Raw genomic sequence first — 49145 nt, 5'->3', positions numbered from 1 at the left:
CTGACTTGCTTGCGGCGCCGGCGGGGGCAGGCGAGGGAGCGGCGAATTCTTCTTCCGGCTCGATCTCCTGCAGCTTGCCGCTGGCGGTTGTGTAGTAGCGGCGCAGGAACTGGCCGGTAAAGGAGTCAGGAGTTGCGGCCACCTTGATGGGCCGGCCTTGCGCGACGATGCGGCCGCCGCCCTCGCCGCCTTCAGGACCGAGGTCGAGGATCCAGTCGGCGTTGCGGATGACGTCGAGATTGTGCTCGATGATGATGACGGAGTTGCCGAGGTCGGCGAGGCGGTGCAGGACCTCGAGGAGCTTGCGGACGTCATCGAAGTGCAGGCCGGTGGTGGGCTCGTCGAGAAGATAGAGCGTGCGGCCGGTCTGGCGCTTGGAGAGCTCGCGGGCCAGCTTCATGCGCTGCGCTTCGCCGCCGGAGAGCGTGGTCGCGCTCTGGCCGAGGTGCACGTAGCCGAGTCCCACATCGACGAGCGTTTGCAGCTTTTGATTCACCTGCGGAACGTCTTTGAGCACGGTGAGCGCGTCTTCGATGGTGAGGTCGAGGATGTCTGCGATGGAGTAGCCGTGAAACTTCACGGCCAGTGTCTCCTGGTTGTAGCGGCGCCCGTTGCAGACTTCGCACTGCACATAAACGTCGGGCATGAAGTTCATTTCGATGCGCTTCTGACCGTCGCCCTCGCAGGCCTCGCAGCGGCCGCCGGCCACGTTGAAGCTGAAGCGGCCGGGTTTGTAGCCGCGCTCGCGCGATTCGGGGAGCATGGCGAAGAGGTCGCGGATGGGCGAGAAGACCTGCGTATACGTGGCGGGATTGGAGCGCGGGGTGCGGCCGATGGGTGACTGGTCAATGCGGATGACCTTGTCCAGCTGTTCGGCGCCTTCAACGGACTCATGCGAGCCGGGCTCTTCACGCGAGCCGTAGATGGATTTGGCGAGCGACTTGTAGAGAATGTCGTTGATGAGCGTGCTCTTGCCGCTGCCGCTGACGCCGGTGACGACGGTCATGACGCCGAGCGGGACTTTGATGTCGATGTCCTGCAGGTTGTGCTCGCGCGCGCCGGTGACCTGAATCCACTTGCCGGTGAGGGGACGGGGCTTTTCGCGGTGGAGAGTCCCGATGGCGCCGGCGAGGTATTTGCCAGTGAGGGATTCGGGGCAATCCATGATCTGCTGCGGAGTGCCTTCGGCGACGACGTAACCGCCGAGGCGGCCGGCTCCGGGGCCGAGGTCGACAACATAGTCGGCGTGGCGGATGGTGTCTTCATCATGCTCGACGACGAGGACGGTGTTGCCGAGATTGCGGAGGTGGGTGAGGGCTTCAATGAGGCGGTTGTTATCGCGCTGATGGAGACCGATGGAGGGTTCGTCGAGGACGTAGAGGACGCCGCGGAGCTTGGAGCCAATCTGCGTAGCGAGGCGGATGCGCTGGCCTTCTCCGCCGCTGAGTGTGGAGGCGCTGCGGTCGAGGGCGAGGTAATTGAGGCCCACGGCGCAGAGGAACTCGAGGCGCTCTTCCACTTCGCGGCGAATGCGATCGGCAAGCAGAGCTTCGCGATCCGTGAATTTGAATTCGTAGGCGGCCTGCAGGGCACGGTTGAGGGGCAGGGCGGTGAAGTCGGCGATGGACATGCCGTTGATCTTCACGGCGAGCGACTCAGGGCGCAGGCGCTTGCCGCGGCAGGCGGGGCAGGGCGTCGCCGACATGAAGTTCATCATGTAGTCGCGATAGCCGTCGCTGCGTGCTTCGTCGATGGTCTGTCGCAAATAGGCGAGGATGCCGTGAAAGCCGGTGCGCGAGGTTTCGTTTTTGGGCGGCCCGTAGACGAGGATGCGCTGATGGGCCGCGGCCAGGTCTTCAAACGGTGTTTTGAGATTGATGCTGTAGCGCTCAGCCGCAATGTGGATGAGGCGCAGCAGGTATTGCGAGGCGGAGCCGGGGCCCAGGCCTCCATCGAGCAGCGGCTTTGACCAGTCGGTGATGACCTTGATGGGGTCGAGGTCGTACATGGATCCGAGGCCGTGGCACTCAGGGCAGGCGCCGAAGGTGGAGTTGAAGCTGAAGCTGCGCGGCTCGAGCTTGGGCACGTCGAGGCCGCAGTCGGGGCAAGCCATGGAGGAGGAGAAGAGCTGCTCTTCGCCGTTGGCCTGGAGGACGATGACGAGGCCGTTGGCCATCTGCAGGGCTTTGGATACAGCGGCGTCGAGGCGCTTTTCTACGGAGGGTTTGCCGGAGGTTGTGGGGGACGGAACTCCCTCCCTGGTTCCCGAAGACGAGGGACCGGGAGGACCCACCATTTCGGGTGTGCCGGGGGCCTTGAGGATGACGCGATCGATGACGGCTTCAATGGTGTGGTTCTTGCGGCGGTCGAGGGGGACGGGCTCGGAGAGGTCCTTCATTTCGCCGTCGACGCGCGCGCGAAAGCCTTGCTGATCGAGTTCGTCGAGGAGGTCTTTGAACTCGCCTTTGCGGCCCCGAACGACGGGGGCCATGATGGTGATGCGCTCGCCGGTGCCGAGCTGCAGGATGCGCTGGACAATCTGTTCAGCCGTCTGGCGCGCAATGGGGCGGCCGCAGTTGGGGCAGTGGGGCGTGCCGACGGAGGAGTAGAGCAGGCGCAGGTAGTCGTAGATTTCGGTGATGGTGCCGACGGTGGAGCGGGGGCTGCGGCTGGTGGTCTTCTGCTCAATAGAGATGGCAGGGGACAGGCCCTCAATGGAGTCGACGTCGGGGCGCTCGATCTGATCGAGGAACTGGCGCGCGTAGGCGGAGAGGGTTTCGACATAGCGGCGCTGGCCCTCGGCGTAGATGGTGTCAAAGGCGAGGGAGCTTTTGCCGGAGCCGGAGAGGCCGGTAACGACGGTGAGCGTGTTGCGGGGAATGCGGACGTTGATGTCCTGCAGGTTGTGCTGGCGCGCCCCGCGTACCGAGATATGAGAGATCGACATGTCAGTGGATGGGCAGTGCGGTTGTTGTGGCTGGGGTTACCGGAATGGGAATCGAGGTCAGTTTGAAATGAAACACGCTAGAGGTATTCTAGTTGTCAATAGAAACCAGGGTCAACGAAGGGTACACTCTGCCAAGACAGTGATGGCAGCGCGGGTCGTGTGAGTTAGGTCACCCGGGTTCGGTTCGCGTTCGTGGAAACTGGCTGTAATGCCTGGAAGGCCTCGGCAGAGGAATGTATGACGGATTTTGTGATGTTGATTTGTGCAAGTGTGGGCTCGATGGCGTTTGGTGTCCTGACGGCTTACTGGCTTTTCAAGCTGGCGTTCGCGCTGATGCGGCCGCGGCCCAAGCAGACAGTGGCTCCCGCCAAGGCGGCTACGGAAGTGGCGTTGTAGCGAGTTAGCCGCTGCGGCTACTCTTGCCCACTGGTAACCCGAAGATCGATACCGCCCGGCGTGAAGCCGATTCTGCTTTCGCTTTCAATGGTTTGCCAACAGACTCGAACCCACCGCCCTTCCAGCGGAATCGATAACGCACGTAGCCGCTCGAACAGCAGTCCCCCTCCTGAAGATTGGGGTCAAAGAGATCGACGTTCAGAATGCGGTCCTCTGCGAACACGCGGTACAGGCCGTTCTGTGCGCGGTCGCCGGCGCATCTTCAATCTCTCATTGCCCCTTCATCCAGCCTATGCAGACGAAATACCTGCGTTCGTGCACGGGCCGGTGTAGTGCATTCCCGAGACGGGGTGAACGGCAACTGCGGATCCCTCGACTGCGCTCGCGGGATGACAAGTGCGTGGGGGAAGTGGATCAGGCTCTCTATTCAAAGTCCCAGCGCGGCTTCATCCAGCCTGCCGATGCGGCCTTTGGGACCCACGACGTAGGGCAGGGAAATCGCGTTCCAGTTGCGGTCGGCGTCGGGCGGCTCGTGCAGAGCTGCGCTGGGGTGGACGGCGCGCCAGTTCTTGCCGTCGTCAGTGGAGATGTCGGTGCCGTTGGGGCCTACGGTGATCCACATCTTTGACTGCGCACGGTACGTCACGCTGGAGCGATAACCGTGAGGCGGAGCCTTAGTGGCGAGCCAGGTCATTCTCCGACGATAGGCGGCTGTGCCGGTCGTTTGATCGGGCTTTAGGTAATCCCCGCCGACAATGACTTCGTGGAGCCTGAGATCCTCAAAACCGGGCGCAGCCTTTTTCGCCGGAAATTCGATTGCTTGAGCGACCGCGAAGGCTCCGGTGCTCTCGGCGCCCTTCGCCATCGGAACGCTCTCCTTCTGCCATGTCCTCCCCAATTCGGAGTGATCGTTGAGCCAGTAATGCCCCTTGTAACTGAGTCGAAGCAAGGAACTCCCAGCTGGTCCTCCCAGAGCGATGTCGAAAGTCGCCCCACCGAATCCTGAGATGCAGCTGTTACTTGCCGCAAATGCGGAGAATTCCTTTCCTACGACCTTCAGGAGCGGGTCGGAAACTCGCGACCATGTATACCCAGCATCCCTGGTCTCGAATACAACGAGTTGACCCGCCACAGGATCGCCGAGTAGGAGCCCGAAGCCCTCGTGATCGGAAATTGATCGCTGCTCCTTTGAGAAGTAGACGGAGTCGAAGAAACCATCTTCGTCCGGATTGGTGAAGACGAGTTTCCATGTGTGGCAGCCGTCGGTGGTTTTGTAGAGGCGGGAAAGGTCGCCTTTGCCGCTGGACATGACGATGGCAGTGTTGGCGTCGAAGCCCTGTATGCCGCGGAAGTCGAGCTTCTCGGCTCCTGGCGGCATCGAGCAGGACTGCCACATGTAGCCGCCATCTTCGGTGCGCAGGACGGTGCCGTGGGTGCCGGAGGCCCAGGCGACGCCGCCGCCTACGTTGTGGATGCCGCGGAGGTCGGCGGTGCTGTTGGAGGTTTGCATCTGCCATTGGGCGTGGGCGAGGACAGGCGAGAGCAGGGTTAGGAGTAAGGTCCGGGAGGCGTTGGTCATGCGCGTGGTCTCTGTTTCTTATCTATTCGACGTTGCAAGTGGTGAGCGACTGACGAACTCTCGCGTTCTTAGTGCGCGTTTTGGAGAGGCGGACAAAAGCGGGTTCTTCGCTTCGCTCAGGATGACAGGTCAATCATGAAGGTCTAACTCCCCAACCGAAAGGCTCAGTTGCCGGAAAGGAGGAGGTCTGCGAATTGGAGTTGGCCGTTGGAGGACTGAGCGATGGTGAGCGGTGCGGCGAGAAGAAGAAAGACCAGCAGCCGGATGGTGCGCATGGCGGAAGTGTAAATGGCGGGTGCCTTGGCAGACGGGAGGGTTTGAGAAGCGGTTCTTCGCTTCGCTCAGAACGACAAGGTTTCTATTGACTTGAGGAATTTAGGGGAACTGGATTCTGCTGCCGCATTGTGCGTAAGTGAATCGGATTGAGGTGGAGGGGTGAATCGAAGCGGCTCGTACGGACGTCTACAATCATAGTGATGTCCGACGCGCTTTATTTGAGTCTGTGGTATCCGAATCTGCGCCTTGAAGGTCTGCCTGACAAGCTGACGGCGGTGCTGGGTGAGTTCGCCAGGTTTGGCGGCGAGGCACGGGTGTATGCGGCGACGGTGTGGCCGGTGAACTGGCACGAAGCGCCGGTGCTTCAGAGGGTGTGGGGGCGCGCCGTCGTGCCTTCGAATGGCGAAGAGGGAGCGGGGCTGGAAGCGGGGCCGGTCCAGTTGGGCGCGGAGCCGCGCGTGGCGGTGGAAGAAGCGCTGGAGCTGCTGCACGACGACTACGCGTACGAGTTTCAGATTGGCTGGTCGCTGTGGGAGCTTGACGAGTCAACGGGACCGGGACCGCGATGGGCGAAGGTCACGCGGCTGGTGCGGGTGACGGGCTACGGGCCGCTGTTCGATGAGGGCGCGTATGAGCAGGACGGGCATGTGCGGATCGACTTCGGATCGGACGCGCCGTTTCTGGAGGAAGGCGCCGAGCTCAATTCCGATGCGGCGCGGCACATGGCGGAGAATGTGCGCCAGCTGGTGGATCTGACGAACGCGGTGGAGAAGGCGTCGGGGGCAACGGCGCGGCTGCTGTGGAGCGAGTTGGGCGAGAGCCTTGCGCAACGGTTAGCGGCCCGGCTCAGCCAGGGGAACTGAGTGCGCCTCACGATCGAGCGATTGCGCACGCTGGTGCTGGCCAGCGGGGTGCTTCTGATTGTGGCGTTAATCGGGTTTCTGGCGCTGGGCAGGTGGAAGAACCGGCTCATTTTGAAGGAGCTTCCACACCGGCTAGGAGCCGATATTCAGCGCCAGGCGAACGGGTTTGTCTATACGCAGTCGCATGGCGGGCACACGCTCTTCAAGATCAAAGCGGACAAAGTCGTTCAATTGAAGAAGGACGGGCGCGCGCAACTGCACGACGTGGAGATTGAGCTCTACGGGCAGGATGGCAGCACCGTGGACCGGATCAAGGGCGGGGAGTTCCAGTACGACCAGAAGGCGGGGCTTGCGACGGCTGCGGGGCCGGTGGAGATCACCATCATGCGTCCCACCGAGGCGCCGGCGGTAGCGCCGGGAGCGAAGCCGCCGCTTGCGCAGAAGCCGGGACCGTTGGCCAATGCGGCGAGTGAGGCCGCGGCGGGGCAGATGCAGGTAAAGACGAGCGGGCTGACGTTCAACCAGAACAGCGGCGTGGCATCAACGGAGCAGCGGGTGGAGTTTGCCGTGGTGCAGGGGAATGGCAGCTCGACGGGGGCTTCGTTCGACTCGAACAAGGGGCAACTGGTGCTGGCGCGCGACGTGGAGCTGCAGGTTCATCGCGGGCAGGAGACGATTGTGCTGCGGGCGGCGCACGGGGAGTTTCAGCGGTCCGAGCTTACCTGCGATCTGACCGGAGCGGCGGCGAATTATCGCAATGGACGGGCTACGGCGGGCAGGGCGCAGGTGCTGTTCCGGGAGGACGGGTCCGCGGTGCGGCTGGATGCGCATCAGGGGTTCACGCTGACGAGTGCAACAGGCGCGAAGATCGCGGCACCGGATGGCGCCCTGGACTTCAATGAGAAGAATCAGCCGACCCAGGGAAAGCTCCAGGGCGGTGTGTCGATGGAGTCGGCCGATGCCGAGCCTGGCGCGGAGCGCAGCGTACGGGGCAGCGCGCCGGCGGCCTGGCTGACCTTTACTCCCGATGGGCAGTTGAAGCATGCGCATCTGGAACGCGGCGTGACGCTGCACAGCGAGCAGTCGGGCGCGGGCGCTCCGCGGGTGGTGCGGGACTGGCAGTCGCCGGTGGCGGATGTGGATTTTCGAACCACCGCGAAGGGGCAGTTGCAGATGGCTCAGGTGAAGGGCACGGGCGGGGTGGTGATTACCGGCGAGTCGCAGAGGGCGGGCGCGGCGGCGGCGCCGTCGCGGATGGCGGCCGATGAGGTGACGGGGGAGTTTGGGCCGCATCAGGAACTGACGCGGATTTCGGGAGTGGGGCGTGCCAGCCTGGAACAGACGACGGCGGCGGGCGTGCGGCAGATCACGAGCGGGGATCGGCTGGTGGCGGAGCTGGGGGGAACTGCCGGCGGGCGCGGTTCCGATGTCGCGCAGCAGATTCAGTCGGCGACGGTGGACGGGAACGTGGTTCTGACGCAACAGAAGCCGCCCGGGGGCGGGCAGGTGGCTGCGGCCAGGCAGCCGGCTGTGGCCAGGCAGCCGGCGAGACCAAGCGAAGCGCCGGAGGCCCAGATGCGTGCGACCGCCGGCCATGCGGCGTATGACGGCGGGAGCGAATGGCTGCGGCTGACGCAAGGGCCGCGGGTGGAGGACGGAGCGCTGCAGTTGTCGGCGGACAAACTGGATGTTTCACAGGCCTCAGGCGATGCGTTTGCGCATGGAAACGTGAAGGCGACGTGGCTGGAGCCGGGGAAGAAGGGTGCGCCAGGAGGGCCGGCATTTGGCGGTGAAGGCCCCGCGCATGTGATCGCCAGCGAGGCGCAGATTCATCGCGAAACAGGGGAAGCCACATTCAAGGGACAGGCTCGGCTGTGGCAGCAGGCAAATTCGATTGCAGCGCCAGTGATTGTGCTGAACCAGGCGAGTCAGACGCTGGCGGCGCACGGGGCGGGGAAGGCTCAGCCAGTGAACCTGGTTCTGCTGAGCAATGGCGGGCTGCAGGCTCCGGATGCGAGAGGGCGCAAGCAGGCGGCTCCTTCTGTGGTGCAGGTGTGGGCGGGGGAGCTGAAGTACTCGGGCGCGGAGCGGAAGGCGACGCTGCACGCAGGTACGAGCGGGCCGGTGCGGGCGCAGAGTGCGGAGGCGACCACGTCGTCGGACGAGGTGGAGATCGTGCTGCTGGCGCCGGGGAATCATGCCGGGCCGAACGGAACAGCGGGGCAACTGGATCACCTGACGGCGCGCGGGCACGTGGTGGTGTCGTCCAACGGGCGCCGCGGGACGGGCGAGCAGCTTGTCTATTCGGGAGAAACCGGTCAATATGTGCTGACGGGGACGTCCGGAGAGCCGCCGCGGATGACGGATCCGGTGCGCGGCGAGGTGAGCGGGGAAGCTTTGATTTTCAACAGTCGCGATGATAGCGTCAGTATCGAAGGCCAGGGACACAAGACGTTGACGCAGACGGTTGCGCCTGCGAGGGCGGTTGCGCCTGCTAGGGCGGTTGCGCCTGCCAAGGCGGCTGGGCCGAGATGAGGCTTCCGCTCAATCGCGTGGGGCCGGGAATCAGCAAGGCTAGATGGAAACTCTGATCGCCGAGGGAATCGGCAAGTCGTATAAGGGCCGGCAGGTGGTGCGCGGCGTCGATCTCAGAATCTCGCGCGGCGAGGTAATTGGGCTGCTCGGTCCAAACGGCGCGGGCAAGACTACCAGCTTCTATATGATTGTTGGCCTGGTGCCGCCCGACGCGGGGCACATCAAGGTGGACGACGCGGACATTACGCGCACGCCGATGTACCTGCGGGCGCGGCAGTACGGGATCAGCTACCTGCCGCAGGAGCCGTCGGTGTTCCGCAAGTTGACCGTCGAAGAGAACATCCTGGCTGTGCTGGAGGGCCAGCCCCTGAGCTACAAGGAGCGGCGAAAGCGGGCGGAGCGGCTCATCAACCAACTGAATCTGGGGCACATCCGGGCAACCCGGGGGTACGCGCTCTCAGGCGGCGAGCGCCGGCGCGTGGAGATTGCGCGGTCCTTATGCATTCAGCCGCGGTTCATTCTGCTGGACGAGCCGTTCAGCGGGATCGACCCGATTGCCGTGCACGAACTGCAGAAGATCATCTTCGACCTGAAGGCGGCGGGGATCGGGATTTTGATCACCGACCACAATGTGCGCGAGACGCTGAGCGTTACGGATCGGACCTACATTATTGCCGAAGGGCGGATATTCAAGGCTGGGACGCCGCACGAGCTGGGGAACGACCCGGAGGTACGGCGGATCTACCTGGGCGAAGGGTTCTCGCTCAACTAAGCAGCACCTGCCGTGCGGCCACCTGCGGTGCGGCTAACCGCGCCTTCGGCGCCCATTCACCTCGGACATTCCACTTTCCCCAAGCGATTGCCTGCTTAAGGCCGATAGAAGAGACGGTCGGATGGGGCACGGGATCTCCTGAAAAAGACCGCCCTGGGGGTGTGTGGTGAGGGCCTGGAACGGGCGGGGAAACGGGCTTGAATCGGGCCTCGATCCGGGCTGGGTTCGGCTTTCTGGGGCGAAGGGGCTTTACAGCGGGCAGTGAGAAGTATATTTTGTCGCGGGGTTCACTCCCGGCGATCGGTCAGCATCCTAAGGCTCCAAAGGGAGAGTTCCTGGCTGGGATTGTTGCCCATTCCGGAACACTGGACTCGCGAAGGGCGTTTTCCGCAGAGGGCCTATGCCGCTCCGGTTACACTAGGCACAAGTTCACGCGGGAATCTCCTTTATGGCGTTGTTGCAGCCAAAACTGAATTTGAAGGTGGCGCAACGCCAGGTCCTGACTCCGGGCCTGATGCAGATGGTGAGCGTGCTGGCGCTCAACAAGCTCGAGCTCAAGGAGATGATCGATGCGGAGATGGTCGAAAACCCGGTCCTCGAAGAGATCGACGAGTCTGTGCCCATGTTCGATGAGGTGGCGGGTCGTCAGCAGCTTCTGGAGCGCGGAGCGGAGGAAGCCCCGCCGCCGGCACAGGACTCCTTCAACGAGGTCGATTTCGGTTCCTATTTCCAGGAGTATCTCGATCCCGGCTACCGTACACAGCAGGAGTACGAAGATAGCGAAAAGCCCTCGTTCGAGAACTTTCTCTCGCAGCCCACGACGCTTTCAGATCACCTGGCGTGGCAGTTGGGAGCTCTGACGGTCGACGCGGAACTGGAAAACGCCGCTGAGTTCATCATCGGCAACCTGGATGAGAACGGGTATCTGGGCGCCACGGAAGAGGAATTGGCTGCCGCCTACGAAGAGCTTACGGGCACCAAGCCAGCTGACCAAGGCGCCGAACGCACCCCAGCAGAGTTGAATGGAGCACCGCCGGAGGCGGGCGCCCGTGAGGGGGCGCGCGAAGTAATCCGCCGGGCCATCCAGTTGGTGCAGCGTCTGGATCCGGCCGGGGTGGGGGCGCACGATCTTCGCGAATGCCTGTTGATGCAGATTACGGCGCAGGAGCAGGAACTGGGCCTTCTCTACACGCGCCGCCGCCATGCCGAGGCGGAAGCAGACGCGCAAGCCGCGGAAGATCCGGATTTCGAGGAGTTGGAAGAGAATCCGCATGGCAGCCTGCGGGCCGAGGCGGAGGCGCAGCTGGAGAGGCGTCGCCGAGCTATGTCGGTGGCGGCGCAGATTGTGGACAAGCACCTGCAACTGCTGCAGAAGCGGGACGTGAAGGACTTGGCGAAGGCGGTGCAGTCCACGGTGGAGGATGTGCATGCGGCGGTGGAGTTTATCCGCACGCTGGATCCGCGGCCGGGCCGCCTGTATAACCGCGAGCAGACGCGGTTGATTGAGCCGGATGTGACGTTCGTGAAGGACGGCGGCGATTGGGTTGTGAGCATGAACGAGGAGGACCTGCCCAGCTTGCGGCTGAGCAGGCGATACCGGCAGATGCTGACCAGCCAGAACACTGAGCGCGAGGTAAAGGACTATGTCAAGGAGCGGTTCCGGTCAGCGCTGCAACTGATGCGGAACATTGCCCAGCGCAAGAGCACGATTCTGCGTACGTGCGAGGTGATTGTGCGCCGGCAGCAGGACTTTCTGGAAGAAGGCATCGAGTCACTGCGGCCCATGATGATCAAGGAAGTGGCGGAAGAAATCGGCGTGCATCCGTCGACCGTGAGCCGCGCGGTGGCGAACAAATATGCGCACACGCCGCAGGGTGTAATCGAGCTGCGCGCGTTCTTCTCCGAGGGATCGAACGGACCGGAGGGCGCCGATACGCCGCTGGTGGTTTTGAAGCGCAAGGTGAAGAAGCTGATTGAGGAAGAAGATGCGAAGCGGCCGCTGACGGACGACCAACTGGCAGCGATGCTGCAGGCTTTGGGAATACAGTTGACCCGGCGGACCGTGGCAAAGTACAGGGAAGATATGAATATTCCGAGCACGCACCAGAGAAGGCGGCGGGACTGACGAAGTGGCAGGTGGGCAAGTGATCAGTTCGTCCAGTGATCAGGTGCTCAGGTGGCCGGCTGATCCGCTCGCAAGCCGGATCCAGCTCAGGATTACAAAGTCTTAGCAAGTCCTTCGCCTGCGGCTCAAGATGACGAAGCCCAGGTAAATTCGTGTTTACAGCCGGATGTATCCTCGGACCTCCTTCGAAAGCCCCTCAGTACCTCTGTCAATATTTCCTCTTTACATCCGATTTGATGGACGCCTAGGATGAGCGGCACTGTTTCGCATGGAGAGGTTACATGCGGGGAATCGCTGTCCTTGTGCTTGTTGCAGGAGGTGCGTTTCTCGCATCCTGGGGCAAGCCGCCGGTCACACAGCTGATTACGGTTGCGCAGCTGGAGCAGGTGATGGCGGGGGTGCGCGGCGACTCGGATGGGTCTGCCGCCAAGCGGCTTTCCCAGATGCGCCTCACCGAACGGCTGAGCAATGCGCGGCTGGCGCAACTGCAGTCTCAGATAACCGGGAAGCATTCGCGAGAACAGTTGCTGGTGATCGCGGACGAGTCGGCATTTCTCGACTTACCCGTGGAGGATCGGATTGACGATCCCGAGCCGGACGCGGCCGCGCAGGCGGCGATGCTGGCGCGTACCGCCACATACTTCAAAGACATCATGCAGGAATGGCCGAACTTCTCGGCGCTGCGGGAAGTGACCCGATTTGAAGGGACTGCGACGTTGTTGGCGACGGGGTTGCAGGATGACTTGGGCACGCGGATGGGTGCGGCGCTGCTGCGTTCTCCGGCGGCTCCGAATTGGGAGTGTCCACGGGCGCCGAGGCTCCCGACACACCGGCTGGATGTAATCGAGCGGGCCACGCTGCCGGTGATCTATCGGCGAGGACATGCGCTGCATGCGTTCAGCCCGGGAGGCGAGTTTGCCTGCATGCAGCACGGCGTGAACACGTCAGACGAGTTCAGCGAAATGCATTTGCTGGTGCCTTTGGTGACGGGTGGACACAAGGCGGCGTGGAGCCACTGGGAGGATAGCGCGGAAGGGAAGATTGCGGTTTTCCGGTTCTCGGCTGCGGTGAGCTATACGGGATCGGTCGGGGATGAGGAGCCGATCGTGAATCTGACCGGGGAGATGGGAGTGAATCCCAGGGACGGCTCGGTGCTGCGTTTGGTGGAGATTCGGCGGTGGGACCGCAACCAGGCGGCGCGCGAGTACGACACGGCTGTGGAGTTCGGGGCGGTAGCACTGGGAGGGATGCGTCTGCTGCTGCCGGCGCGGCGAGTGGCCATGTTTCAGACGCCCATCCTCAAACCGGCTTCAGATTCCGCAGTCGATGGGTACTACAAAAAGTTCCATCTGGAGAAGTCGCCGCTGCAGGAGTACCTGAACGATGTGCGATTCGGCGAGTACAGGATGGTGGTGCAGCCCGTGGACGCTGCAGCGACGACGGGGGCGGCGGTGGCGACGAACCGGCGGTGAAGGGCCGAGTTCGACGGAGCACGCAACCAGCACGGGGGGCAGTGAGTCCAAGGAATGACAGTGCTTTCATTTCCGAACGAAATCGCGCACATGCACGTCATCGAAGGAGGTTGGACTGTGGCGCCGTTTGCCGGCATCACAAGGTCATAAAGGCGTTCTTATGCTGAAAGTTCTGAGATGCTATAGAATCCACAGTCTCAGGCCGATGTTTGGCCCGGGCACAACAGAAGAGAGCGGAGGCTGACCATGGAAGTGGAGTTGACCGCCAGACAGGTTCGCATCCCCAAGGCATTGCGCCAGCAGGCCGAGGAAGGGATGGACCGCATTGCCCGCATTCTGGGTAAAACCACAAGCGCATCTATTACGTTTCGCGTGCAGCGACATCTGCACATTGCCGAGCTTACGGTGAATGCCCGGATGCACACGATTGCTGCGCGCGGGCAGGCGGACTCGCAGGAGTCCGCATTGCGTGCCGCATTGGCGCACGCCGAGCAGCAGGCGGTCCGTTATCGCGACCGCAATCTTACGCGCAAGCGCCTGCCTAAGGAGGAGAAGATTGCGGCGGCGCCGCCGGTGACGCGTTCAAAGAAAACGCGGGCATTGGTGGTGGAAGAGGAAGTGACACCGGACGCGAAGACGGCGCGCCCGCGGGCTGCGATTCCGGCGCACTCGTTCCCGGCTTCTCCGGCAGTGATGGAGCCGCATATTGTAAAGAGCGCCGAGGCCGTGGCGATGCGGCCGATGACCATCGAAGAGGCCGTGAAGGAGGCGGAGTTCCGCGATCGCGATCTGCTGGTGTTTCGCAATCAGGCGGGCGATCTGTTTGTGCTCCATCGCCGTCGTGACGGGCAGATGGAGTTGGTGGAGATACCCTAGGGTCGCGCGGGGGCCCGGCTAAGGGCTGGGCCCTCGAACGCGCTTCTGCGGATTCATCGCATATGCAGTCAGTGAGCGGCCTTGGGCGGCAAGTGCGTCAGCGGGCCACGGTGTTTCCTGCGCGGCGGAGGCGGAGATGCGCGGCTGCGCCAAACGGAACGAAAAGTTGGCATCGGGCGGCCGCTTTGCGGCGTGGCAGGGCGACCCGTTGGCGGGTTGCTACAGCGCTGCGCCTTCAGGCACATTCTCCAGGTTGACTTGACAGGGACGCGGGCTGCTGTGACGTTCCTGTGCTCGAGGACTTTGGTGCCAGCCTTTTAACCACTTTGAGGGATTCAGGGACCGGCGGTAGCGCCACTACGATTGGTTCACGGATGATTGCGCCGGCCCGATGTCTTGGGTTGTCGGCCGAGAGATCCTGCCGGGACGGATTTGGCCAAGCCGCGCGACTGAAATTACAGCAAGACGGGCCCGCTGGATTTGATGGCAGGGGATGGAATGGCGGCGGCGCTTGTCAGGGATAGGCAACTCTTGAGTCTCCCAAAAAATTCGGAGCTTCGGCAGCAATGCGACGTGCTGGATGCGCTGCCTGTGCTGGTGTTTCTGGAGCGCGCCGGGACGATTGTGTTTGCCAATGCCGAGGCGCGGCACGAGATCGGATTGGAAGGCGCGTGGGAAGAGCAGCCCGCGGATGACGTTCTTTGGGGATTGCTGGCCGGCAAAGCCGAGCCGCGTACGGAACTGAAGGGCAGCAGGCAGGGAAGCCCGTTCCACGCGACTCTGGCGTGCAAGAACGGCCGCATGATTCCCGTTGAAGGCACGTACAGCATTGTGGATGCGGAACTGCATGAGAGCGTGATTGTGGCCCAGGTGACGGGCCGCGATCGAACGCCCAAGCCGGGGCTGATGGAAGATGTGCTGGCCAGCCTGCCGGAAGCGGTGGCGCTGGTGATTGGCTCGCGCGTGCTGTATACGAACCCGGCGTTTACAAGGATGTTTGGGTATGCGGCAGACGACGTGAGCGGCGGCAGCTTGCGCGATCTGCTGGTTCCGGAGACGCGGACCTACGAACACCAGATGCTGCAGAAGCTGGTAGACGAGCAGGGGTATGCCTCCGCCGAGACCGTCCGATTGCACCAGTGCGGAGAGCTGGTGGACGTGGCGCTGCAGATTTCCGCGCTGAAGGTGAACGGCGGCAAGGCAGGGTATGTCTACACGTTCCGGAACATCACCGAGCGCAAGCACGTGGAAGCGAGGCTGCAGCGCGATGCGATGCACGATGTGCTGACTGGGCTTCCGAACGAGGCGCTGTTTATTGATCGACTGAAGCTGGCGATGAGCCGGTGCAAGCGGCGGAGCGACCAGCGGTGCGCCGTGCTGTTTGTGGATGTGGACGGGTTCAGGCAGATCAACGAGCAACTGGGACACGCGGCCGGCGACCTGCTGTTGATGGGCATGGCGCAGCGGCTGCTGGGAGTGCTGCGGCCCCACGATACGGCCGCTCGCGTGGGTGGCGACGAGTTTATGGTGTTGGTGGAGAACATCACGTCGGTGGCTGACCTGAACGCGCTGGCGCAAAGAATGCTTTCAGAACTGGATCGGCCCTACGAGGTGCTGGGGCACCGGTTGCAGATTGCGTCAAGCATTGGCATTGCGATGGCCGAGGATGTACACCTGCCCGAGCAAATCATCCGGGACGCGGACGTGGCGATGTACCGCGCGAAGCAGGAAGGCGGCAATCGCTACGCGGTGTTCGACCGGCGCATGGAGGTGCAGGTCAGCACCGAACAGGACCGGGAGCGCGAACTGCGCGAGCTGGTGGCGAGCCACGAGTTTGTCTATTGGTATCAGCCGATCTACCGGCTGGCGAACGGGCGGCTGGAAGGCTTTGAAATGCTGCTGCGGCGCAAGACTGCGTCGGGCGCGGTGGAAAGCTTCGGCGACCTGCTGGGGGTAGCCGAGCAAACCGGGCTGTCGATTAGCCTGGGGCGCGACTCAATCGAAGCTGCGTGCGCGCAACTCGAAGAGTGGGACCGCAGCATTCCCGGAAACGGGATGACCCTTGCGCTGGACCTTACGCACAGGCAGTTCTACCAGCAAGACCTGATTGCGCAACTGCAAAAGACGCTGGCCGCCACGGGGGTGAGCCCGTCACGCCTGGTGTTTGACGTTGCCGAACGCACGCTGAACGAAGATCCTGACAGGGCTCTTGCCATCATGCAGCGCATGGTGGACTGCGGCGTGCGTGTGGCGCTGGATAACTTCGGCGCCGCGCTGGCGCCGCTGAATCACCTGGTGCGGATGCCGATCGAGATGGTGAAGCTGGACGCCGGGATGACGGCATTAGTGACCGGAACCGGGCGGCAAGTGGCAATCGTGGAGTCTCTGATGCATGTGTGCCGTGCGTCGGGCGTGCAGGTTGTGGCACAGGGGATCGAGACCCAGGGACATGTGCGAATTTTGCAGGAGTTGGGCTGCGAACTAGGCCAGGGGTATTTTCTCGCCCCGCCGGTGGACCCGCAGCAGGCACAATATCTGGCGGCCCACAACGTGGATGCCGATCGGTTACCCGGCTCAGAGTCGACACTGGGAGTGCCCGGAAGCTCCGGGAGTTGAACGGGTAGGCGCTCACGCAGAGGAGCGGTCACAGTGTAGGATGGGCCCATGTCGGATCAGCCACCCTCCGAGAGTTCCACTCCGGCCACACACGGGAAAAACAATCAAAAAGAGATCGTTATCGTCACCGGGATCTCCGGGGCCGGAAAGGCGTCGGCTCTGAGGGCGTTCGAGGACCTGGGATTCCATGCGGTCGACAACCTGCCTCTGGAGCTGCTGCGCGATTTTGCGGGGCTGGTGGAGAAGTCGCAGGACATTGAAAGCGCTGCGATCGTGATCGATGTGCGTGAGGGGCCGACGCTGGACCGGCTGCCGGAGATCCTCGAAAGCGTGAAGATGATTCTTCCCACGCGCGTTGTGTTTCTTGACGCGCAGGATGCGGTACTGGTACGGCGCTACTCTGAGACCCGACGGCCGCACCCGCTACGCATATCGGACACCGTCTGGAGATCGATCGTGGAAGAGCGGCAACTGCTGGACCCTATCCGCAATGTTGCCGATACGCTGATCGATACGTCGAACTTCAACGTGCATGAATTGCGCGCGGATATCCAGCAGCGGTTCGGGCAGGAGGACCAGGCCAGCAATCGACTGCTGGTTTCGTGCCTGAGCTTCGGTTTCAAGAATGGCGTGCCGCTGGATGCGGATATGGTGTTCGATGTGCGGTTTCTGCCCAATCCACATTTTGTGCCGGAGTTCCGCAAGAAGACGGGCAAGGATCCGCGCGTGGCGGAGTACGTGAGGAGCTTTCCGCAAACGATGGAGTTCCTGGGACGCGTGACGGATTTGATGTTTTACCTGCTGCCGCACTATGTGCATGAAGGGAAGAGCTACCTGACGGTGGCGTTCGGGTGTACAGGCGGGCAGCATCGCAGCGTGATGATGGCCGAGGACATGGCTGTGCGGCTGCGGGATGCGGGCTACCAGGTGAAGGCGATTCATCGGGATATTCCGCGGGGCGAGTGATGAGTGGGTAGTGGGGTGGGGTCAAGTGACCAAGTGGTCAAGTGACCAAGTGACCAGGTGGTCAGGTGATCGATGTCCGGGCAGTAGGGATAGTGAACGGGGATAGGGGACACAAATCTCCGCAATGAGGCTGTCGATCTCCCCCAAAAAAACGCGGCCTGCCTCAGTGATGATGGCAGGCCGCTGTTTTGGCGATTACTCGATCACCTGACTACTTGATCACCCTGACTACTTGATCACCTGACCACATTTGGTCACTTGGGTTTCAGAAGCTTTTCTTGATCAGGGCGTCGACGCCGAAGCCGCCATTGGGCGGGCGGGTGGCGCTGAGCGAGACTTTGGGAGAGATCTTGTACTGGCCCTGAACGGTCTCGGTGGCGTCCGCGGTGTTGGTAGAGAAGGTGATGAAGAGGTTGCCGGTGACGCGCTGCTGCACCGTGATGTTGGCGCCTGACTGCTGCCCGTTGGCATTGCCGAGCACCGGGCTGATGGAGAGTTGCGAGATGCCGGCCACCTTGGCGACGCGGCTGGTGATCTGGCTCGACACCTGGTTGGCAACAAGGGACTCCGCCATCTGGTTGGGCGTTGCGGCGGGCGCGTTTGCCGCGGCTTCGGTGGTTTGGCCGAAGGCGAGCAGGTGGATGATGTCCGCTTCAGGAAGGGCGGGGTCCGAGGCGTACTGCGTCTGCATGCGGTCTGTGGGACCTTCAAAGCGCATGTTGATGTTGTACTGCTGAATATTCGTAGTGACCGAGACGTTGACGACAGGCTGCGTCATCGACGGATTAACGAACTGGATGGTGCCGCCGTTGAGCACGTAGCGGCTGTTATTGATGATCATGTCGCCGCCGGTGAGATTGACGCGGCCGAGCAGAACGGGCTGGTCGGCTGTCCCGCGCACCTGCAGGTTCGCGGAGCCGTTGATGCTGAGCGTGCGGCTGACAAGCGCCACGTTGTTGGTCGAGTGGACGCCGAGATTGAGGTGAATGTTCTGCGTGATTCCGCCAATGGATGGTGGGGCAGCAACTCCGCTGGAAAACTGGCCGATGAACTCAGTGAGCTCGAATCCCGGCGCGAAGGAGATGTTGGTGAGATTCACGGTGCCGCCGAGGAGCGCGTCGTCGGTGGTTCCGGCGAGGTGGATGTTGGCGTCTATGGCTTCACGCATTCCTTGCGGATAGAGGAGGCGGATGTTTTTCGCGGCCAGGCCTAGATCGAACTGAACGGCCGGCCGGTATGCGACGCCTCCGGAGGCCGTAACCTGGCCGCCGCCCACGGTGCCTGAGAAGCTCTGGATGTTGACGCGATCGGTGGTGAGCTTCAGCACACCGTTGCCGTTCTGCAGGCCGACGGGCATGTCGCCGGAGGCGTAGCTGGCATTCACGATATCGATTTCGCCGCCGATGTCCTGGGCGGACGTCCCATGGGAGTCGATGTTGAAGCGGACCTGGCCGCCGCTGCGAATGTCGGGATCGAAGATCTGCGCAATGGCGAGATTCACGTCCCCCTTGAGCACGAGCGACATCGGACCCTTGGTGCCCACAGGGATGGACCCTTCAAACTCGAGGTTGGTATCAGTGCCTTTGATGGCGGAGTGCTGCAGGGTCACCACGCTGTTCTTGTAGTCGGCGTGAATGGGAGCTGCGGTGGCGAGCTGAATGCTGTTGTTGTAGTTGACGTTCAGGTAAGGAATGGTGACGTGGGCCTCGAGCCGATTTTTGTTTTTAGCGGGGCCGTGTACGGTGGCGTGGAGTTCCGTGGCGCCGGATAGCGTGGCTGCGTTGGCCGGCGAGTAGAGCGCCACAATAGGCTGCAGCGGAATGTTCTGCGTATCGAGGGTGGCGTCGGTGTCGTAGTCGCCCGTGAGGTTGACGCGCGCCTTGGCCTGGATGTTGGTGTTGAGCGCGGCCGAGGAGAGCGTGGCGTTGGCAACGTGATTGGCGACGTTAGCGTCGAGCTTGATGTTGGCCACCTGCTGCTTCTGGATGGTCAGCGAGGGAATCTGGATGGACGCGGTGAGCTGCGGGTTGTCAAAGGTGCCCTGTCCGCTGGCGTTGATGGCCACGGTCCCGGCAGCATCGAGGTTCTTCGCCTTCACGGTTTCGAGTTTCTGGATGTCGATGCCGCTGGAAGTGAGCTGTGCGGTGTAGGTCTTCTCTTTGGGGCGGACGGTGACGTTGCTCTGAATGGAGCCGGCGGGCAGCTTGATGAAAAGATGAGCTTGCGCCTGATCGCCGGTGCCGCCGAACTTTACATCGACGGAGTTGATGGGCTCGTTGTAGGCGTTGGCGTTGGCGATGGAGAGATTGCCCTCGCCGATGGGGTTCTCTTGCGTGCCGTGCACATTGACGTGCGTGTTGAGGGTGCCGGAGACGGGCATGTCCTGCTGGCCGGCAAGCTTGGTGAGGCTGGCAATGTCGAGTTGCGAAGCATCAACCTGCACCTGCAGCGGGCTGGTCTTGGTGAACGCCCACTTGTTCAGACCGACGCTCGCATTGAGATTGATGCGGCCCTTGGGGAGCGGCTCGAGTTCGGCGTTGACCAGCTTTGCTTCGGAGGGGCTTGCGTCCACGCCGGTACGAAAGACCCGCCAGGTGCTGCCGTTGACGCGCAGGTTGTTGGCGGCAAGTTGCCCGGTGAGATGCGGCGCCGCAGTGGAACCGGTAACGTTGCCGTTGAACGTAGCCGAGCCGGCGAGGTCGAGCGGCTGGGGCTGTTGAGCGGGCTGGCCGGGTTGCGGAGACTTGGGCGTCGAGAACATGTCAGCGATGGCGGCGAGCTCGCGCAAATCATTCGCCTGCAGACGGATGGCCAGAGCCGAATGGTTGCTGAGCGTGCCATTCATGTTCAGCGTGGTTTGCGACGTACGCAGGTAGCTGTTGGTGAGGGCAACAGCCTTGTTGGCTCCGGTGTAGGTGGCGTGAATCTCGCTATTGATGGGCACCTGGCCGGGCGGCGGAGGTGCGGGTGTGGGATTGCTGGTGGTGCTGATGGCGGTGTAGCTGGCCGGATGTTTGCCGGTGGCTTCCGCGTGGATGGTTGAGTCGACCTTCGCAACGAGGTCGTCGATGGTCTTGCCCCAGGTGGCCTTGGCGTCAGCGTTCAGCACGCCGCTGATGGCGACGGGCTGCTTCGATTTCGACATCGCAAGGCTGCTGGCTTGTGCGAGCGAGATGTTGCGCACCGAGGCGGTGAAGTCCGAATGCGGCGCGGTGCCTGCGATCTGCTTCATGGTGCCCTGTGCCGTGACTTCGCCTCCGAGAATTGCCGCGCGGAAATCGTGCAGGACAGCATCGCCATTTGCAAGCGTGTAATGCGCGCCGATGTTGTCGACAGCAGCGCGCAGCGAAGGCGTGTTGACGAGCAGGCGCTTGCTCGCAAGATCGCCGTTGACAGTGAGAGTCTGCAGAGGCGGAACGTTGGCAACCTGCTGATACGTTGCGGTTCCTGTGGCGTGAATCTGGCCCTGCGGCACCGACGGGTTGTTGATTAGCTTTGCGACCTGGCCCCCATCCACGAGCACGTCGTACTTCGCGTCGACCTTGGGCGCTCTGAAGTTGGTCACGGTAGCGGCAAGGCTGATTTGCGCAGCGCCGCTGCTGAGCTGCGCGCGCTTGAGCTGGAACGTGGTTGGCGAGAGGTCGAACTGCGCATCGAAGTTGTGCTCGAAGGGCTGATACGCGCCGAAAACAACGCGCCCGTTGGTGTACTTGAGATCGCCCGAGTACATGTTATGGGCTTCGTTATACGTGGCCAGCAGATTGAGATCGCGAAGATCGGCATGCAGCGGCGAGGCCTGCGCGTTGTAGTAAATCTCGCCGTTGTTGAGGACAGTGTGGCGGATCCCCAGATCCCAGATGGTTGTGTTGCTCTTGCTGTTGCTGGGCTTGGGCCTGGGTATGTTGCTCACGCCGTTCTTGTCGACGAAGACCTGGACGACGGGATGGTCGATCTGGACGTCAGAGAGATACCACTTCTGCTGCAGAAAGGAGACGATACGAATGCCGACATGCGCGTGCTGAAGCTGGAGCAAGGGGATGTTGGAGTAAGGATTGGCGCCGTGCAGCGTGACGCCGTACACGTCGAGGCTGAGGGGGGAGAAGTTCAGCGCGAAGTTCTGCAGGTCAAGGCGCGTGCCGAGGCTCTCCGCCACGGCGCCTTGCACTTTGGTGATGACGTACTGATGGAACTTCTGGCTGCGCAGGAGCACCGTAATGGGGATGGGCACCAGGATCGTGAGCAACAGGCTGATTCCGCTGATCCACGCAAAGATGCGGCGCATCCGGTGACTGGGCTGCAACGGTCTGAATGGCCGTCGCTTTCCATTTGGATCCGGCGGGGGCTCCGGTTGAAACAGGGGCCGTGCTGTGCTCATAGTCTATCCCTCGCTAAAATGCTTGACCAATGCTGATGAAGTAGTTTGTGGATTTAATGCCGTTGACCGGATTGAGGTTCTGTCCGAGGTCGAAGCGGATGGGGCCGATGGGCGTGGCGTAACGGACGCCGATGCCTACGTTGTTGGAATAGAGCGACGTGAAGTCGTGGAAGCCGACCAGGGGGAAAACATTGCCGCCGTCGTAAAAGGGTACCACGCTGAGTCCCTGCTTGAGAGGAACGGGGATGCGGGCTTCCGCGTTGATGATGAGTTCTTCATTGCCGCCCGCGGGCACGCGGATCTGATCCGGATTGTCGCAGCCGGTGGACTGGCCGTTGGGGCAGATGAGAACGCTGTTCTGCGGCCCGGCGCCGTCGAGCGGGAAGCCGCGCAGCGAATTTCCGCCGCCGGTGAAGAAGGACTCGCTCAGGGGCACGAAGCTGCTATTGAACGGCTGTGCCAGACCGAGGCGGATGCTGTCAGCCCACACGATGTGGTGAAATTTCTCGCGATAGATGGCGGCCTGGGCAGTAAGCTTGGCGAAGTCGACGTTGGAGCCGAGCTTACTGCTGTTGAAGTCGAGTTCGATCGAATTAAGCACGCCGCTATGCTCATCGAGCGCATTGTCGCGTGTGTCACGGGTGAGATTGGCTGAAAGGGTGGAGAGGCGGATGTTGCGGTCGCGCTCTGGCACCAGAGCGTCAATGAGAACGTGCGTGATGCTGGTGTGGCTGAACCCATAGCGGAAGAACAAGACGTTCTTCAGTGCCCGATCGATCGGCTTTTGCATCTGAAACGATGCCAGTTCCTCCCGCGATGAATAAATAGGGTTTTCCTGGTTCGTCTCGAACGAAAGCGCGGCGGTGGCTTTCCACATGGACCAGCGGAGTGTCGGATCCATGAAGTACATCGCGGCCCGTTGATCGAGCCGCCCCGCGAACGCCGTCAGGGAGAAAGACTCAGCCTTTCCTCGAATGTTGTTGCGCGTGTACTCGAATGTTCCGCGGGGTCCGTAGAAGGTGGTCTGGCTGGTTTTGAAGTTGGCGGGCAGGCCCACAGGCGGAAGATTGGGCAGCGCGACCGTGCCACTCGGAATGCTTCCGCCGCGGTTGATGACCTCGAAGCCAAGCCCATACTGGATGGTGTTGCGCTTGGCTTCGTGAACCTTCACCAGCACGTCTTCCACATTCTGCGTGGTGATGGGGCGCTTGAGGTCAACTTCAGCCCAATCGAAGACGCCAACGTGATCGTAAAGCTTGGTGCCGGCGGACAGAAGCGAGGTTTCCGTGAGGGGCTGCTCCGGCTTGAGGTCGGTTATGTCTCCATCGATGAGATGCTGCCTGGTGTGCTGAGCTCCGATGGTGATGACGTCTCCAGTGAGGACCCGCGGGCCTTCGAAAATGTGGTAGACGACGTTGATGCGGTGAGGATCGTTCTTGGATGCGACGCTCGCGGTTTCACGGAAGCTGGCCGTGAGATAGCCGGCCCTGAGGTAGTTGGCCATGATCTGCGTGCGGTCTGCCACCACGTGAGCGCTTGAGTATGGCTGGCCGGCAACCACCTTCAATCCGCCGGGGGCGTACTGCGCGGCGGGAAAGGTGTCTGCGCCTTCTATCTTCAGTGAATCGACCACGTCACGCGGGCCTTCTGTCACGGTGAAGGTTACGTTGACGTCGTCGCCCTGCCGGGTAACCGTCGGAACGATCTGGGCGCTGCTAAACCCCTCTGATTGATAAACAGCTTTGAGGTTATTGACGCTTTTGTGAACGAGGTCCTGGCTGAATTTGCCGCGCGAAAACAGATGCTTTTCGGTGACCGCGATGTGGGGCTCGAGCTGGTCCGCCTTGAGCTGCTGGTTGCCCGCGACCTTGACCTCTTCGACTTTGTGCTTCTTTTCGCGGGTGATGCGATAGACCACCTTGTCGTCGACCTGCTGCTTCTGCAGGTTCGCGTCAACCTTCACGTCAAAGTAGCCCTTGTTCTGGAAGTAGGAGGTGAGGGCGCGCTTGCCTTCCTGCACGGTCTCATCGTCGATGGGTATGCCCTGGTACATCGGGAGGAGCTTCTTCTTGTCCCAGCTCCACAGGTGGGCGCCGGCAATCTCGACGTTGGTCTGCTGGCCTGGGTCCACGGAGAAGTGAATGTCCGCCCGATTGGTGTTGGCGTGATAGTCGGCGCCGGTGAGCTGCACCTGGGCTCCCAGGAAGCCTTTCTTCTGCATCTGCGTCTGCAGGTAGCCGCTGGCGCGCATCAGGGTGGTGTAATGGAAGGCCTTTCCGGGGCGGACGGCAGCCTGGCGCGCGCGGGCGAGAAGCGTCTTCAAACTATCTTCAAGCTTGTGCTGCTCGTCGTTGGGTATGCCGGCAATCTGGACGTCGCCGAACTTTGCTTTGCGGCCGAGTTTGGTGTTGAAGAAGATGTTTGCGATGCCGTGCGGCGCGTCGACTTTGACAGAGGGATTGATCTCCACCTCGAAGTAGCCCTGCTGCCGATAGAACGTGACCAGCGCCTGGCGATCGCGCTCCACCTCGGAGACGCTGTAAGGCGTTTGCGTGGGGTAGTTCGCAATCTGGATCAGCCGCGAGTAGGGAAAAACGAGGCCGCCGGGAAACTGGTAGACACCAAAGTAGACGGCGGGTTCAAGAACATACTGCACGCGAACACCGTTGGCATCGGGATCGACCTGAATGCGAATATTCTTGAATTTGCTCTGCGCCTTGATTGCGGCGGCGGTCTGGTTGACCTTGTCTTTGGAGAACGGTTCTCCCGCCTTTTGCGCGAACATGGATTCGAACTGCTCGTCCTTCAGGTCGGGCTGGCCGGCGATTTCAATCGAGACGACTTTCTGTCCTTCGAAGGAGCCGAACATCGATTCGGACGCCTGGGTGGTCTCGGGCAGCGAGCGGGCGGCGCGATCGCGGTTCTGATCCTCAGGCGGCTTGGTGGCGGGCGGCTTCACCTCCTGTGCCGCCGCCCCAAGCGCTGCTGCAAGCGCCAGCAGTGCAAAGCAGGACTGCAACGCACGCTTGAACGGCCACGAGGTATCGTATTGATTTGAAGCGATGTTGGCGGGGCGCATTGCTCGTAGTTCCACAGCGAAGTAGATGCTGCAAAAAAGGGCTTGGTTGACCGCAGGCTCAGAACTGGAACGCGCGAGGCAAACCGGGCGGCGGGGCCACCTCAGGCGCGGAGCACCGCATCCACTTAGGCGAGAGAAACGCATAAATCTCCACAAACGTTGTGCAGAGGTGAAGGGAATGCCTACCCGCGGCGGAGTCAAAGACGAACTCGATCACTACGAGAAGCACATCTGGGAGATGGTGGCCCTGTCGCCGGCGAAGAGTCTGTGGGACCTGCGGAACGTATCAGTCCGCAGTATTGTGGTGCGCACCTGGAAGGCGCTGCTCTGTGACCGGTTGTTTTCGATCGCCGCCGAACTGGGGTTCTATTTTTTGTTTGCGCTGTTTCCGGCGCTGATTTGTGCGACGACGATTTTGGGGTTCATGGCTCTCTCGGGGACCGAGATTTACAGACGCTTACTGGAGTATATGGCACTGGTCGTGCCCCATGCAGCTTTGGGCACCGTGCTGCAGACCTTCAACCAGACAACGACGCACGCGACGACGGGCAAGTTAACCCTGGGTTTGCTGGTCGCAATCTGGTCGGCTTCCGTAGGTATTTCCGCGGTGCAGGACGCCATCAACGCGGTGTACAAGATCACGGAACGACGTTCGTATATCAAGGCACGTCTGCAGGCAATTGCGTTGACCATGCTGGTGATCTGCACGGTCACGTTGGGCCTTGCCTCAATGTTTGCCGGAGATTTGCTGTCGGCATGGGTGGGGCACCATGTCCATGGGCGCATTCTGGACTACTCGACCGTGCTTGTGGTGCGGATCTGCGGGTGGATTGTGGCCGCGATATTTCTGGCGCTGACGTTTGCGGCGGTGTACTACTGGGCGCCTGACTTGCGCAAGCGGCAGTGGCACTGGATCACGCCGGGAGCGGCGCTCGGTGTGGTGGGATGGCTTTTGGCCTCGCTCGGTTTCCGCATTTATCTGCACTTTTTCGATTCATACACGGTGACGTACGGGTCCCTCGGAACCGTGGTGGTGCTGCTCATGTGGTTCTACATCACCGGCCTGATGCTGCTGCTGGGAGCGGAGTTCAACAGCGAACTGGAAGCTGCGGCCATGGAGGCCAGGCTGGCCCGCGAGCAGGCCGAAGGCAAGGCACCTGAGGACGTGGGCCTCATCGCGCCTGCGGCGTAAAGCCGAATCAAAGATTCCCCAACGAATTTGTTTTCAGATCAAAACTGCAACTAACCCACCCCTGGAAACGTCCACACAAACGGCACTGGTATCTGGAATCTTGCACCTGCGTAGAATCGCCCCGCCGGTTGGTTTGAGTAAGCTCAACCGACGGCGGTGCGGTATTCCAGAATGTTAAACTTTAGCGGTTTGGAAGGGTTTTCCCCGTCATCACCTGCCAGCTACGGGCTTGGGAAAATTCACGACACCTTCAACAGCAAACGAGAAAAATGGACGCCCAGACATCTGCCTCACATGAAGGTCAGCCTCATCGTTCTTACGCAGAGCCACCGCCTCCACCCAGACGCCGACACCGTTGGATCTGGGCGGTGGTGCTGCTGGCTTTCGGACTCCTTTTCTATTGGGTGTGGCACCACCAGCAGAAGGGACAGGCTGCCGGCTCCGGCGGGCCCGGCGGGGGTGGCGGCCGGCGCGGCCTGATGGGCGGTTCAGTACCCGTGACCACGGCGACCGCGCACGCGGGAAGCGTGGGGATTTACGTCGATGCGATTGGGACGGTGACGCCACTGCACACCGTATCGATTAACGCGCAGGTGACGGGCGTGATCACGGCTGTTCACTACCGCGAAGGGCAGACGGTGAAGAAGGGCGACCCGCTGATCGACATCGATCCGCGCCCCTTCGAGGCGCAACTTGAGCAGGCCCAGGGCGTGCTCGATCGCGACAAGAGTGCCGTGGCGCAGGCCAAGATGGACCTGGACCGCTACCGGCTGGCATGGTCAAAAAATGCCATCAACCGCCAGACGTTCGAAGACCAGGAGAAGGTAGTCACGCAGGGTGAGGGAACGGTCAGGAACGACGAGGGCAGCGTGCAGTATTACCAGGTGCAGCTGAGCTACTGTCACATCACTTCTCCGATCACCGGCAGGGTGGGCTTGCGGCTGGTGGATCCTGGGAACCTGGTGACCGCGAACTCGACCACCACCCTGGTAGTAGTGACACAGGAGCAGCCGACCACCGTGGTGTTCACGATCCCTGAAGACAGCCTGCCGCAAGTCATGCAGCAGACGCGCGGCAGTAGAGCGCTGCGCGTGGACGCTTTCGATCGATCGCAGCAAGGGCATTTGGCGACCGGCAAGCTGACCTCGATCGACAATCAAATCGATACGACCACAGGGACGGTGAAGCTTCGCGCCGAGTTCAGTAACCGCGATTCCGCGCTTTTTCCAAACCAATTTGTGAATACGCGGCTGCTGGTGAAGACCCTGGAGAACCAGGTGCTGGTGCCCTCTTCAGCGATTCAACACAATGGCAATCAGGATTTTGTATTCCTGATCCAGAAAGACGAAAAGGGCGAAAAGGCCGTGCAGCACACGGTGAAGGCGGGCATCTCGGATAACGGCGAGACCGCAGTGCAGGGAATCAACGCGGGCGACGACGTGGCCGACAGCAGCTTTGAAAAACTGCAGAACGGCATGCAGATTACACGCTCCAAGGTTAAACTGCCCACCACGTCGGAAGCCGCCGCGGAGAGCAACGCCCCATGAATCCATCTCGGCCATTTATTGTGCGGCCGGTTGCCACTGCGCTTCTGATGGCCGCAATTCTGCTGGTGGGGATTGTTTCGTGGCGGCAATTGCCCGTATCGGCATTGCCTCAGGTGGACTATCCCACCATCCAGGTGGTGACGTTTTATCCGGGTGCCAGCCCTGACGTGATGGCAACCACGGTGACGGCGCCCCTGGAGCGGCAGTTCGGGCAGATGCAGGGCCTGAACCAGATGACGTCGACGAGTTCTGGCGGCGTGTCCGTTATCGTCCTGCAGTTCGCATTGTCACTTGGGCTCGACGTGGCGGAGCAGGAAGTTCAATCTTCCATGAACTCGGCGCAGTCGTTTCTGCCGTCCGATTTGCCCACCCCGCCGGTGTACAGCAAGACAAATCCAGCAGACGCGCCGGTGCTGACGCTCGCCGTGAGCTCAGATTCGGTGCCCCTCTCCCAGGTGGAAGATCTCGTCGACACCCGGCTGGCTCCGCGCATGTCGCAGTTGGCGGGCGTAGGCCTGGTAAGCATCAGCGGCGGCCAGAAGCCGGCAGTGCGCATCCAGGTGAATCCGACCAAGTTGTCCGCACACGGCCTGAACATGGAAGACGTTCGCACGGCGTTGACGCAGGCCAGCGTGAACTCGGCGAAGGGCAACTTCGACGGCCCCCGCCAGGATTACCAGATCGATGCCAACGACCAGATCACGAAGGCGGCAGACTACAAAGATGTTGTGGTCGCGTACAGCAACGGCGCTCCCATCTTCGTGAAAGACGTGGCGAGCGTTGTGAATGGCGTGGAGAACACAAAACAGGCGGCGTGGATGAACACCACTCCGGCCGTGATTGTGAACATCCAGCGCCAGCCGGGCGCGAACACAATCGACGTCGTGAAGCGGATCCAACACATTTTGCCGCAGCTTGAGGCCAACCTGCCGGCATCCATCCGCGTGACGACAATGACCGACATGACCACGAGTATCCAGGCATCGGTCAACGACGTGGAGTTCGAACTGCTACTGACCATCGGCCTTGTGGTCATGGTCATCTTCCTGTTTCTGCGCAGCCTGTCAGCCACCATTATTCCCAGCGTTGCTGTGCCGCTGTCCTTGGTGGGCACGTTCGGCGTGATGTACATGCTCGGCTATAGCCTGGACAACCTGTCGCTGATGGCGTTGACGATCTCCACCGGGTTCGTAGTGGACGACGCCATCGTGATGATCGAGAACATCTCGCGTTATCTCGAAGAGGGTATGCCGCCACTGCAGGCAGCTCTGACGGGCGCGGGACAGATCGGGTTCACGATTGTTTCGCTGACCGTATCGCTCATTGCCGTGCTGATTCCCCTGCTGTTCATGGGGGACGTAGTGGGCCGGTTGTTCCGCGAATTCGCGGTGACGCTCGCCGTCACAATCATCATCTCCGCCGTAGTGTCACTGACGTTGACGCCAATGATGTGCGCGCGCATTCTGCGCCATGATCCCGAGCATCAGCAGACGCGCTTCTATCGCTGGTCGGAGAGCATGTTTGAGCGGATGATCGCGTTCTACGGCCGCACCCTGAAGGTGGTGCTGCGTTTCCAGACCATCACGCTGCTGGTGGCTGTGGCGACTCTGGTGCTGACAGTGGTGCTCTACATCATCATTCCCAAAGGATTTTTCCCGGTGCAGGACACGGGCGTGATCCAGGGAATCTCGCAGGCATCGCAATCCATCTCGTATCCGGAGATGGCGAAAAAGCAGCAGGAACTGGCGAATATCATTCTGCAGGACCCGGCTGTGGAGAGCCTGTCGTCTTTTATCGGTGCGGACGGGCAAAATACGACGCTGAACAGCGGGCGCGTTTCGATCAATCTGAAGCCCATTGAAGATCGCGACAAGAGCGCGGCCGACGTGATCCGGCGGCTGCAGAACAATCTGGGGCAAGTGGCCGGCATTCACCTCTACATGCAACCGGTGCAGAACATCACCGTGGATGATCGCGTGAGCCGCACGCAATATCAGTACACGCTTGAAGACCCGGACATGGACGAGCTGAACACGTGGACTGACAAGTTTGTGGCGGAGTTGAAGAAAGTGCCCGAGCTCGAGGACGTCGCCACCGACCAGCAGACCGGGGCGCGCGCGGTGATGCTTGCGATTGATCGCGTGACGGCATCACGGCTCGGTGTGGCGCCCACCACCATCGACAACACACTTTACGATGCCTACGGTCAGCGACAGATCAACACGCTGTATACGCAGTTGAATCAGTATCACGTAGTGCTGGAAACGGCGCCGGAGTGGCAGAGAAATCCTGGGAATCTCGGCTCGCTCTACATTCAATCCAATGCGTCAGCCAATGCGACGGGCGCGGGTGCAACCACTTCCTTCTCATCGTCGGCGTCCGCCTCGGCAGGCTCCAATGCCCTCACAACATCCGTGAAGTACACCCCTTCACCGAACGTGTTGAGCAGGCCGGCCACGGTGCTTGCAGGAGGCGTTTCAAGCAGCGGGTCGTCAACCAGCGGCGGCACCACGGCAGGAACGACACCGAACACGACCACAAGCTCAGTGGGCGCGAGGGCAATCCCCCTGGGTGCCTTCACGCACATGACAACGACGACCGAGCCCCTGTCGATCAATCACCAGGGACAGTTTCCTGCTGTGACGGTGTCGTTCAATCTGGCGCCCGGCGCCTCATTGGGAACCGCGATTGAAAAGATCGACAAGGTGAAAAGCGATCTCAATCTCCCGCTCAGCATTCAAGCGGATTTTCAGGGGACTGCGGCATCGTTTCGTAATTCGCTTTCCAATGAAGCCATCCTGATTCTTGCCGCGCTCGTGACGGTTTATATCGTGCTGGGGGTTTTGTATGAGAGCTTTATCCACCCGATCACGATCCTCTCCACGCTGCCCTCGGCGGGTGTGGGCGCGCTGCTGGCGTTGATGGTTTTCGGCCAGGATCTCAGCGTCGTCGCCATCATCGGCATCATTCTCCTGATCGGCATTGTGAAGAAGAACGGCATCATGATTGTGGATTTCGCGCTGGAATCAGAACGCGAGCGCGGCAAGAACTCGACGGATGCCATCTACGAGGCGAGCCTGTTGCGCTTCCGCCCCATCATGATGACCACGATGGCCGCGCTGCTGGGCGGCCTTCCGCTGGCGTTCGGACACGGGCTTGGTTCGGAACTGCGGCGGCCGTTGGGTATATCGATGGTGGGCGGCCTTCTGCTGAGCCAGATTCTCACGCTCTACACCACGCCCGTGATCTACATCTTCTTTGACACACTAGGACAGCGCCTGACCGGACGCAGGCCTTCGCACACGGCGCCGCGCAATGATCCGCCGCCCGCGGGAGTGCAGCCCGCATGAGTCTGTCGTCTCCATTCATCCGGAGGCCGGTGGCCACCACGCTCCTGACCATCGCCGTGGCGATTGCGGGGGCGATTGCCTTCACGGTGCTGCCGGTGTCGCCCCTGCCGCAGGTGGATTTCCCTACCATCAGCGTGAACGCCAGCCTGCCGGGCGCGAGCGCGGACATCATGGCTGCATCCGTCGCGACGCCGCTGGAACGGCAGTTCAGCCACATCGCCGGCGTTACGGAGATGACCTCGTCGAGTTCTCTGGGCTCCACCGGCATCACGCTCCAGTTCGAGCTGAATCGCAATATTGACGGCGCGGCGCGAGACGTGCAGGCTGCGATCAATGCGGCCCGTACGTACCTTCCGGCAAACCTGCCCTCGAATCCGTCCTATCGCAAGGTGAATCCTGCCGATTCACCCATCATGATTCTGGGCCTGACGTCAGACAAGTATGACGTCACCAAGGTGTACGATTTCGCCTCGACCATTCTGACCCAGAAGCTCTCACAGATAAACGGGGTGGGGCAGGTGTTCGCGGGTGGCGGCGCCACCCCCTCGGTACGCGTTGAAGTTGACCCCAAAAAACTGGAGAGCTTCGGCCTGACCCTCAGCAACGTGCAATCCGTGCTGAGCCTGCAGAACGCGCACTCACCGCGCGGGCAGCTCTCTGACGCCATTCGAACGGCTGACATCATCACCAACGATCAGATTGCGCACGCGGAGGACTACAAGCCGCTGATCGTCGGCTATCACAACGGCTCCGCCATACGGCTGCTGGACGTTGCGGATGTGATCGATTCCGCGCAAGACCTGCGGACGGCGGGTTATACCGATGGCGTGCGTTCCGTGTCGGTGATCATCTTCCGCCAGCCCGGCGCCAACATTATCGACACCGTCGATCGCATCAAGGCGCAGCTTCCGTTCCTCGAGGCGGTCATGCCGCAGGGCATCAAGACGACCCTGGTGATGGATCGCACCGTAACAATCCGGGCATCGGTGCAGACAGTGGAATGGACGCTGGCGGGGTCCATCATCCTGGTTGTTCTGGTGGTGTTCCTGTTTCTGCGCAGCCCGCGCTCCACGCTGATTCCAAGCGTCGCCGTGCCGGTTTCGCTCATCGGCACGTTCGCGGTGATGTACCTGCTGGACTATAGCCTCGACAATCTTTCGCTCATGGCACTCACCGTGGCGACCGGCTTCGTGGTGGACGACGCGATCGTCGTGATGGAGAATATCACCCGCCATCTGGAAGCAGGCATGGAGCCGTTCGCAGCCACATTCCGCGGCGCGCGCGAGATTGGCTTCACGGTGTTCTCCATCAGCATGTCGCTGGTTGCGGTGTTCATCCCGATTCTGATGATGGGCGGAATCGTGGGCCGTCTCTTCCGCGAATTCGCGGTGGTGCTGTCCACTGCAATCGTGGTATCGATGATCGTCTCGCTCACAACCACGCCCACCATGTGTGCACACATTCTGCGCGCTCATGAAGAAGACGAGCACCACGGCTGGTTTTTCCGCTCGAGCGAGCGCGTGTTTAATGGCCTGCTGTCCGGCTATCGGGGCTCCCTGCGCTGGGTGCTCGATAATCCGGTATTGGTTTTGATCGTGCTGGTACTCACCATCGCGCTGAACGTGGTGGTGATCTATCGCATTCCCAAGGGGTTCTTCCCGCAGCAGGATACGGGTGCGATTGTTGGTGGCGTGCAGGGACCGCAGGACGCGTCATTTCCTTTTATGAATTTCTCCATTCAGCAGTTGGTCGGCGTGATCAAAGCAGATCCCGCCATCGCGCATGTGAATGCTTACACGGGCGGTCGAGGATCGAGCAATGGCGGCTTCATTTACACAGCGCTGAAGCCATTGGGGAGCAGTTGCAAGGAAACCGAGAAGTCATGCGACTGGAGGCAGACCCCGGCCATGGACGTCATCAATCGGCTGCGTCCCAAGATGAATCGCCTTCCCATCGCTTCAGCGTTTATGCAGCCGGCGCAGGACCTGCGCATTGGCGGGCGCGGGGGCAACGCCCTTTATCAATACACCATTCAGACAGAGAGCGTGGAAGATCTGGCGCACTGGGGACCGATTCTGATGGCCAACATGCGCAAGCTTCCGGGGCTGCAGGACGTGAACAGCGATCAGCAGAACGGCGGGTTGCGCGCCATGCTCGACTACGACCGCTTGACTGCGGCGCGGCTGGGCCAGACTGCGCAATCCCTCGATCAATCGCTCTACAGAGCCTTTGGGCAGTCGCAGGTGTCCGTCATTTATTCCCAGTTGAACCAGTACTACGTGGTGCTTGAAGTGGCTCCAAAGTATTGGCAGGATCCGTCGGGCCTTAACCATATCTTCCTGAACACCGGATCGGCTGCCGGACGCACAGGTCCGAATGCGATGTCGCCGCTGTTTACGTTGATGAAGTCGAAGACAGGCACTACGCCGCTGCAGGTGAATCACACCGGGCTGTTTCCCTCGGTAACGGTGTCGTTCAACCTGTCGAACGGATATGCCTTAAGCGATGCGATCCGCGAAATCCAGGGTATGGAGACCAGCCTGGGAGTGCCGCCAACCGTGCATGGGTTCTTCGCGGGCACCGCGCAGGCCTACCAGGAGTCGATCGCGTCAGAGAAGTATCTGATCATCACGGCTCTCCTTGCGGTTTACATCGTGCTGGGCATTTTGTATGAGAGCCTCATCCATCCATTGACGATCATCTCTACACTTCCGTCCGCGAGTGTGGGCGCAATGCTGGCCTTGATGCTGTTCAATATGGATCTGAATGTGATTTCGATCATCGGCATCATCCTGCTGATCGGTATCGTGAAGAAAAACGCCATCATGATGATTGACTTTGCGCTGATGGCGGAACGCGAGGAAGGGAAGAGCACATACGACTCGATCTTCGAGGCGTGCATGCTTCGTTTCAGACCCATTTTGATGACGACCATGGCGGCGATTATGGGCGCTCTGCCCCTGGCATTTGGATCCGGCACAGGATCAGAGCTGCGGCGGCCCCTGGGCATCACCATTGTGGGCGGGCTGCTGCTGAGCCAGTTGCTCACGCTTTACACCACGCCGGTGGTTTACCTGACCATGGATAGGTTGCGGCTGCGGACGCTCGGCCGCTCGCACGATCCACGGCCCGCTGCGCCCGCTGAGGCCACGAGTTGAAACGAGAGAACGGTATGAACACAGTTGAGCGAAACAGAAAGATATGGAAGCTGGCTGCGGGTGCGGGTATGTCAGCGACGCTTCTTGTGTCGGGCTGCCGCCTCGGCCCCCCTTATAAAGCCCCGGCGCCGCCGGCGATCACCGCGCCCAATTACAAGGAATCGACGGTCAACTTCAAAGATGCCGAGGGCTGGAAGGTCGCCAGCCCGCAGGATGCGATGATCCGCGGGAAATGGTGGGAGGTCTTTAACGAGCCCGAGCTGAATCAGCTTGAAGAGCAGTTGAACGTGAACAACGAAAACATCAAAGTGTCGTTCAACAACTTCATGGCGGCACGCGCAGTCATAGCTCAAGCGCGCTCCCAATACTGGCCCACCGTTACGGGAGGAGCAAGCTGGAACCGCTCGCGCAGCTCGGCCAACCTGACAAACTCATCGCAGGCCAACACCGGAAAGACCTCGAGCCTGTGGAGCATTCCTGTCGACATATCCTGGACGCCTGACTTCTGGGGCAGGATTCGCAACGCCGTTCGCGAATCGGAATACTCCGCTCAGGCCAGCGCGGCCGATCTCGAACTGGAGAAGCTCACCGAGCAGGTGGCGCTTGCGCAATACTACTTCGAAATTCGAGGACAGGACTCGCTGCAGAAGATACTGAACGAGACCGTGGAGGCCGACAAGAAGACTCTGCAAACTGCGCAGGGAGCGTATGAGGCCGGTACCGGTGACTACATCGCTGTGGTGCAGGCGCAGGCCACAGTGCAATCGGCGCAGTCCTCGGCCATCAACGTGGGTCTGCTGCGCGCGCAATACGAGCACGCGATCGCCATGCTGGTAGGCAAAATCGCCACCGACTTTTCGATTCCCGTGAGGCCGATGGTGTATACGCCTCCGTCCATCCCCACCGGAATGCCCTCGCAACTGATCGAGCGCCGGCCCGATGTCGCGGCCGCGGAGCGAACCCTGGCCGCGGCAAACGCCACCATCGGAATCGGCTACGGCGCCTTCTTCCCGCAGATTACTCTCACCGCCTCAGGAGGACTTGAGAGCTCGACCTTCAAGCATCTGTTCGACCTTCCAAGCGGCTTCTGGTCGATCGGACCCGGCATCTCTCAGACTCTGTTCAACGGCTGGCTCTATCGCGCGGAACTCCACCAATACGAGGCCATTTACAACGCCGACCTGGCAACCTACCGGCAGACCGTGCTCACCGCATTCCAGCAGGTGGAGGACTCCATATCCTCCACCCGCATCTCTTCGCAACAGATCCTTGCGCAGCAGGAGGCGGTCAAATCCACTGAGCAGTTTCTCGATCTTCAAAAGCAGCGCTACGACCTCGGAGTAGACCCCTACATCAACGTGGTGATTGCGCAGCAGGCGGTACTGAACGCGCAGGTAGAGCTGAACACGCTGCAGGTGCAGCAAATGCTCTACTCCGTGCAACTGGTGCAGGCGCTGGGCGGAGGATGGGATCACTCGCAATTGCCGACTCCGCAACAGGCCGGCGCAAAGCAGCCGAGCGCGGCCTATACGATGCAGTAAGGCGCGTGCGCCGAATAGCGCAGGTCTGCTCCTGCGCGAACTGCTGCCTCATGAGATTTTGCGGAATTCTGTAGATATGGTGCGCCCGGAGAGATTCGAACTCCCGGCCTACTGATTCGTAGTCAGTCGCTCTATCCAGCTGAGCTACGGGCGCACTGCTCGGTTCAGAAGAGCCTGAGGTGATTCAGGTTGAACCTGATTTAGAGTACCAAGGATTGCGCCTCGGCGCAACGTCTCAGAAGGCTTGTGACCGTCCCCTGATCTGCCGCGGAAGCCGCGCGGATGCGCTACGCCTTGGGCGCGGGCACGGAGCTTTGCGGTGAGGCCGCCGCACGCTCCGGCGCCGGCGGTGGGATCAGCGCAACCTCTTCCACAATGTCGAGGCCGGCACGGCGCACCAAGCCCGAAACTACGGCGGCGGTCAGACGCGTGGCGTCGTATTCCAACCGCACGGTCTTTGCTTCCCGGTCGAAGGTGAGCTGTCGGATGCCGTAAACCTCGCGCGTGCCCGCTAACGCGAATAGCGCAGCCTCAGTGGGCTGTGCGCCGTAGCGGAACACGATATCCACGTTCGTCATAAGTCAAGGATACCAGCGCCGGTCTGCGGCGGTTTGTGAGCTAAAGGTTCTTGAGGAACGCCCGAATCTCGGGGTTGGACCAGTCAGGGTCGCCGATGATCTTGCGGCGAATCACTCCGTTGCGGTCAATGATGTAGGACTCCGGCCAGCCATCGGTGTGGTAGAGTTTGGCGGCTTTCTGCTCGGGGTCCATCACCGTGGGAACGTCGACGTGGAATCGCTTGATGAAGCGCTGATAGGCGTCGGAATCGGTGTCGACGCTCACGGCGAGGATCTGAATGTCAGGGCGGTCGCGGTGGAGTTGCTCGAGACCCGGTGTCTCCTGGATGCAGGGCCCGCACCAGCTGGCCCAGAAGTTCAGCAGCACGAGCTTGCCCCGATGGTCAGACAGGCGAATGGTGCTGGTGCCGTCGCTCACGGCGAAATCCGGAGCTTTCTTGCCGACCTGCGCGGGCCGGCCGCCGCGGTTGCAGCCGCTGACGACAGCCACCGACAGCAGAACCGCGACACTCAGGCGCGACAGGAAGAAGGGGCGGGAATGCACATCCTTATAATACGGAGCGGGAAGGCTTCGTCAAAAGGTCATCCGTCACACCAATCGGACCCCTGCGGCGCCGGAGCGGCCCCGGGGCCCAAAAGGAACTGCCGCCGTCTATGCCGAAAGATCAGAACGACCTGCCCGATAGCTCAGGCGCCCGCGAGTGGAAACCGGTTCTCGGCCTCAGCGATGACCCTATCGATCCATCGAAACTTCCCCACCGCGGGCCGGCAGTATTCGATCAGCCGGAGCCCGATCCTCTGATCGAGCTCACCGTAATTGTTCCGGCCCGCAATGAAGAGGATTGCCTGGGCGACTGCCTTCGCTCGCTGGTCGCGCAGTCGGAGGACATCTTCCAGCTCGGCCGCGACTGGGAACTGGTCGTCGTGGATGATCACTCCACCGACAGAACGGCTGAGATCGCGCGCAGCTTTCCCGGCGTGACCGTGATCAGGGCAGACAAGCTGCAGCCAGGTTGGACGGGCAAGGCGCATGCCGTGTGGAGTGCGGCGCGCAAGGCACGTGGGCGCTGGCTGCTGTTTACCGATGCAGATACGATCCATGAGCCGGGTGATCTGCGGCGCGGCATCCACGAAGCCGACAGGCACAACGCAGGCATGCTGAGTTACTCGCCGCGGCAGATGGTTACGGGATTTGCGCAGCGCACGCTGATGCCCCTGGTGTTCAGCGAACTGTCCCTGGCATATCCCCCGGCGGAGGTCTCCGACCCCAATCAGCGTGTCGCCGCGGCCAACGGGCAGTATCTGCTGGTCGAGCGCGAGGCCTACCGCCGCATGGGAGGCCACGCCGCTGTTCGTGACCGGGTCCTTGAAGATGTGGAGCTTGCGCTTATCGCAAAAAAGCGCCGCGTAGGTTTGCGTTTCCGATATGCAGCGGATGCGGTCTCCACGCGCATGTATCGCACTACATCCGCAATGATTGAAGGCTGGTCGAAGAATCTGGTGTTGCTGTTCGACAATGCGCTGATGCTGGCCTTCTGGCGCGCGCTTGATTTCGTGCTGCTGTTCCTGTTGCCGGTTCTGGCGGTGGAGTTGTGGAGTGCCCGCTTCTCCGCGCGCGGGCTAGAGTGGCTCAGTCCCGGGTGGGTCCTTGCGCTGTTGTGGTTACGCACACTGGTGCGGTTCTACACCCGCGTGGCGAAGTCGAACTTCCCGTTTGTGGATTGCGCGCTCTCGCCCTTGGGGCTGCCGCTGTTCGTCATCCTGCTCTACCGGAGCTGGCTACAGCACCGCATCTTCAAGCAGGTGACATGGAAAGGCCGTACGTACAAGCAGTAGCGCTACCGCCCCGGCTCAGAGCACGTCGAGCAGCGTGGTGTCATCCTGCTGAGCTGTGCCGCGCGGTGCCACTGCTCCGCCGCTTTAAAAAGTTCATCCTGCAGCAAAGGCGCCGGCAGCCGCCTATGCTGTTTCAACGCCGCTGCGAGCTGCTGCTCGCCGAAAGCCTCGCCGTGAGCGCTCTCGGGCTCGACGAGGCCATCGGAATAGATCAGCAGCCGGTCTCCCGCAGTTGCGATTAGGGTTCCACACCAGGAGCGGAGGATGCCCCGCCGCGGCCACTGTGACCTGGGCAGCGTACGATTTCAGCTGCAGTCTGTTGTTAACTTGTGCCCATCAATGAGAGCTCAGCAAGAATCTAGGCTGATTCAAGTTGCCCAGGATGCGACCTCGCGCATCGCGCTGTGAATCTGGTCCACGAAACGGCAAAAGGGCCGCATCTGCAAAAGCGGATGCGGCCCATAACCAGGTTTCCGTGCCGATCTACCAGTAAGACACCTGCAGATTATCGAGATAGACATTCGAACCGGAGCTATAGCTGGTCCCCCCGTCCACCTGAAAATTGGTCAGAATGGTTTTGCCCCAGCCCAGCGCGAATCCGGAAAAGACCTTCTTCTCGATCTTGTGGTTGACTCCGTCGAACGTCACTGACTGATAGGTCACGTTTCCATAGTTATCGCGGAAATAGGCGATCTGAATATGATGCCAGGTATTCACCGCCCACTTGCTGGTGTGGCAGGCCACGGCGGAATGAACCCAGGTGTCTTTAGGGCTTTTGGCGGTCCCCTTGTTCGCCGTATAGTCCCACGTCCCTGTCCAGCTATTGCACTGGAAGCCCATAATGACCGTCCATCCGTTCCCGATCACCTGGTTGAGATCCATCTCCAGGTTCTTCACGCCCACAGTGCTGTTTTTCACGTAAACCCATGCGTCATAAGTGAAGTTATGAGCATACATATCGTCGGCAATGCTGCGTGAGTAACGCTCGCCGCCGTAGTTTGAATAGCTGGTGGACAGGTGTCGTGCGGAGCCAGTCCGCGACGGAGAACTCGTTACGCCTGACCAGCCGCTGGAGCTGCCCGTCGTGCCGGCGTCGTGTCTCGCAATCCATGTTCCCGACTTCTGCAAGCCGCTTACGGTTGTGGCCATGGCGGGCACTGCCAGGGCAGGCAGCACCAGGAGGAAAAGCAGTTGATTGAGTTTCATGAGAGCCTTCGGATTTGTCTATATATGGGTTGCGGCGCAACTGCGTCAAAATTCTGCGGAGCCCGATACCTTGCGGTACGGGCTCACGCCATCCTTGCGGCTGGACTAACTTTGCCGCTCTACCAGTAGGAAATATTCAGGTTGTCGACGAAGATGTTCGATCCGTAAGCGTAGCTGGTTCCGCCGCCCACCTGGAAGTTGGTGAGAATCGTTTTACCCCAGCCCAGCGCAAATCCCGAGAACACAGTGGTGTTCAGCGTACTCGTATTGCCGTCCAGCGCCACGCTCTTGTAAGTCACGTGCCCGGAGTCATCGCGAGAAACGGAAATCTGGATGTGGTGCCACGCGTTGAGGCTCCAACTTTGCGGATTGCACTTGAGGCCTGAGTGGATCCACTGATCATTGGGACTGGTGGCGCTGCCCTTGTTGGCCGTGTAGTCCCAGGTGCCACTCCATGCGTCGCACTGGAAGCCCATGATCACTGTCCATCCATTGGCGATGACCTGGTTCATGTCCATCTCCAGGTTTTTCACGCCGGTGGCCGAGTCCTTGATGTACACCCATGCGTCGTAGACAAAGTTATGCGCAGAGGTGTTGTCGCTGATGCTCGTCGCGTAGCGCTGGCCGCCGTAGTTGGCGTAGCTGGTGTTGAAGTGGCGTGCGTTGCCGCTGCGCGATGGGGAGCTCGTGACGGAGGAACTCCCGCTTGAGCTTCCGGTAGTTCCAGCGTCATGTGTGCTGCTCCACGTTCCGGAACCCTGAATGTTGCTGTGGTTCGTGGCACTGGCGGGAACCGCCGAGGAGGTGCCCGACACCGTAACAGGAACATCGTGTACGCAGGATGCGCCGCTTTTGCCCCACGCCTTCACATGGACGGTGTGGCCGCCCGTGCCGGTCGAGATCGAGGTGTTCAGAACCGTGCCGTTCACCGAGGTGGTCGAAGCGCTGTCGTCAACCGAGTAGCCGACCGCCGAGACCGCCTGGCCCGAGCAACTCGCCGAAGAGGCTGCCAGAGTGAACGGGGAAGTAACAGTCGCTCCGCTCAGGGGACTGCTCACGCTGGGATTGCCGGAACTGGTGCCGCTCACCGTGATAACAACATCGCTGACACAAACAGCGCCCGCGGATCCCCACGCCTTTACGTGGATCGTGTGGCCACCCGTCCCCGCGGATACCGACTTCTGCAAACTCGTTCCGTTTACGAGGACCGTCGCGGAACTGCTGTCCAGCGAGTAACCGACAGCGGAAATCGATTGGCTGGAGCAGCTCGATGCACTCGCCGTCAGAGTGAAAGGCGACGAAACCGTGCTGTTGTTGTAAGGACTGGTAACGCTGGGATTGGCGGCCAGTGCTGGAACTGCCGAACACACCGGCAGAACGAGAGAGAGAGAGAGCAGTTTAAGGAGTTTCATCAGATCTCGGTAAATTGGCGCGGACTTTATAGCCGGCCCTTGTAGTCTGTTTTTGTTTCGAGGAACCCGACCAACTCCTTCAAGTTTGCGTACTCGGGTCCACTGCCTACTGTGACAACCAACCTTTGTTGCCAGCCGTGCATCTCATCGAATGACATAGCTGCAAGAAAGAAGTTGTCGTGCGCTGGGTCTTGCTCTGGTGCGTTTGAAGCAGTGTTGCTAAAGCGCAAAGATCTCCTGTGCAATGCCGATAGGCATTACCCGGAATCAATGTTGTGCGGGGCTGATCTGAGCGGCTGAATCGCCGGGTCCCAGCAACCTCTATCTATCCGCACCAAGCTTGCGCAGAGGGCGCAGGCAAGTTCGGCTCAACGATGAGCTCAAAATTGAAAGAAAACAACGCGAGGGCCTGACAAACGGCTGAGCTTAAGCTCATTTCCCGCGCTTCCCAATTCTGCCCCACCAGGCAACTCAATTGAATAGCAACAAGGCCATACTTTCATGCTGAGCCGGCTCTCGCAACTCGAAAATTCCAACAAAATCGCTTTTTCAGGCATCGTTGTAAATAGTTCGTGCATCCTGAAATTTCTACGTAGCGATTTGTAAGTATTACCCGCGCCAGCGCCCCTTTAGGGGCACTTTTGCACGGTTGTACATAGATGAAGCTCATATCGTGAAATCCCGCTTCCCACATTGCGGTACCTTTGCGGCTCTTCGCTTCGTGACACGCAGATCATCCTCACGTATCCCCGCGCTATCGCCGCCCCGGGCCCTTCCCCTAACATGGACCACGAATCCAAGATCGCTGTAACCTCCGTTACTCCTGCAGCATCCTTGGTTTGAGGGTCCTTCATGATCTTGCTGACGCGGCGTGCCACCTTTTCGGCCTCGCACTATTACTGGAATGAAGCGTGGTCGGCGGAAAAGAACGAGCAGGTGTTCGGCCGCTGTTCCAATCGCAACGGCCATGGACACAACTACACACTGGAAGTAACGGTAGCCGGCGAGCCGGACCCCCTGACCGGATTCGTCGTGGATCTGAAATGGTTGAAGGACGTGATCGAAAGGGAAGTGCTGGCCGCCTGGGATCATCGCCACTTCAACCTGGAGGTGCCGGAGTTCGCAAAGGCCATGCCCACCAGCGAGAACATCGCGATTGCGGCGTGGCGAAGGCTGGAGCCGGCGATCTCCGCTGCCCGCGGAGCGCGGCTTGCCACCATTCGCGTGTATGAAACCCCGGAGATCTTCGCGGAGTTTCGAGGTGGCGCATGAACGCCTTCTTCGGCCGTCGTTACGCCCTCAGCGCCAGTCATCGCCTGCATTGCGAAGCGCTCACCACGCAGCAGAACCGCGAGGCTTACGGCAAATGCAACAACCCGCACGGCCACGGCCACAATTACATCATCGAGGTTCTGGTAGGCGGTCCGGTTGCGCGCGACACCGGCATGGTCGTGAACCTCGTGGATCTGGATGAAGCGGTGCGCACACACGTGCTCGAGCGTTTCGATCACACCAACTTGAATCTCGATCCGCTGTTTGCCGTCAAGGTGCCCACCACCGAAAATCTGTGCAGGGAAGTTTTCCGCCTGCTCGAGCAAGCAATGCCCTCCGGAAGCGAACTCGAGTACGTTCGCGTGGAAGAAACTGAGAACAACTTCTTCCAGTATTTCGGCGAGGGCCCGCGCGAGGCGGCGCGATGAGTGACGGGAAACATGAGAGTTCTAACCTTGCAAGTACCGGAAAGGACCACCAGATGGCACAAATCGCACCCATGCAGAAACCTGTTTCCGCTGCCTTGATGGAGAAGGGGTCGCTTAAGGACTACAGCACACAGGACCTCTATCGCGAGATCCTTACCCGCATTGGCGAAGATCCTGATCGTGATGGCCTCATCGCCACGCCCGGACGGGTTGAAAAAGCCATGACCTATCTCACCAAGGGCTACGAGGAACATCCGGCTGAAATTCTGCGCGGCGCGCTGTTTGAAGTCGATTACGACGAAATGGTCATCGTGAAAGATGTGGAGATGTTCTCGCTCTGCGAGCACCACATGCTGCCGTTCTTCGGCAAGGTGCACGTTGCCTACATCCCTAAAGGCAAAGTGGTGGGCCTGAGCAAGATCGCGCGCCTGGTGGAAGTCTTCGCGCGCCGCTTGCAGGTGCAGGAACGCATGACGCGCCAGATCGCCGACGCCATCCAGGATGCCATTGCGCCGCAGGGCGTAGGGGTCGTCATTGAGGCGCGCCACCTGTGCATGATGATGCGCGGCATCGAAAAGCAGAACTCCTCTACGGTCACGTCCGCCATGGTGGGCTGCTTCCAGCGCAAAGAGACACGTTCGGAGTTCCTCTCGCTTGTGCGTTCGTCGAGCGCCGCTGCTTTCTAACTGCAGCCGCGACGCGGCAGGCCATTCACAAGGAAGGCCCGATCCAGATCGCCGATCCAGATCGGGCCTTCTCGCCACTCAACTCGCCAGTCGTATCAATGGTGGTCGTTCTCGTCGTCGTGCGACGATCCGAACGGGGAGCTGGCCCACGGAACCGTCACCACATTGGGGCCGCTGACGCCTGCGCAGTTGCCCGATCCAGGTCCGCTCCGGCAGTTCCACCAGTTCTCCGTCGCATTCACCTGCCCGCTACCCATGTTGTCAACTCCAATCCCTTGGCTGAAGTTGTTCAGGTGTGCGCTCAGCTCTCCGGTAGGAGCTTTGAACACGATGTCGAACTGCTCGTCTTCGAATCGGTTCTGCACAATCAATGTCCCGTGGATGGGCGCGACACTATACACGTTGATGCCTGTTGTTCCTCCCGTCGCAGCGTCCGCGGTATCGGCCGCGTTGCCTGACAGGAAATTCCCCACGATCATGTTGTCGTCCAGATTTACCGGCGGCGCGGGCGCCGGGGCATAAGCATGATTGTGCATCGTGATTCCCGGCAGCCCGTTGTCGCGCACGTCGTTCCCGATCACCACGTTTGCCGCAGCCGTCGTGCCCGGAAAGGGCGCGAAAATGCCAATCCCCGCTCCCGCACCCGGTACCTGCGTCCCGTTGCGATAAGACGAGTTGTTGGACACAGTGTTGCGTACCACGCCGTAGGGAAGCATCGCGCCGGGGATCACGCTGACCGCAGGGCCGTGCGACGCGAGCGTAATGCCGCAGTCATACTGGTTGTCGTGCACCCTGTTTTCTGTGATCAGATTGTCTCGGCTGCTTCCCGTCTCGTCGGAGATCAGAATTCCACCTGAATTCCACGCGACCTCATTGCGAACAATGGTGGCGTTGTAGGCGCCCATCAGGTGAATCCCCTCGCCGCAATCTTCGCCCTCATTCGTTTCGAACGCCGGAGCGCCCGGACATGCTGCGCTGGCAATATCGAGGGAGCGATTATTCTGAGTGACTTCGTTTTCAAGGATGGTGACGTCACTCGCGTTGGCGATGAGAATGCCTTCAAAATTGGCATTCCGCACTGTGAATCCCTTCACCAGAACGTTCGAAACGCCGATCTGCGGCGCAGCTCCCATTCCATTGATGAATATGCCGTTCGCCAGACCCTTTGCATCGATCGTTGTCTCGCTCGAATCGTTCGCGATCAGCGAAAGCGATTTCGTAATCGTGACCTGTTCCTTATACGTTCCCTTCTTGACGTTGATAACATCGCCCGCGGAAGCGGCGGAAACGGCTGCGCTGATGCTCGAATAGCAGCCATTGTTGCCGGAGTGGTTGACGCAAAGGGTTGCCGCCGAAACAGTGTGCGTGAATGCGAGCATGCCGGCCGCCGACAAAAAGCATGCAAAGACAGTGTTGACACCGGGAGACTGAGAACGGATCCACAAAAGGGGAGACATCGGACCTCCTGAAATGGTGGGGAATTTGAAGCCGAACCGGAGAATACCTATGCGCAACCCGAAAATCGTACCTCAGCTTTTTAGCACGCGAGTGTCCTGCTGTCGACACTCGTGATCGGGTTGCCGGTTAAATGTTCTTGAACTGCTACATTAGTTCAGTGAACGGGCTGTTCGTACTAGACAAACCATCCGGCATGACCAGTCACGACGTGGTCGGCCGCCTTCGCAGAATCACTGGCGAAAAATCCATCGGGCATCTCGGCACGCTCGATCCCATGGCTACTGGTGTGCTCCCCCTTGTGCTCGGCAAGTACACGCGCCTGGCGCAGTATTTCAGCTCCGCGGAGAAGTCTTACACCGGCGCCATCCGCTTTGGTTTTGCGACAGATACCTACGACGCCGAAGGCGAGCCCGCCGGAGATCGGACTCAGCCGCAACTCACGCTCCATTCCATTCGCGAAGCTGCCATGCGCTTTCGCGGCGAGATGCAGCAGATGCCACCGCCCTTCTCCGCAAAAAAGATCGCTGGCACGCCCGCTTACAAGCTCGCCCGCGCCGGTAAGCCTGTGGAACTCAAGCCCGCCACCGTGGTGATCGATAGCTTCGAAATTACCGGCCTCGATGGCCATGAGGCTTGCTTCGCCATGAAGATCAGCGCGGGCGGATACGTGCGCTCAGTAGCCCATGAACTGGGCCAGGTTCTTGGCTGCGGCGCGCATCTCAGCAGCCTCCGCCGCACCCACGCCGGCGTCTTCTCGCTGAACGAAGCGCGAACACTGGACGAGCTGCAACCCCTCGCCGGCAACCTCGCCGCACTGGAGCAGATGAGCGTGCATCCGCGCACGCTGCTGCCCCACATGCCTTCCGTCACCGCGGACATGCAGACCATCGGCCGCATGCGCAACGGCATGCAAGCCAATCTGCCGGAGTTCACTTCCGCTCCGCAGGTCAAGGTCTTCGCCGGACAGCGCCAGTTGTTCGCCATCGCCAGCCGCGTGGCGGGAACCCTGTTTCAACCTGTCGTTGTGATGGGCTGACTACTTCGGCTCCGCTCGTTCCTGGCCTTTTTCCTCTTTGTGATTGAGGAAATACTCGGTCTGCTCGCTCAGCAGGCGCCTCGACTCATCCGCGATATCGTCGCTGGATTCGATAGCCTCTTTGCGCGCTTCGTCAAACCCTGACTCGCCGGGGAGCGCCTTCAGGATGCCTACCCACTTGGGCGCCAGGTCGCTCAATTTCTTCAGAGCAACACGCATGTCGGCTTTGCGCTCGGAATACTGGTCAAGGTTCGAACCGAGCTCATCGGTCAGCGCTGTAAAATCCAGCAATTCATCATCCAGCCGCTTGGCGCGCCCGCCCGTCTTGGCCCGGTTGGTCAAGCCCTTGATGGTCTCCGCGCGCTCCTCCAGAAACTGCGTGTACAACCGGATCCGTTCGTTAGGATCGATGCCGGCCTCACGGATCTTCTCCACCTGTGCTTCTGAAAGCGGTTGCCGATGCTCCTTCTGCGCAGTGGCGGCGCACGCGAAAACTAGCAAGAACACGACGGTGAAGAAACCACCACACACACGCATGATGATCCGGAACCCCCGACGGCTCTCATTGAATCACAACCCGCACCCGGCAGGGAACTGCGCCCTCCGCCGGAGCCAGCAAGGTCGAGGGATCGAAGGGATGAGGCGGGTGGTTTGACCGGGTCAGCGCACAAAGAAGTCCCGCACGCCGGCCGTCGAGGCGCTACTTCTTGAACACCTGCATCATGGCGTCGTTCTGTGCGCGATTCAGCTGAGCCAGGGTTTCCTGCACCAGCTCCTGGTCATCGGTGCTGCCGGAGTGCAGCAGCTCGGTGAGCCGGTAGGCGGTGTGCCGCAGCAGGATCTGAGCATCCTTCAGCTTCTTGTCGTTGACCGCCAGCGCGCCAGTGATTTTGTGCGTGAACTCCTGCGCCCTCTTCATCCAGCTGGTGGCTTTGTCTCCATCGCCCTGGGCATACTGTTGCGCGCTGAACTCGATCATCTCGTGAACGAGTTGGGCATACAGAAAGCACTGTTCGCGAGGCTGCGCCTGGGCGGCGCGCTGCTCAAGGGCGGTGATCATCTGCTCATCCGGGGCCTTGGTGTCGAAGGACGCTCCGTAAGCAGGAATATAGAGTGCGCTTAAAAGTACAGCAGACGCTACAAGCGACGATATGCGCATGACGAACCTCCGCTGACGCGGTTCGACTAAAGTCTGTGTATAGCGCCGTTCTCGCTCACTGCGAGCATTACGGACTGAAATGCTCCAAATGGCTGACCCGGACAGACTCTACAAAGACTGGTGGCACTCTTGGGCCGTGACTATAAGAGCTTTCGAGAGGATATGCAAGTTAAAAAAAACTTACAAGGCCCTTCCGGGCTCTCCAGTGCGGCGGTCTTGCTCCATCTATATACCTGTCCCCGCCCGCCTTTATTGCTTCTTCTCGAGCAGGAGAAGTCGCTGTCGGGCTTGCCATTCCTGGTCCGGAAATTTTCCCGCTGCTGCTTCCAGGAAGTGTTTGTAATACGTTATGGCCAAATCTCGATCGTGCAACAGATCGTAAGATGTAGCCCAAAGGAATAATGTAGATGGGTTGTCTGGAAGAGACTTTGATCTCATGGTAAGAGCGTTTATCGTTACCGAAGGTTGACGCGTCTTCGACGCCGAGAACGCCAGCCCACTCCATCCGTCCGCATCCGCGGGCGCCAGATTCGTTGCTTTTGTGAATACCTGGAATGCCTCAGCGAATCTCATCTGCCGGATAAGGTTCTGCCCATGCGCGATCAATAACTCCGCGTCGTCGGGATGAGCCGCCACCAGCGGCGCGTAGAGCTTGTCGGATGCCGCCGCATCTCCCGCCTCCGCCGTCACTTCCGCCAGCATGCGCGTCATGTTCTCGTCCTGCGGGTGAGCCTGGTGCAGCTTCTCAAGCAGAGGAATCGCCTCCGCCTTGTCCTGCGCCACCAGCGCCGTGGCCAGCTGCGCCGTCAGGGCCGGGTCGTCAGGCGACTGCTCCAGACCCTTGCGCGCCATGGCCTCGGCGTCCGCGTATTGCTTCTTCGCGATCAGCACGTGCACCAGGCCCGCTGTCGCCTCCAGATTCTTTCCATCGGATTGCAAAACCCTACGATAGGCCGCCTCTGCCGGATCAAGCTGGTTCGTCGCGGCCGCAAGCTCTGCCGCGAGCAGCGTGTCCCGCGGAGTCTCCGCCGTCAGCTTGATCGCGTCCAGCAACTCAGACGACGCCTTCGCAGGATCGGCGCCCCGGTCAATCTGCGCCAGCGCCCTCCAGGCCCGCGCCTTTGCCGTCGCACCCGCCTCCCCCGCATCGAGCTGGGTTGCCGCTTCCAGAGGAGCCCGCGCCTCTTCCATCTTGCCTTGACGTGCCAGCAGCAGCCCCAGCGAGAGCTGCGCCTCAAAGGACTGGGGATCCGCCTTCACGGCGCGCTGATAGTAAGCCGCCGCTTGATCCAGCTCATTCAAAGCGTCCGCGGCATAGCCGGCATCGAACAGCGCCCGCGCATCGTCAGGGTGCGCCGTCAGATAAGCCGCCAGCTTCGACTCCGCCGTCTTCCAATCCGATTTGACAATCGCCTCTTCCGCCGCGGCTACCTCTGCCGCCACTTCCGGCGGGTTTGACCTCGCAGCGGGCGAGGCCGGTCCCGCGACAGGCGCAACCGGCGCCTGCCCAGGGCAGGGAACAGCAATGCAGGCGGACGCAAACAACAGCAGGAAGGCGGAAAGACGCACGAAATACCTCAACTTCAGTTTAAAAGGCGGATGTGCTTTAGACGGACGTGACAGATGAATGCGTCTCCCCACTTTCCAGGACCGTTTCCATCGCAATGCATCTTGCGCGCTTTGCGCCGGCATCGAAATTTGCTGGAGCGTACAACATGACGGAAAACATGAAGGATATTCCGACCAAGAGGCCTGCAAAAGAAACTCCAACGGTGATCGACAACACCACGGACGCCTCAGAACAGAAACACGACAAGATGGAGCGCATGGCCGATCGCGCTGCGCATAAAGCCAATAAAACTCAGCAGGATTCCGACGAAGGCCACAATCAGTTCTCCAACATCGGACCACATTGAGCCTCTCTAAACGCGTGGCTTGATCTGACGCAAAATGTCAGATCGCCACGCGATTCCAAAGTAACTACGCTTCTGCCCCTCTGTCACAATCCTTCCCTCTTCGCCACGTTAAATTGTTCCCTTCGCAGCGCAATTCGCGCTACACTCTTGCAACTGAAGTCCCCCCTGAACTGAAGTGGAAAGCAACTTTCCGGAGCGGCTCCGCATCTTTTAAATATGGCCGGCTCCGGCAAACCGCTACATGACAGGTGAACCTTATGTTGTCACTCATAACAAAACGAACAGGTGAACCTATGCCCGCTATGCCGCTACACATTCCGTTGACCTCGGCTTATCTCTGTCAGGACTGCAGTTGCGTCAGCAACTGCTCTCGCCGCTGCCCCGCATGCGCCTCTGAAGTGCTCATGGGTCTGGCGGGAATCCTCAATCGCGAGGTTCAAGAGGTGCCGGCCCAGAGCTACTCCTATACCGCGGCCATGGTGGCCTGAGCTCG

General features: G+C 60.7%; 34 protein-coding genes and 1 tRNA gene. 21 read left to right on the top strand and 14 right to left on the bottom strand.

Annotated features, from left to right (window positions below; genetic code table 11):
* Positions 1-2947, bottom strand: a 2947-nt coding sequence (uvrA, locus tag VGL22_RS14320) for an excinuclease ABC subunit UvrA (RefSeq protein WP_465267615.1), incomplete at its 3' end; no start/stop codon positions are given.
* A 252-nt stretch (positions 2948-3199) separates the two neighbouring features.
* Here uvrA and VGL22_RS14315 point away from each other — a divergent pair.
* Positions 3200-3343 carry a hypothetical protein gene (locus VGL22_RS14315; RefSeq protein ID WP_465267614.1) on the top strand — a complete coding sequence of 48 codons (144 nt, stop codon included), beginning with the start codon at positions 3200-3202 and terminating at the stop codon, positions 3341-3343.
* Positions 3344-3770: 427 nt separating this feature from the next.
* Here VGL22_RS14315 and VGL22_RS14310 read toward each other — a convergent pair whose 3' ends face one another.
* A complete protein-coding gene (locus tag VGL22_RS14310) occupies positions 3771-4922 on the bottom strand; it encodes a WD40/YVTN/BNR-like repeat-containing protein (protein ID WP_465267613.1) in 1152 nt (383 codons plus the stop codon).
* A 476-nt stretch (positions 4923-5398) separates the two neighbouring features.
* Between VGL22_RS14310 and VGL22_RS14305 the strand changes: the two genes are divergently transcribed.
* The 8 genes from VGL22_RS14305 to rapZ all read left to right on the top strand — a co-directional run bounded on the left by VGL22_RS14305 (position 5399) and on the right by rapZ (position 17423).
* The gene (locus VGL22_RS14305; protein WP_465267612.1) at positions 5399-6061 is read left to right on the top strand and encodes a hypothetical protein; all 663 of its coding nucleotides are present in this window, start codon (positions 5399-5401) and stop codon (positions 6059-6061) included.
* A complete protein-coding gene (locus VGL22_RS14300) occupies positions 6062-8596 on the top strand; it encodes a hypothetical protein (protein WP_465267611.1) in 2535 nt (844 codons plus the stop codon).
* Between the two features lie 43 nt (positions 8597-8639).
* The gene (gene lptB / locus VGL22_RS14295) at positions 8640-9368 is read left to right on the top strand and encodes an LPS export ABC transporter ATP-binding protein (RefSeq protein WP_465267610.1); all 729 of its coding nucleotides are present in this window, start codon (positions 8640-8642) and stop codon (positions 9366-9368) included.
* Positions 9369-9816: 448 nt separating this feature from the next.
* The gene (locus VGL22_RS14290) at positions 9817-11493 is read left to right on the top strand and encodes an RNA polymerase factor sigma-54 (RefSeq protein WP_465267609.1); all 1677 of its coding nucleotides are present in this window, start codon (positions 9817-9819) and stop codon (positions 11491-11493) included.
* Positions 11494-11774: 281 nt separating this feature from the next.
* Positions 11775-12965 carry a hypothetical protein gene (locus VGL22_RS14285; protein ID WP_465267608.1) on the top strand — a complete coding sequence of 397 codons (1191 nt, stop codon included), beginning with the start codon at positions 11775-11777 and terminating at the stop codon, positions 12963-12965.
* Between the two features lie 246 nt (positions 12966-13211).
* Complete coding sequence (locus VGL22_RS14280; RefSeq protein ID WP_465267607.1) at positions 13212-13841, top strand: ribosome hibernation promotion factor; 630 nt, start codon at positions 13212-13214, stop codon at positions 13839-13841.
* 531 nt (positions 13842-14372) lie between these two features.
* The gene (locus VGL22_RS14275) at positions 14373-16457 is read left to right on the top strand and encodes a putative bifunctional diguanylate cyclase/phosphodiesterase (protein ID WP_465267606.1); all 2085 of its coding nucleotides are present in this window, start codon (positions 14373-14375) and stop codon (positions 16455-16457) included.
* 48 nt (positions 16458-16505) lie between these two features.
* Positions 16506-17423, top strand: a complete 918-nt coding sequence (gene rapZ / locus VGL22_RS14270) for an RNase adapter RapZ (RefSeq protein ID WP_465267605.1) — start codon at positions 16506-16508, stop codon at positions 17421-17423.
* Between the two features lie 265 nt (positions 17424-17688).
* Here the strand turns inward: rapZ and VGL22_RS14265 are convergent, their stop codons facing one another.
* Complete coding sequence (locus VGL22_RS14265; protein WP_465267604.1) at positions 17689-21705, bottom strand: translocation/assembly module TamB domain-containing protein; 4017 nt, start codon at positions 21703-21705, stop codon at positions 17689-17691.
* 106 nt (positions 21706-21811) lie between these two features.
* On the bottom strand, positions 21812-24877 hold the full coding sequence (locus VGL22_RS14260; RefSeq protein WP_465267603.1) for a BamA/OMP85 family outer membrane protein: 3066 nt from the start codon (positions 24875-24877) through the stop codon (positions 21812-21814).
* A 178-nt stretch (positions 24878-25055) separates the two neighbouring features.
* Between VGL22_RS14260 and VGL22_RS14255 the strand changes: the two genes are divergently transcribed.
* The 5 genes from VGL22_RS14255 (at position 25056) to VGL22_RS14235 (ending at position 35665) form a co-directional block, all read left to right on the top strand.
* Positions 25056-26069, top strand: a complete 1014-nt coding sequence (locus tag VGL22_RS14255; protein ID WP_465267602.1) for a YihY/virulence factor BrkB family protein — start codon at positions 25056-25058, stop codon at positions 26067-26069.
* A gap of 371 nt (positions 26070-26440) precedes the next feature.
* Positions 26441-27616, top strand: a complete 1176-nt coding sequence (locus VGL22_RS14250; RefSeq protein ID WP_465267601.1) for an efflux RND transporter periplasmic adaptor subunit — start codon at positions 26441-26443, stop codon at positions 27614-27616.
* Entirely contained in the window at positions 27613-30966 is a 3354-nt protein-coding gene (locus tag VGL22_RS14245) for an efflux RND transporter permease subunit (protein ID WP_465267600.1), read from the top strand. The genes VGL22_RS14250 and VGL22_RS14245 overlap by 4 nt, the downstream gene beginning before the upstream one ends.
* The gene (locus VGL22_RS14240) at positions 30963-34124 is read left to right on the top strand and encodes an efflux RND transporter permease subunit (RefSeq protein ID WP_465267599.1); all 3162 of its coding nucleotides are present in this window, start codon (positions 30963-30965) and stop codon (positions 34122-34124) included. The genes VGL22_RS14245 and VGL22_RS14240 overlap by 4 nt, the downstream gene beginning before the upstream one ends.
* Positions 34125-34138: 14 nt before the next feature.
* Positions 34139-35665 (top strand): efflux transporter outer membrane subunit, encoded by a 1527-nt coding sequence (locus VGL22_RS14235; protein ID WP_465267598.1) that lies wholly within the window; start codon positions 34139-34141, stop codon positions 35663-35665.
* Positions 35666-35742: 77 nt separating this feature from the next.
* On the opposite strand, the gene VGL22_RS14230 is transcribed toward VGL22_RS14235, so the two are convergent.
* From VGL22_RS14230 to VGL22_RS14220, 3 genes are all read right to left on the bottom strand, one after another.
* Positions 35743-35819 (bottom strand) — tRNA-Arg (locus tag VGL22_RS14230).
* 133 nt (positions 35820-35952) lie between these two features.
* A complete protein-coding gene (locus tag VGL22_RS14225) occupies positions 35953-36243 on the bottom strand; it encodes a hypothetical protein (RefSeq protein ID WP_465267597.1) in 291 nt (96 codons plus the stop codon).
* A gap of 40 nt (positions 36244-36283) precedes the next feature.
* A complete protein-coding gene (locus VGL22_RS14220) occupies positions 36284-36787 on the bottom strand; it encodes a TlpA family protein disulfide reductase (RefSeq protein ID WP_465267596.1) in 504 nt (167 codons plus the stop codon).
* 110 nt (positions 36788-36897) lie between these two features.
* Here VGL22_RS14220 and VGL22_RS14215 point away from each other — a divergent pair, with 110 nt between their 5' ends.
* Positions 36898-38079, top strand: a complete 1182-nt coding sequence (locus tag VGL22_RS14215; protein ID WP_465267595.1) for a glycosyltransferase family 2 protein — start codon at positions 36898-36900, stop codon at positions 38077-38079.
* A gap of 2 nt (positions 38080-38081) precedes the next feature.
* On the opposite strand, the gene VGL22_RS14210 is transcribed toward VGL22_RS14215, so the two are convergent.
* The 3 genes from VGL22_RS14210 to VGL22_RS14200 all read right to left on the bottom strand — a co-directional run bounded on the left by VGL22_RS14210 (position 38082) and on the right by VGL22_RS14200 (position 40697).
* Positions 38082-38291 (bottom strand): hypothetical protein, encoded by a 210-nt coding sequence (locus VGL22_RS14210; RefSeq protein WP_465267616.1) that lies wholly within the window; start codon positions 38289-38291, stop codon positions 38082-38084.
* A 271-nt stretch (positions 38292-38562) separates the two neighbouring features.
* Positions 38563-39285, bottom strand: coding sequence for a hypothetical protein (locus VGL22_RS14205; protein WP_465267594.1), 723 nt, complete (start codon positions 39283-39285; stop codon positions 38563-38565).
* A gap of 119 nt (positions 39286-39404) precedes the next feature.
* A complete protein-coding gene (locus tag VGL22_RS14200) occupies positions 39405-40697 on the bottom strand; it encodes a hypothetical protein (RefSeq protein WP_465267593.1) in 1293 nt (430 codons plus the stop codon).
* Between the two features lie 852 nt (positions 40698-41549).
* Here VGL22_RS14200 and VGL22_RS14195 point away from each other — a divergent pair.
* From VGL22_RS14195 to folE, 3 genes are read left to right on the top strand one after another with little or no spacing between them, the layout of a single operon-like run.
* Complete coding sequence (locus VGL22_RS14195) at positions 41550-41969, top strand: 6-pyruvoyl trahydropterin synthase family protein (RefSeq protein ID WP_465267592.1); 420 nt, start codon at positions 41550-41552, stop codon at positions 41967-41969.
* On the top strand, positions 41966-42397 hold the full coding sequence (locus tag VGL22_RS14190; protein WP_465267591.1) for a 6-carboxytetrahydropterin synthase: 432 nt from the start codon (positions 41966-41968) through the stop codon (positions 42395-42397). Before VGL22_RS14195 ends, VGL22_RS14190 begins: the two co-directional genes overlap by 4 nt.
* Positions 42398-42450: 53 nt before the next feature.
* Positions 42451-43083, top strand: coding sequence for a GTP cyclohydrolase I FolE (gene folE, locus VGL22_RS14185; RefSeq protein ID WP_465267590.1), 633 nt, complete (start codon positions 42451-42453; stop codon positions 43081-43083).
* 95 nt (positions 43084-43178) lie between these two features.
* On the opposite strand, the gene VGL22_RS14180 is transcribed toward folE, so the two are convergent.
* On the bottom strand, positions 43179-44540 hold the full coding sequence (locus tag VGL22_RS14180; protein ID WP_465267589.1) for a right-handed parallel beta-helix repeat-containing protein: 1362 nt from the start codon (positions 44538-44540) through the stop codon (positions 43179-43181).
* A gap of 137 nt (positions 44541-44677) precedes the next feature.
* Between VGL22_RS14180 and truB the strand changes: the two genes are divergently transcribed.
* Positions 44678-45577, top strand: coding sequence for a tRNA pseudouridine(55) synthase TruB (gene truB / locus VGL22_RS14175; protein ID WP_465267588.1), 900 nt, complete (start codon positions 44678-44680; stop codon positions 45575-45577).
* On the opposite strand, the gene VGL22_RS14170 is transcribed toward truB, so the two are convergent.
* The 3 genes from VGL22_RS14170 to VGL22_RS14160 form a co-directional block, all read right to left on the bottom strand.
* A complete protein-coding gene (locus VGL22_RS14170) occupies positions 45578-46012 on the bottom strand; it encodes a hypothetical protein (RefSeq protein ID WP_465267587.1) in 435 nt (144 codons plus the stop codon). It abuts the gene before it with no gap.
* 265 nt (positions 46013-46277) lie between these two features.
* A complete protein-coding gene (locus VGL22_RS14165; RefSeq protein WP_465267586.1) occupies positions 46278-46736 on the bottom strand; it encodes a hypothetical protein in 459 nt (152 codons plus the stop codon).
* A 249-nt stretch (positions 46737-46985) separates the two neighbouring features.
* On the bottom strand, positions 46986-48305 hold the full coding sequence (locus VGL22_RS14160; RefSeq protein WP_465267585.1) for a tetratricopeptide repeat protein: 1320 nt from the start codon (positions 48303-48305) through the stop codon (positions 46986-46988).
* Between the two features lie 95 nt (positions 48306-48400).
* On the opposite strand from VGL22_RS14160, the gene VGL22_RS14155 reads away from it, so the two are divergent.
* Together VGL22_RS14155 and VGL22_RS14150 are read left to right on the top strand one after the other, a co-directional pair.
* Entirely contained in the window at positions 48401-48652 is a 252-nt protein-coding gene (locus tag VGL22_RS14155) for a hypothetical protein (RefSeq protein WP_465267584.1), read from the top strand.
* A gap of 302 nt (positions 48653-48954) precedes the next feature.
* Positions 48955-49140, top strand: coding sequence for a hypothetical protein (locus VGL22_RS14150; protein ID WP_465267583.1), 186 nt, complete (start codon positions 48955-48957; stop codon positions 49138-49140).
* The last annotated feature ends 5 nt before the right edge of the window (positions 49141-49145 follow it).

This window comes from Occallatibacter sp. (assembly GCF_036502485.1).
GTDB lineage: Bacteria > Acidobacteriota > Terriglobia > Terriglobales > Acidobacteriaceae > Telmatobacter.
This window is presented reverse-complemented; position numbering and strand designations above follow the sequence as displayed.

What these genes read in the sequence shown, in the direction of transcription:
- VGL22_RS14240 (WP_465267599.1), top strand. Translation starts at nt 30,963, where the DNA reads ATGAGTCTGTCGTCTCCATTCATCCGGAGGCCGGTGGCCACCACGCTC.
- VGL22_RS14235 (WP_465267598.1), top strand. Translation starts at nt 34,139, where the DNA reads ATGAACACAGTTGAGCGAAACAGAAAGATATGGAAGCTGGCTGCGGGT.
- VGL22_RS14260 (WP_465267603.1), bottom strand. Translation starts at nt 24,877, where the DNA reads ATGCGCCCCGCCAACATCGCTTCAAATCAATACGATACCTCGTGGCCG.
- folE (WP_465267590.1), top strand. Translation starts at nt 42,451, where the DNA reads ATGGCACAAATCGCACCCATGCAGAAACCTGTTTCCGCTGCCTTGATG.
- VGL22_RS14280 (WP_465267607.1), top strand. Translation starts at nt 13,212, where the DNA reads ATGGAAGTGGAGTTGACCGCCAGACAGGTTCGCATCCCCAAGGCATTG.
- VGL22_RS14255 (WP_465267602.1), top strand. Translation starts at nt 25,056, where the DNA reads ATGCCTACCCGCGGCGGAGTCAAAGACGAACTCGATCACTACGAGAAG.
- lptB (WP_465267610.1), top strand. Translation starts at nt 8,640, where the DNA reads ATGGAAACTCTGATCGCCGAGGGAATCGGCAAGTCGTATAAGGGCCGG.
- VGL22_RS14310 (WP_465267613.1), bottom strand. Translation starts at nt 4,922, where the DNA reads ATGACCAACGCCTCCCGGACCTTACTCCTAACCCTGCTCTCGCCTGTC.
- VGL22_RS14190 (WP_465267591.1), top strand. Translation starts at nt 41,966, where the DNA reads ATGAACGCCTTCTTCGGCCGTCGTTACGCCCTCAGCGCCAGTCATCGC.
- VGL22_RS14290 (WP_465267609.1), top strand. Translation starts at nt 9,817, where the DNA reads ATGGCGTTGTTGCAGCCAAAACTGAATTTGAAGGTGGCGCAACGCCAG.
- VGL22_RS14155 (WP_465267584.1), top strand. Translation starts at nt 48,401, where the DNA reads ATGCATCTTGCGCGCTTTGCGCCGGCATCGAAATTTGCTGGAGCGTAC.
- VGL22_RS14225 (WP_465267597.1), bottom strand. Translation starts at nt 36,243, where the DNA reads ATGACGAACGTGGATATCGTGTTCCGCTACGGCGCACAGCCCACTGAG.
- VGL22_RS14205 (WP_465267594.1), bottom strand. Translation starts at nt 39,285, where the DNA reads ATGAAACTCAATCAACTGCTTTTCCTCCTGGTGCTGCCTGCCCTGGCA.
- VGL22_RS14180 (WP_465267589.1), bottom strand. Translation starts at nt 44,540, where the DNA reads ATGTCTCCCCTTTTGTGGATCCGTTCTCAGTCTCCCGGTGTCAACACT.
- VGL22_RS14265 (WP_465267604.1), bottom strand. Translation starts at nt 21,705, where the DNA reads ATGCGCCGCATCTTTGCGTGGATCAGCGGAATCAGCCTGTTGCTCACG.
- VGL22_RS14315 (WP_465267614.1), top strand. Translation starts at nt 3,200, where the DNA reads ATGTTGATTTGTGCAAGTGTGGGCTCGATGGCGTTTGGTGTCCTGACG.
- rapZ (WP_465267605.1), top strand. Translation starts at nt 16,506, where the DNA reads ATGTCGGATCAGCCACCCTCCGAGAGTTCCACTCCGGCCACACACGGG.
- VGL22_RS14285 (WP_465267608.1), top strand. Translation starts at nt 11,775, where the DNA reads ATGCGGGGAATCGCTGTCCTTGTGCTTGTTGCAGGAGGTGCGTTTCTC.
- VGL22_RS14150 (WP_465267583.1), top strand. Translation starts at nt 48,955, where the DNA reads ATGCCGCTACACATTCCGTTGACCTCGGCTTATCTCTGTCAGGACTGC.
- VGL22_RS14200 (WP_465267593.1), bottom strand. Translation starts at nt 40,697, where the DNA reads ATGAAACTCCTTAAACTGCTCTCTCTCTCTCTCGTTCTGCCGGTGTGT.
- VGL22_RS14195 (WP_465267592.1), top strand. Translation starts at nt 41,550, where the DNA reads ATGATCTTGCTGACGCGGCGTGCCACCTTTTCGGCCTCGCACTATTAC.
- VGL22_RS14305 (WP_465267612.1), top strand. Translation starts at nt 5,399, where the DNA reads ATGTCCGACGCGCTTTATTTGAGTCTGTGGTATCCGAATCTGCGCCTT.
- VGL22_RS14165 (WP_465267586.1), bottom strand. Translation starts at nt 46,736, where the DNA reads ATGCGCATATCGTCGCTTGTAGCGTCTGCTGTACTTTTAAGCGCACTC.
- VGL22_RS14215 (WP_465267595.1), top strand. Translation starts at nt 36,898, where the DNA reads ATGCCGAAAGATCAGAACGACCTGCCCGATAGCTCAGGCGCCCGCGAG.
- VGL22_RS14245 (WP_465267600.1), top strand. Translation starts at nt 27,613, where the DNA reads ATGAATCCATCTCGGCCATTTATTGTGCGGCCGGTTGCCACTGCGCTT.